The sequence below is a fragment of the Micromonospora sp. A202 genome (assembly GCF_006715105.1).
Classification (GTDB): domain Bacteria; phylum Actinomycetota; class Actinomycetes; order Mycobacteriales; family Micromonosporaceae; genus Micromonospora; species Micromonospora zamorensis.
Map to the genome: position 1 here is coordinate 5,226,743 of NZ_VFMP01000001.1, position 55,790 is coordinate 5,282,532.

58 protein-coding genes (2 of these 58 running past the window's edge) are annotated in these 55,790 nt (G+C 71.3%); 20 read left to right on the forward strand and 38 right to left on the reverse strand.

The genetic code is table 11. The features are described 5' to 3' along the window. Positions 1-553, reverse strand: the beginning of a protein-coding gene (locus tag FBZ33_RS24050; protein WP_141910773.1) for a serine hydrolase. 845 nt of this gene lie to the left of the window's left edge; only the first 553 of its 1,398 coding nucleotides appear in the window; the start codon lies at positions 551-553; the stop codon falls past the left edge of the window. Beyond that, the gene (locus FBZ33_RS24055) at positions 550-909 is read right to left on the reverse strand and encodes a histidine triad nucleotide-binding protein (protein WP_088949690.1); all 360 of its coding nucleotides are present in this window, start codon (positions 907-909) and stop codon (positions 550-552) included. The genes FBZ33_RS24050 and FBZ33_RS24055 overlap by 4 nt, the downstream gene beginning before the upstream one ends. Before the next feature lie 97 nt (positions 910-1,006). Here FBZ33_RS24055 and FBZ33_RS24060 point away from each other — a divergent pair, with 97 nt between their 5' ends. Then, positions 1,007-1,768, forward strand: a complete 762-nt coding sequence (locus tag FBZ33_RS24060) for an SDR family NAD(P)-dependent oxidoreductase (protein ID WP_141910774.1) — start codon at positions 1,007-1,009, stop codon at positions 1,766-1,768. A gap of 72 nt (positions 1,769-1,840) precedes the next feature. Next, the gene (ppk2, locus tag FBZ33_RS24065; protein WP_099856550.1) at positions 1,841-2,752 is read left to right on the forward strand and encodes a polyphosphate kinase 2; all 912 of its coding nucleotides are present in this window, start codon (positions 1,841-1,843) and stop codon (positions 2,750-2,752) included. 36 nt (positions 2,753-2,788) lie between these two features. Here the strand turns inward: ppk2 and FBZ33_RS24070 are convergent, their stop codons facing one another. The 3 genes from FBZ33_RS24070 to hrcA all read right to left on the reverse strand — a co-directional run bounded on the left by FBZ33_RS24070 (position 2,789) and on the right by hrcA (position 5,768). Beyond that, positions 2,789-3,523: a 16S rRNA (uracil(1498)-N(3))-methyltransferase gene (locus tag FBZ33_RS24070; protein WP_141910775.1), complete on the reverse strand. Its 735-nt coding sequence runs from the start codon at positions 3,521-3,523 to the stop codon at positions 2,789-2,791. A 1-nt stretch (position 3,524) separates the two neighbouring features. Then, positions 3,525-4,670, reverse strand: a complete 1,146-nt coding sequence (gene dnaJ, locus FBZ33_RS24075) for a molecular chaperone DnaJ (protein ID WP_172862226.1) — start codon at positions 4,668-4,670, stop codon at positions 3,525-3,527. A 75-nt stretch (positions 4,671-4,745) separates the two neighbouring features. Then, positions 4,746-5,768, reverse strand: a complete 1,023-nt coding sequence (gene hrcA, locus FBZ33_RS24080; RefSeq protein ID WP_088949695.1) for a heat-inducible transcriptional repressor HrcA — start codon at positions 5,766-5,768, stop codon at positions 4,746-4,748. 225 nt (positions 5,769-5,993) lie between these two features. Here hrcA and FBZ33_RS24085 point away from each other — a divergent pair, with 225 nt between their 5' ends. Then, positions 5,994-6,590, forward strand: a complete 597-nt coding sequence (locus FBZ33_RS24085) for a DUF4870 domain-containing protein (RefSeq protein ID WP_088949696.1) — start codon at positions 5,994-5,996, stop codon at positions 6,588-6,590. Positions 6,591-6,644: 54 nt separating this feature from the next. Here FBZ33_RS24085 and hemW read toward each other — a convergent pair whose 3' ends face one another. After that, positions 6,645-7,868: a radical SAM family heme chaperone HemW gene (hemW, locus tag FBZ33_RS24090; RefSeq protein ID WP_185755519.1), complete on the reverse strand. Its 1,224-nt coding sequence runs from the start codon at positions 7,866-7,868 to the stop codon at positions 6,645-6,647. Between the two features lie 19 nt (positions 7,869-7,887). On the opposite strand from hemW, the gene FBZ33_RS24095 reads away from it, so the two are divergent. From FBZ33_RS24095 to FBZ33_RS24110, 4 genes are all read left to right on the forward strand, one after another. Further along, the gene (locus FBZ33_RS24095; RefSeq protein ID WP_141910777.1) at positions 7,888-8,697 is read left to right on the forward strand and encodes an enoyl-CoA hydratase-related protein; all 810 of its coding nucleotides are present in this window, start codon (positions 7,888-7,890) and stop codon (positions 8,695-8,697) included. Positions 8,698-8,929: 232 nt separating this feature from the next. Continuing rightward, positions 8,930-9,790 (forward strand): hypothetical protein, encoded by an 861-nt coding sequence (locus tag FBZ33_RS24100; RefSeq protein WP_141910778.1) that lies wholly within the window; start codon positions 8,930-8,932, stop codon positions 9,788-9,790. A 221-nt stretch (positions 9,791-10,011) separates the two neighbouring features. Further along, positions 10,012-10,914, forward strand: a complete 903-nt coding sequence (locus FBZ33_RS24105; RefSeq protein WP_088949700.1) for a phytanoyl-CoA dioxygenase family protein — start codon at positions 10,012-10,014, stop codon at positions 10,912-10,914. A gap of 195 nt (positions 10,915-11,109) precedes the next feature. Then, complete coding sequence (locus tag FBZ33_RS24110; protein ID WP_185755398.1) at positions 11,110-12,297, forward strand: low temperature requirement protein A; 1,188 nt, start codon at positions 11,110-11,112, stop codon at positions 12,295-12,297. Between the two features lie 32 nt (positions 12,298-12,329). Here the strand turns inward: FBZ33_RS24110 and FBZ33_RS24115 are convergent, their stop codons facing one another. After that, a complete protein-coding gene (locus FBZ33_RS24115) occupies positions 12,330-13,523 on the reverse strand; it encodes a low temperature requirement protein A (RefSeq protein WP_185755399.1) in 1,194 nt (397 codons plus the stop codon). A gap of 127 nt (positions 13,524-13,650) precedes the next feature. Continuing rightward, positions 13,651-14,292 (reverse strand): MOSC domain-containing protein, encoded by a 642-nt coding sequence (locus FBZ33_RS24120; protein ID WP_141910781.1) that lies wholly within the window; start codon positions 14,290-14,292, stop codon positions 13,651-13,653. 72 nt (positions 14,293-14,364) lie between these two features. Between FBZ33_RS24120 and FBZ33_RS24125 the strand changes: the two genes are divergently transcribed. Genes FBZ33_RS24125 through FBZ33_RS24135 form a run of 3 tightly spaced genes read left to right on the forward strand, consistent with a single transcriptional unit; the run spans position 14,365 to position 16,748 of the window. After that, positions 14,365-15,162, forward strand: coding sequence for an ABC transporter ATP-binding protein (locus FBZ33_RS24125; protein ID WP_255509035.1), 798 nt, complete (start codon positions 14,365-14,367; stop codon positions 15,160-15,162). Beyond that, positions 15,159-15,920 carry an ABC transporter permease gene (locus tag FBZ33_RS24130; protein ID WP_141910782.1) on the forward strand — a complete coding sequence of 254 codons (762 nt, stop codon included), beginning with the start codon at positions 15,159-15,161 and terminating at the stop codon, positions 15,918-15,920. The genes FBZ33_RS24125 and FBZ33_RS24130 overlap by 4 nt, the downstream gene beginning before the upstream one ends. Positions 15,921-15,965: 45 nt before the next feature. After that, positions 15,966-16,748, forward strand: coding sequence for a MerR family transcriptional regulator (locus tag FBZ33_RS24135; protein WP_141910783.1), 783 nt, complete (start codon positions 15,966-15,968; stop codon positions 16,746-16,748). Positions 16,749-16,772: 24 nt separating this feature from the next. On the opposite strand, the gene FBZ33_RS24140 is transcribed toward FBZ33_RS24135, so the two are convergent. The 7 genes from FBZ33_RS24140 to FBZ33_RS24170 form a co-directional block, all read right to left on the reverse strand. Further along, on the reverse strand, positions 16,773-17,603 hold the full coding sequence (locus FBZ33_RS24140; RefSeq protein WP_088949707.1) for a carbohydrate ABC transporter permease: 831 nt from the start codon (positions 17,601-17,603) through the stop codon (positions 16,773-16,775). Further along, on the reverse strand, positions 17,600-18,586 hold the full coding sequence (locus FBZ33_RS24145; protein WP_099856570.1) for a carbohydrate ABC transporter permease: 987 nt from the start codon (positions 18,584-18,586) through the stop codon (positions 17,600-17,602). The genes FBZ33_RS24140 and FBZ33_RS24145 overlap by 4 nt, the downstream gene beginning before the upstream one ends. After that, positions 18,583-19,869, reverse strand: coding sequence for a sugar ABC transporter substrate-binding protein (locus tag FBZ33_RS24150; protein ID WP_141910784.1), 1,287 nt, complete (start codon positions 19,867-19,869; stop codon positions 18,583-18,585). The genes FBZ33_RS24145 and FBZ33_RS24150 overlap by 4 nt, the downstream gene beginning before the upstream one ends. 251 nt (positions 19,870-20,120) lie before the next feature. Beyond that, a complete protein-coding gene (locus FBZ33_RS24155; RefSeq protein ID WP_091410004.1) occupies positions 20,121-20,405 on the reverse strand; it encodes a GlsB/YeaQ/YmgE family stress response membrane protein in 285 nt (94 codons plus the stop codon). 493 nt (positions 20,406-20,898) lie between these two features. Beyond that, on the reverse strand, positions 20,899-21,183 hold the full coding sequence (locus tag FBZ33_RS24160; protein WP_099857898.1) for a GlsB/YeaQ/YmgE family stress response membrane protein: 285 nt from the start codon (positions 21,181-21,183) through the stop codon (positions 20,899-20,901). Between the two features lie 854 nt (positions 21,184-22,037). Next, entirely contained in the window at positions 22,038-23,915 is a 1,878-nt protein-coding gene (gene lepA, locus FBZ33_RS24165; protein ID WP_088949710.1) for a translation elongation factor 4, read from the reverse strand. A 116-nt stretch (positions 23,916-24,031) separates the two neighbouring features. Then, a complete protein-coding gene (locus tag FBZ33_RS24170; RefSeq protein WP_110562678.1) occupies positions 24,032-24,568 on the reverse strand; it encodes a DUF4240 domain-containing protein in 537 nt (178 codons plus the stop codon). A 61-nt stretch (positions 24,569-24,629) separates the two neighbouring features. Here FBZ33_RS24170 and FBZ33_RS24175 point away from each other — a divergent pair, with 61 nt between their 5' ends. Together FBZ33_RS24175 and rpsT are read left to right on the forward strand one after the other, a co-directional pair. Continuing rightward, positions 24,630-25,616, forward strand: coding sequence for a phosphotransferase family protein (locus tag FBZ33_RS24175; protein ID WP_141910785.1), 987 nt, complete (start codon positions 24,630-24,632; stop codon positions 25,614-25,616). Between the two features lie 383 nt (positions 25,617-25,999). Further along, positions 26,000-26,269 (forward strand): 30S ribosomal protein S20, encoded by a 270-nt coding sequence (rpsT, locus tag FBZ33_RS24180; RefSeq protein WP_141910786.1) that lies wholly within the window; start codon positions 26,000-26,002, stop codon positions 26,267-26,269. Positions 26,270-26,462: 193 nt separating this feature from the next. Here rpsT and FBZ33_RS24185 read toward each other — a convergent pair whose 3' ends face one another. The 4 genes from FBZ33_RS24185 to FBZ33_RS24200 all read right to left on the reverse strand — a co-directional run bounded on the left by FBZ33_RS24185 (position 26,463) and on the right by FBZ33_RS24200 (position 31,396). After that, entirely contained in the window at positions 26,463-26,885 is a 423-nt protein-coding gene (locus FBZ33_RS24185; protein ID WP_088949713.1) for a hypothetical protein, read from the reverse strand. Continuing rightward, entirely contained in the window at positions 26,882-27,862 is a 981-nt protein-coding gene (gene holA / locus FBZ33_RS24190) for a DNA polymerase III subunit delta (RefSeq protein ID WP_141912918.1), read from the reverse strand. The genes FBZ33_RS24185 and holA overlap by 4 nt, the downstream gene beginning before the upstream one ends. A gap of 265 nt (positions 27,863-28,127) precedes the next feature. Then, positions 28,128-30,536 (reverse strand): ComEC/Rec2 family competence protein, encoded by a 2,409-nt coding sequence (locus FBZ33_RS24195; protein WP_141910787.1) that lies wholly within the window; start codon positions 30,534-30,536, stop codon positions 28,128-28,130. Then, positions 30,533-31,396 carry a ComEA family DNA-binding protein gene (locus FBZ33_RS24200; protein WP_141910788.1) on the reverse strand — a complete coding sequence of 288 codons (864 nt, stop codon included), beginning with the start codon at positions 31,394-31,396 and terminating at the stop codon, positions 30,533-30,535. The genes FBZ33_RS24195 and FBZ33_RS24200 overlap by 4 nt, the downstream gene beginning before the upstream one ends. Before the next feature lie 243 nt (positions 31,397-31,639). Between FBZ33_RS24200 and FBZ33_RS24205 the strand changes: the two genes are divergently transcribed. After that, entirely contained in the window at positions 31,640-31,963 is a 324-nt protein-coding gene (locus FBZ33_RS24205) for a hypothetical protein (RefSeq protein WP_141910789.1), read from the forward strand. Between the two features lie 80 nt (positions 31,964-32,043). Here the strand turns inward: FBZ33_RS24205 and FBZ33_RS24210 are convergent, their stop codons facing one another. From FBZ33_RS24210 to nadD, 6 genes are all read right to left on the reverse strand, one after another. After that, positions 32,044-32,418, reverse strand: coding sequence for a VOC family protein (locus tag FBZ33_RS24210; RefSeq protein ID WP_141910790.1), 375 nt, complete (start codon positions 32,416-32,418; stop codon positions 32,044-32,046). Positions 32,419-32,638: 220 nt separating this feature from the next. After that, positions 32,639-33,412: an SDR family NAD(P)-dependent oxidoreductase gene (locus FBZ33_RS24215; RefSeq protein WP_141910791.1), complete on the reverse strand. Its 774-nt coding sequence runs from the start codon at positions 33,410-33,412 to the stop codon at positions 32,639-32,641. 4 nt (positions 33,413-33,416) lie between these two features. Next, positions 33,417-34,271, reverse strand: a complete 855-nt coding sequence (locus tag FBZ33_RS24220) for a DegV family protein (protein WP_141910792.1) — start codon at positions 34,269-34,271, stop codon at positions 33,417-33,419. Positions 34,272-34,319: 48 nt separating this feature from the next. Then, on the reverse strand, positions 34,320-34,979 hold the full coding sequence (locus FBZ33_RS24225) for a histidine phosphatase family protein (RefSeq protein WP_141910793.1): 660 nt from the start codon (positions 34,977-34,979) through the stop codon (positions 34,320-34,322). After that, positions 34,976-35,383, reverse strand: coding sequence for a ribosome silencing factor (gene rsfS, locus FBZ33_RS24230; RefSeq protein WP_088949720.1), 408 nt, complete (start codon positions 35,381-35,383; stop codon positions 34,976-34,978). The genes FBZ33_RS24225 and rsfS overlap by 4 nt, the downstream gene beginning before the upstream one ends. Before the next feature lie 110 nt (positions 35,384-35,493). Continuing rightward, positions 35,494-36,090 carry a nicotinate-nucleotide adenylyltransferase gene (gene nadD, locus FBZ33_RS24235; RefSeq protein ID WP_141910794.1) on the reverse strand — a complete coding sequence of 199 codons (597 nt, stop codon included), beginning with the start codon at positions 36,088-36,090 and terminating at the stop codon, positions 35,494-35,496. 263 nt (positions 36,091-36,353) lie between these two features. On the opposite strand from nadD, the gene FBZ33_RS24240 reads away from it, so the two are divergent. After that, complete coding sequence (locus tag FBZ33_RS24240) at positions 36,354-37,070, forward strand: PadR family transcriptional regulator (RefSeq protein WP_141910795.1); 717 nt, start codon at positions 36,354-36,356, stop codon at positions 37,068-37,070. A gap of 152 nt (positions 37,071-37,222) precedes the next feature. Then, a complete protein-coding gene (locus FBZ33_RS24245; RefSeq protein ID WP_141910796.1) occupies positions 37,223-38,437 on the forward strand; it encodes an FAD-dependent monooxygenase in 1,215 nt (404 codons plus the stop codon). Between the two features lie 85 nt (positions 38,438-38,522). Here FBZ33_RS24245 and pepN read toward each other — a convergent pair whose 3' ends face one another. Beyond that, the gene (pepN, locus tag FBZ33_RS24250; RefSeq protein ID WP_141910797.1) at positions 38,523-41,039 is read right to left on the reverse strand and encodes an aminopeptidase N; all 2,517 of its coding nucleotides are present in this window, start codon (positions 41,037-41,039) and stop codon (positions 38,523-38,525) included. Positions 41,040-41,108: 69 nt separating this feature from the next. Between pepN and FBZ33_RS24255 the strand changes: the two genes are divergently transcribed. Further along, complete coding sequence (locus FBZ33_RS24255) at positions 41,109-41,327, forward strand: DUF397 domain-containing protein (RefSeq protein WP_030336536.1); 219 nt, start codon at positions 41,109-41,111, stop codon at positions 41,325-41,327. Between the two features lie 58 nt (positions 41,328-41,385). Here the strand turns inward: FBZ33_RS24255 and FBZ33_RS24260 are convergent, their stop codons facing one another. Beyond that, positions 41,386-41,787, reverse strand: coding sequence for a hypothetical protein (locus tag FBZ33_RS24260; protein ID WP_141910798.1), 402 nt, complete (start codon positions 41,785-41,787; stop codon positions 41,386-41,388). Between the two features lie 160 nt (positions 41,788-41,947). On the opposite strand from FBZ33_RS24260, the gene FBZ33_RS24265 reads away from it, so the two are divergent. Then, positions 41,948-43,195 (forward strand): cytochrome P450, encoded by a 1,248-nt coding sequence (locus FBZ33_RS24265; RefSeq protein WP_141910799.1) that lies wholly within the window; start codon positions 41,948-41,950, stop codon positions 43,193-43,195. Between the two features lie 69 nt (positions 43,196-43,264). Here the strand turns inward: FBZ33_RS24265 and FBZ33_RS24270 are convergent, their stop codons facing one another. Then, the gene (locus FBZ33_RS24270; RefSeq protein ID WP_141910800.1) at positions 43,265-44,434 is read right to left on the reverse strand and encodes a zinc-dependent alcohol dehydrogenase; all 1,170 of its coding nucleotides are present in this window, start codon (positions 44,432-44,434) and stop codon (positions 43,265-43,267) included. Then, on the reverse strand, positions 44,431-45,069 hold the full coding sequence (locus FBZ33_RS24275; RefSeq protein WP_141910801.1) for a cyclase: 639 nt from the start codon (positions 45,067-45,069) through the stop codon (positions 44,431-44,433). Before FBZ33_RS24275 ends, FBZ33_RS24270 begins: the two co-directional genes overlap by 4 nt. A gap of 158 nt (positions 45,070-45,227) precedes the next feature. Between FBZ33_RS24275 and FBZ33_RS24280 the strand changes: the two genes are divergently transcribed. After that, positions 45,228-46,274, forward strand: coding sequence for a glycosyltransferase family 2 protein (locus FBZ33_RS24280; RefSeq protein WP_221629506.1), 1,047 nt, complete (start codon positions 45,228-45,230; stop codon positions 46,272-46,274). Positions 46,275-46,340: 66 nt separating this feature from the next. Here the strand turns inward: FBZ33_RS24280 and FBZ33_RS24285 are convergent, their stop codons facing one another. From FBZ33_RS24285 to FBZ33_RS24295, 3 genes are read right to left on the reverse strand one after another with little or no spacing between them, the layout of a single operon-like run. Further along, a complete protein-coding gene (locus FBZ33_RS24285) occupies positions 46,341-46,991 on the reverse strand; it encodes a DUF3618 domain-containing protein (RefSeq protein WP_141910802.1) in 651 nt (216 codons plus the stop codon). Then, positions 46,988-47,455, reverse strand: coding sequence for a phage holin family protein (locus FBZ33_RS24290; RefSeq protein WP_141910803.1), 468 nt, complete (start codon positions 47,453-47,455; stop codon positions 46,988-46,990). Before FBZ33_RS24290 ends, FBZ33_RS24285 begins: the two co-directional genes overlap by 4 nt. A gap of 31 nt (positions 47,456-47,486) precedes the next feature. Further along, positions 47,487-48,308, reverse strand: a complete 822-nt coding sequence (locus tag FBZ33_RS24295; protein ID WP_141910804.1) for a hypothetical protein — start codon at positions 48,306-48,308, stop codon at positions 47,487-47,489. Between the two features lie 230 nt (positions 48,309-48,538). Between FBZ33_RS24295 and FBZ33_RS24300 the strand changes: the two genes are divergently transcribed. Together FBZ33_RS24300 and FBZ33_RS24305 are read left to right on the forward strand one after the other, a co-directional pair. After that, a complete protein-coding gene (locus FBZ33_RS24300; RefSeq protein WP_088949730.1) occupies positions 48,539-49,030 on the forward strand; it encodes a DUF4383 domain-containing protein in 492 nt (163 codons plus the stop codon). Positions 49,031-49,095: 65 nt separating this feature from the next. Then, entirely contained in the window at positions 49,096-49,755 is a 660-nt protein-coding gene (locus FBZ33_RS24305; RefSeq protein WP_141910805.1) for a DUF6766 family protein, read from the forward strand. A gap of 16 nt (positions 49,756-49,771) precedes the next feature. On the opposite strand, the gene FBZ33_RS24310 is transcribed toward FBZ33_RS24305, so the two are convergent. From FBZ33_RS24310 to FBZ33_RS24335, 6 genes are all read right to left on the reverse strand, one after another. Further along, the gene (locus tag FBZ33_RS24310) at positions 49,772-50,221 is read right to left on the reverse strand and encodes a GNAT family N-acetyltransferase (RefSeq protein WP_141910806.1); all 450 of its coding nucleotides are present in this window, start codon (positions 50,219-50,221) and stop codon (positions 49,772-49,774) included. Positions 50,222-50,291: 70 nt separating this feature from the next. Beyond that, the gene (gene obgE, locus FBZ33_RS24315; RefSeq protein WP_088949732.1) at positions 50,292-51,764 is read right to left on the reverse strand and encodes a GTPase ObgE; all 1,473 of its coding nucleotides are present in this window, start codon (positions 51,762-51,764) and stop codon (positions 50,292-50,294) included. Positions 51,765-51,857: 93 nt separating this feature from the next. Then, positions 51,858-52,112: a 50S ribosomal protein L27 gene (gene rpmA / locus FBZ33_RS24320; protein WP_074313740.1), complete on the reverse strand. Its 255-nt coding sequence runs from the start codon at positions 52,110-52,112 to the stop codon at positions 51,858-51,860. Positions 52,113-52,123: 11 nt separating this feature from the next. Further along, positions 52,124-52,438: a 50S ribosomal protein L21 gene (gene rplU / locus FBZ33_RS24325; protein WP_007464063.1), complete on the reverse strand. Its 315-nt coding sequence runs from the start codon at positions 52,436-52,438 to the stop codon at positions 52,124-52,126. Positions 52,439-52,604: 166 nt separating this feature from the next. Then, positions 52,605-53,087 (reverse strand): hypothetical protein, encoded by a 483-nt coding sequence (locus tag FBZ33_RS24330; protein ID WP_141910807.1) that lies wholly within the window; start codon positions 53,085-53,087, stop codon positions 52,605-52,607. A 117-nt stretch (positions 53,088-53,204) separates the two neighbouring features. After that, positions 53,205-55,790 carry the 3' portion of an Rne/Rng family ribonuclease gene (locus tag FBZ33_RS24335; RefSeq protein ID WP_141910808.1) on the reverse strand. 513 nt of this gene lie beyond the right edge of the window, so only the last 2,586 of its 3,099 coding nucleotides appear in the window; its start codon lies beyond the right edge, outside the window — the gene reads right to left on this strand; its stop codon occupies positions 53,205-53,207.

Here is a 55,790-nt window from a genome sequence, read left to right on the forward strand (position 1 = left end):
GCGTGAGGATCCGCTCGGTGAGCGCCTGCGCCCAGCTCTCGCCGCGCAGCCGGGCGACCAGTTGACCGAGCACGGCCAGCCCCAGGTTGGAGTAGTGGAACCGGCGGGCCGTCGGCAGCACCCGCTCGGCCCGGTCCAGCTCTGCCACCAACTGGTCGGCGTCCGGTGCGCGCAGGCTGTCCCAGACGTCGCCGAACGGCTCGCGTTGCAGACCGGCGGTGTGTGACAGCAACCGGCGTACGGTCAGCTCGCCATGTGCGGGAAGGTCCAGGTGCCGGCCCACCGGGTCGTCCAGGTCCAGCAGCCCGTCGTCGCGGCACTGGAGGGTGAGGGCCGCGGTGAAGGTCTTGGTGACCGAGCCGATCCGGAACTGGGTGCCCGGCCCCAGCGGGCTGTCGGTGCCGGTCTCGCCGACTGTGCAGCTCCAGAGCGGGCGGTCGGCCCGGTGCAGCGCTGCAGACACCGCCGGCACCCGGGCGTCGGCCTGCACCCGCCGGACCAACCGACCCAGGCGCTCATCCACCCGGCTGTCCGGCGCCGGTCCTGCGCTCACGTCAGGTCCCGGGCGAGCATCGGGCCGAGCGGCGCGCCACCGAGCAGATGTGCGTGCACGTGGAACACCTCCTGACCGCCGTACGCGCCGGTGTTGAACATCAACCGGAAGCCGTCGCCGAGCAGGCCCTCGTCCTCCGCCACCGCGGCGGACGTCGCCAGCACGTCGGCGGCCAGCGCAGGGTCACCCTGGGCGAGCGTGGCGACGTCGGCGTAGTGCTCCTTCGGAATGACCAGGACGTGCACCGGCGCCTTCGGGTCGATGTCGCGGAAGGCGAGCGTGGTGTCGGTCTCCCGGACCACGGTGGCCGGGATCTCCCCGGCGACGATGCGGCAGAACAGGCAGTCGGATCCCATCGGGGCAGTGTAAGGACTAACGGGCCGGGGGCGCCCCGGCGCAGCATGCGCCGCCGGCCTGTTCGCAGGAGAGACCGGCTGAGGCAGGATGGCCGGCATGACGGATCGGGCGGTACTCGTGACGGGGGCCTCGCGCGGCATCGGCCGTGCGGTGGCGACGGCGTTCGCGGTCGGTGGCGACCGGGTGGCGATCCACCACCGGGACTCGGCCGACGCGGCCGAACAGCTGCGCGCGCAGTTGCCCGGCACCGGGCACGTGGTGGTCCGCGCGGACCTCACCGACCCGGACGCCGTCCGGGTCATGGTCGACCGGGCCGCCGAGCTGCTCGGTGGGTTGGACGTGCTGGTCAACAACGCCGGGACGTACGGCGACCGGGACGAGCCGCACCCGATCTTCGGCACCTCCTACGAGCAGTGGCAGCAGCGCTGGCGGCGGGTGGTGGAAACCAACCTCACCGGTGCCGGCAACGTCACCTGGTGTGCCGCCCAGCACATGCGCGAACGCGGTGGGCGGATCGTCAACGTCTCGTCCCGTGGCGCGTTCCGGGGCGAGCCGGACCAGCCCGCGTACGGCGCCAGCAAGGCGGGTCTGAACGCGCTGGGTCAGTCGCTCGCCGTGGCGCTCGCGCCGTACGGCATCACTGTCGCCACCGTCGCGCCGGGTTTCGTGGCGACCGACATGACCACCGAGCACCTGCGCGGCGAGCACGGTGCGGCGATCCGGGCGCAGAGCCCGTTCGACCGGGTGGCCGAGCCGGAGGAGATCGCGGCCGCGGTGCACTGGCTGGCCTCGCCACAGGCCGCGTGGGCCTCCGGCACGATCGTCGACCTCAACGGCGCCTCCTACCTGCGCAGCTGACGGCGGAACAGCCGCCCACATCACCCGGCCAGGGGGTGGTTCGCGGCACGAGGGCGGGTAAGTCTCTGCGACATGGCCGACTCCGCGCTGCTGGACCTCACCGCCGACTACCAGGTGGCCGATGGCCACGACGACGACCCCGTCCTGCTCCGACCCGACGGGACGCCCGTCGAGACCTGGCGGGAGGACTACCCGTACGACGAACGGATGGACCGCGACGAGTACGACCGCGACAAGCGGCTGCTCCAGATCGAGCTGCTCAAGCTCCAGGACTGGATCAAGGAGTCCGGCGAGCGTCTGGTGATCGTCTTCGAGGGTCGGGACGCGGCCGGCAAGGGCGGCACCATCAAACGTTTCATGGAACACCTCAACCCGCGTGGGGCGTCGGTGGTGGCGCTCGCCAAGCCGGACGAGCGGGAGGCCGGCCAGTGGTACTTCCAGCGGTGGATGGCGCACCTGCCGGCGGCCGGTGAGATCGTGCTGTTCGACCGTTCCTGGTACAACAGGGCCGGCGTCGAGCGGGTGATGGGCTTCTGCTCCCGCAAGGAATACCTGGAGTTCCTGCGTCAGGCCCCGGAGCTGGAGCGGATGCTGGTGCGCTCGGGCATCCGGCTGGTCAAGTTCTGGTTCTCCGTCTCGCAGAACGAGCAGCGCACCCGGTTCGCGATCCGCCAGGTCGACCCGGTCCGGCAGTGGAAGCTCTCCCCGATGGACATCGCGTCGCTGGACCGGTGGGACGAGTACACGGAGGCCAAGGAGGCGATGTTCTTCTGGACCGACACCGCCGACGCGCCGTGGACGGTGGTGAAGAGCAACGACAAGAAGCGGGCCCGGCTGGAGGCGATCCGGCACGTGCTGCACCGCTTCGACTACGCGGGCAAGGACCCCGAGGTGGTCGGCACGCCCGACCCACAGATCATCGGGCCGGCCGGGCTGGACCTGACGCCGGAGGAAGAGGTCGTGCCGGTGTTTCCCCGCCCCTGACCGACGCCGCGAGCAGGCCGGACGGGCGTGGTCGGACTACCAGCGGCCGAGGCGGGTGGCGAGCACGCTGAGCGCCGCCACTCCGGCGGTCGAGGTACGCAGCACCGCCGGCCCGAGCCGCACCGGCCGGCCGCCGGCCTCACGGAATGCGGTCAGCTCGGCCGGGGCGATGCCACCCTCGGGGCCGACCACCAGGACGATCTCACCGGTGGCCGGCAGGTGGGCGGTGGTGAGCCGCTCGTCGGCCTCCTCATGCAGCACGAACCCGGCGGCGGCACCGGCGATCCGGCGGGCCACAGTGGCTGTCGACTCGTCCGGCGCACCGGCCACCACAGGCAGCCACGGCCGGCGGGCCTGCTTGGCCGCCTCCCGGGCGGTCGCCACCCACTTCTCCCGGGCCCGTACGCCCCGGTCACCGCGCCACTGGGCCACCGAGCGCGACGCCGCCCAGGGCACGATCTCGTCGACGCCGACCTCGGTCATCGCCTGCACGGCCAACTCGCCCCGGTCGCCCTTCGCGATGCCCTGCACGGTGACGATCCGGGGTACGGGCGCGTCCGCGTACCCCCGGGAGGTGATGGTGACCTCCAGGGTGCCCCGGCCGACGGCGGTGACCACGGCGGCGGCCGTGCCACCCCGGCCGTCGGCGAGCAGCAGCTCCTCGCCGACGCGCAGCCGCTGCACTGTGGCGGCGTGGTGCCCCTCGGGGCCGTCCAGGGTCAGCGCGTCGCCGGTGGGCAGCGCCTCGACCAGGAACAGCGGCGCGGACACCTCAGGCGTGCCCGTTGAACGCGTCGCGCATCCGGGAGAAGAAGCCGCCCTGCTTGGACAACTCGGCGACCTCCTCACCGCGGGTCTTGGCGAAGTCGCGCAGCATCTTTTCCTGGTCGGGGTCGAGCTTGGTCGGCGTCCGCACGTCCAGGTGCACGTAGAGGTCGCCTCGGCCGGTGCCGCGCAGGTGGGGTACGCCCCGGGCGCGCAGCCGCAGCGTGCTGGCCGGCTGGGTGCCGGCCTTGACGTCGACCGTCTCCTCGCTGTCCAGGGTCTTGATGGTGAGCCGGGTGCCCAGTGCCGCCGCGGTCATCGGCACGGTGACGCGGCAGTGCAGGTCGTCGCCCTTGCGGGAGTAGACGTCGTGCGGCCGCTCGTGGATCTCCACGTAGAGGTCGCCGGCGGTGCCGCCACCCGGGCCGACCTCACCCTGCTGGGCGAGCCGGATCCGCATGCCGTCCTCGACGCCGGCCGGGATCTTGACGGTCAGCGAGCGGCGGGTGCGCACCCGGCCGTCGCCGGCGCAGGTGGGGCAGGGGTGCGGGATGGTCGTGCCGTAGCCCTGGCACACGGTGCACGGCCGGGCGGAGACCACCTGGCCGAGGAAGGTGCGCTGCACCGACTGCACCTCGCCCCGCCCGGCACACGCCTCGCAGGTCGCCAGGTGGGTGCCGGCCGCCGTGCCGGCGCCGGAGCAGGTGGTGCACAGCACTGCGGTGTCGACGGTGATCGGGGCCTCGACGCCGAACGCCGTCTCGTGCAGGTCCAGTTCGAGGCGCAGGATCGCGTCGGCGCCCGGCCGGGTACGCGGACGCGGACCACGGGCGCCGCCCGCGGCACCGCCGAAGAACGCGTCCATGATGTCCTGGAAGCCGACGAACGGGCCGGCACCTCCGGGACCTCCGGGGCCTCCGGCACCGCCGCCGCCCGGGGCGAGCGGGTCGCCACCCAGGTCGACGATCTGCCGCTTCCGGTCGTCCGAGAGGACCTCGTACGCGGCGTTGATGTCCTTGAACTTCTCCTGAGCCTCCGGGTCCGGATTGACGTCCGGGTGGAACTGGCGCGCCAGCTTGCGGTAGGCGCGCTTGATCTCGTCATCGGAGGCTTCCCGGCTCACACCGAGAATGCCGTAGTAGTCCCTGGCCACTGCGTTCCGTGTCCTCATGTTCGTCTCGCGTTGTGCCGGTCGGCGGCCGCAGCCGGCCGCATCGGCCCTGACCAATCAGTTCTGGGCCAGCAACTCGCCCACGTAGCGTGCCACGGCGCGAACCGTGGCGATGTTGCCGGGGTAGTCCATCCGCGTGGGCCCCAGCACCCCCAGGCCGCCGACGATCGTGGCGCCCGGGCCGTAGCCGGTGCTGACCACGGAGGCGGCCCGCAGGTTGTCGAACTCGTTCTCGTCGCCGATCAGCACCCGGGTCGTGCTGGGCTCGGTCTCGCCGATGAGCTTGAGCAGGACGACCTCCTCCTCCAGCGCCTCGAGGATCGGTCGAAGGGAACCCTGGAAGTCGAGCAGGCCACCCCGGGTGAGGTTGGCGGTGCCGGCCAGGGCGATGCGTTCCTCGTGCCGCTCGACCAGGGTCTCCAGCAGCACAGTGGCGAGCGTGGTCATCGCCGGACGCAGCTTGGGCGACGACTCCTCGACCAGCGCCTGCACCAGCGGCGGCGTGTCGGACAGCCGGGCGCCGGCGAGCTTCTCGTTGACCAGTCGGCGCAGGTCGGTGACGTCGTCGGCGGGCACCGGACCGGGCAGCTCCACCAGACGCTGCTCCACCCGCCCGGTGTCCGCGATCATGACGACCATCAGTCGGGTGGTGGAGATCGGCACCAGCTCCAGGTGACGCACCGAGGAGCGGGCCAGGCTCGGGTACTGCACGACGGCGACCTGCCGGGTGAGCTGGGCGAGCAGGCGCACGGTGCGGTGCACCACGTCGTCGAGGTCGACCGCGCCGACCAGGAAGCGCTCGATGGCCCGGCGTTCGGCTGGGCTGAGCGGCTTGACCCGGGACAACCTGTCGACGAAGAGTCGGTAGCCGCGGTCGGTGGGCACCCGGCCGGCACTGGTGTGCGGCTGCCGGATGTAGCCCTCCTCCTCCAGCACGGCCATGTCGTTGCGGACCGTGGCCGGGGAGACCCCGAGCTGGTGCCGCTCGACCAGCGCCTTGCTGCCGACCGGCTCCTGGGTGGAGACGTAGTCTTCGACGATGGCGCGGAGCACGGCGAGTTTCCGGTCGTCGAGACCCATCCTCCGCACCTCCTGTCGCACGTCGGCCGCCGGCGTCCTCGGCCGGCCGGGCCGTCCTGGCACTCGACTGTAACGAGTGCCAGTCTACGTCGGCGTGCCCGCCAGCGCGATGATCAACGGCTGCCCGTCGGTGCGGCCCGCGCCACCCCGCCGGGCCGATCGACCCTCACGGCCGGGCGGTGTCGCGCTGGTGCCGCGTTGCCACGTGCCCCTACGGTGGCATCCATGACTGAACCTCCTCGCCCTCCCGGCGCGGGTGACCCCGGTAACTACCCGCCGGAGCCGCCCACCGCACCACTGTCCGGGGCACCCGGCCCGGGCGGCTATCCCCCGCCCGGTGGCTATCCGCCGCCCACCGGTGACCAACCGCCGTCAGGCGGCTACCCTCCGGCGGGTGGCTATCCCCCGCCTGGCGGCTATCCCCCGCCCGGTGGCGGCTACCCGACCGGCGGCGCCTACGGCGGCCCTGGCGGCTTCGCCAACAACGAGGACAAGACCTGGGCGCTGATCGCCCACTTCGGCGGCGCCGTCGGCATGATCGTCAGCGGTGGTGTGCTCGGCTGGATCGCCCCGCTGGTGGCGATGCTGGCACGTGGCAGCCAGTCCCCGACGGTGCGGGCGCACGCCGTGGCGGCGCTCAACTTCCAGCTCATCTGGTCGATCGTCGGCCTGGTCGGCTGGGTGTTGACCTGCATCCTGATCGGCTTCATCGGGGTCGGCGCAGCCGTCATCCTCGGTCTCGTGTTCGGCATCATCGCCGGAATCAAGGCCAACGAGGGGCAGCTCTACCGCTACCCGCTCTCCGCGAACTTCATCAAGTGATGCCGGGTCGGCCGCTCCCCCGGCCGGCCCGCACCACCGGAACGGCCCGCCCACTCAGGGCAGCAGGTCACGCACGACCGCGTCGGCGAGCAGCCGCCCGCGCAGGGTGAGCACCGCCCGGCCGGCCGCGTACTCGTCGGCGGCCAGCAGGCCGTCGGCCAGGGCCCGCTCGGCGCCCGCCCGGCCGGTGGCGTCGAGCACCGCCAACGGGAGACCGCTGGCGAGGCGCAGTCGGAGCATCACGTCCTCCATGTGCGCCTCGTCGCCGGTGAGCACCTCCCGGGCCAGGCCGGGTGACGCGCCCGCCGCCAACCGCTGGGCGTACGCAGTGGGGTGTTTGACGTTCCACCAGCGCACCCCGCCGACGTGGCTGTGCGCCCCCGGCCCCAGCCCCCACCAGTCGGCGCCCGTCCAGTAGAGCAGGTTGTGCCGGCAGCGGGCGTCGTCGGTGCGCGCCCAGTTGGAGACCTCGTACCAGGAGAGCCCGGCGGCGTCGAGCGCGGCCTCCGCGGCCAGGTAGCGGTCCGCGGCCACGTCGTCACTGGGGTACGCCAGCTCGCCGCGCCGCATCCGGGCGGCGAGCCGGGTGCCGTCCTCGACGATCAGGGCGTACGCGCTGACGTGGTCCACCCCAGCGGCGACGACCTGCTCCAGCGAGGCGGCGAAGTCCTCGGTGCGCTCCCCCGGGGTGCCGTAGATCAGGTCCAGGTTGACGTGCTCGAACCCGGCGTCCCGTGCCTCCAGGGCGGCGGCGGTGGCCCGGCCGGCGCTGTGTTTGCGGTCCAGGATCGCCAGCACTCCCGGGGAGGCCGACTGCATGCCCAGCGAGATCCGGTTGTAGCCGGCGGCCCGCAGCAGCTTCAACGATTCCGGGGTGACCGATTCCGGGTTGGCCTCGGTGGTCACCTCGGCGTCGGCGGCCAGCCCCCAGGTGCGGTCGATGCCGTCGAGGATGCGGGCCAGGTCGTCGGCGGGGAGCAGGGTGGGAGTTCCACCGCCCACGAAGACGGTGTCGACCCGGGGCGGCGGGCTGTCGCCCAGCACCCGGGCGGCGAGCGCCAGCTCGGCCAGGACGGTGTCGGCGTACCCCTCGCGGCTCGCACCGCCGCCCAACTCGGACGCGGTGTAGGTGTTGAAGTCGCAGTAGCCGCAGCGGCTGGCGCAGAACGGCACGTGGACGTACACGCCGAAGCCGCGCGCGCCGACCGCCGTGGTGGCGGTGGCGGGCAGCGATCCGTCGACGGGGACGGTCTCACCATCTGGAAGGACGCCGGGCATGGCCACTAGTGTGCCCGGCATGACCTCTCCCGACGTCCTCGTGCGGGTCGCCACGGCCCGCGGGGTGACCACCCTCACCCTGGACAGCCCGCACAACCGCAACGCGCTCTCCACCGGCCTCATGACCCAGCTGCTGGCGGGGTTGGGCGACGCGGTCGCCGACGAGACGGTTCGAGCGATAGTGCTCGACCACACCGGCCCGGTCTTCTGCTCGGGCGCCGACCTGAAGGAGACGGCCGCGGCGTACGCCAGCGGCACGGTGCCCGCCGCGATGCTGGGTGACGTGCTCGCGGCGATCTGGGACTGCCCGAAGCCGGTGCTGGCCCGGGTGGGCGGGCCGGCGCGGGCCGGCGGGCTGGGCCTGATCGCCGCCGCCGACCTGGCGGTCTGCGCCGACGAGGCGACGTTCGCGTTCACCGAGGTGCGGATCGGGGTGATCCCGGCGGTGATCTCGGCGACCGTGCTGCCCCGGCTGCACCCGCGCGCCGCCGCCGAGCTCTACCTGACCGGGGACACCTTCGACGGCCGACGGGCCGCCGAGATCGGCCTGGTCACGGCCTCGGTCCCGGCGGACGGGCTGGACGACGCGGTTCGGCGCTACTGCGACTCGCTGGTGCGCGGAGCGCCGGGCGCGCTGGCCGGGGCGAAGGAGCTGCTGCGCCGGCCGGGCACCGCCGAGCTGCGCGGTGACCTGGCCCGGCTGTCCGCCCTCTCGACCGGCTACTTCCTCTCCGACGAAGGGCGTGAGGGGATCATGGCCTTCCGGGAGAAGCGATTGGCTCGATGGGCGGCCGCTCTGGACGGTGGTTCCGGTGATCATGCCGGGTAGGGCCGGGGGCGCCGGTGATCATGCCGGCTAGGACCGGCCGTCGGCAGGCAGTGGCACCGGATGCTCGATTCTCGCCGGAGCAGGGTGGACCACAGGGCATACGGGCAGGTGAGAGCGCGGCCGGAGCGGGAATGCCGCGATCGGAACGGGTCGGCAGAGCCGGCCTGGAACCGCGCGGACGACCCGGAGAGGCCCGTGGGGGACGTACGCTTGTCAGACTGTCGATCTGGGGGTGTGGGTGCGAACTCGGGCAACCGTGGCGGGTGGAGTGGTGCTCATCCTCGTCGCCGTGATCGCGATCTGGCTCGTCGTACGGCAGGTCGGTGACCGCCTCCAGTTGCCACTGGCGGCCCGGAAGTGCACCGTGCAGGCCGACGGTCGGGTCGCGCTCGACGCCGACCAGATGGCCAACGCGGCGACCATCGCAGCCATCGGGGCACAGCGCGGGATGTCCGAGCGGGCCGTGGTGGTCGCGCTGGCCACCGCGTACCAGGAGTCCGGGCTGCGCAACCTCGCCGACGGCGACCGGGACTCGGTCGGCCTGTTCCAGCAGCGGCCGAGCCAGGGCTGGGGCACCCCGGCCCAGATCCGGGACCCGCGCTACGCGGCCAACCGGTTCTACGCGGCGCTCAAGAAGGTGCGCGGCTGGGAGAAGATGCGCGTCACCGACGCCGCCCAGCGGGTGCAGCGCTCGGCCTTCCCGGAGGCCTACCAGAAGTGGGCCGACGACTCCGAGGTGCTCAGCCGAGCGCTGATGGGCGACGCGACCGGCGCGGTCGCCTGCACCGTCGGGCGTACCCCGACGATGCACGGCGCGGCGGCGGCCACACAGCTGACCCGCAACCTGGTGCTGGACTGGGGGCTGAAGGGCACCGACCCGACCGACCCCACCGGGTTGGCGGTGACACCGGGCGACCAGCGCGACGGCTGGCGGTACGCGCACTGGCTGGTTTCCCACGCCCAAGACCACGGCGTGAAGCGCGTCCGTTTCGGCGACCTGGAGTGGACCGCCCGGGCCGGCACCTGGGGCCGCGCGGACGGCGAGCAGAGCCCCGCCGGTCAGGTGGTGGCCGAGGTGTTCAACGAGGGTTGACCGACCCGGATCTCTTAACCGGCAGTCACCGCACAATCGGACAAGTCTCCGCAAACACCTCTATTGATCACGGTCAAATTACGCTCCGCAGTCCTCTCGCTGCACGGGGTCCCCCTGTGGCCCACCAGCCCCACACGCCCTCCCCGGGGCCAGATCCGTCGCGTTACGATCGGCGGCCTGTGCCAGAAAAGGTTTCACCTCATGGGGAGGGGTACGACGCGGTGTTCGATTACGGCGACCGGACCGGTTACGAACCGATCAGCGACACTGACCGCAAGGAGTTCCACGAGCAGGGCTTCCTCCTGCTGCGCAACGTCCTGACGGAGGACCACCGGGCGGCGCTGGAGGCGGCGGTCGACCGCGTCTACGCGGAGGAGCAGGCGAAGGGCACCACCAAGAAGGACGGCACCCTGCACCTGCTGGGCTTCCTGGAGCGCGACGAGCTCTTCGGCGAACTGCTGACCCACCCGATCGCCTTCCCGTACATGTGGGGGCTGGCCGGCTGGAACATCTACACGCACCACAACCACCTGGACGTCACCCCGCCGGCCGCCGAGCCGGAGAAGCCGTACTGGGGTTGGCACCAGGACGGGTACCGGCAGAACTCCGACCCGGAGACGATGGACCCGAACCTGCCCCGGCCGATGTTCTCGCTGAAGGTCGCGTACGTGCTGTCGGACCTCTCCGAGACCGGCCGCGGCGCCACCAAGGTCATCCCGGGCAGCCACCTGAAGAACTCGCTGCCCCGGCCGGCGGACCTCACCGTGCAGAACCCCGACCCGGAGGGCACGGTGGAGATCACCGCCAACCCGGGCGACGCCTTCATCTTCGACCGCCGGCAGTGGCACTCGCGGTCGACGAACCTGTCGACCGTCACCCGCAAGATGCTCTTCGTCGGCTACACCTACCGGTGGATCCGTCCGCTGGACGAGCTGCACCCCGACGTGAACGGCGAGTGGTACCGCAACCGCACCCCCGTGCAGCGCCAGCTGATCGGCGAGGGCACCCACACCGCCAACTACTGGGGCATCAACTGGGACGGGTACGTCGACGACGAGATCCCGCTGCGCAAGGAGCTCAAGGAGCGCGGTCTGCTCGACCGCAACATCCCCTGGCTCCGCTGACCCACCGCTCGAAGAACGGCCCCCTGCCATCGCCCAGCGGTGGCAGAGGGCCGTTTTCGTGTCTGCGGACACGACCGCTCGGGCCGGCCCCGTTCCCGACCACCGCAGGCCGCACTGTCGGTAGCGTGACGGATGCGCAGGTCGGGGCGCGGTGCCCCCACCCCAGGGCGCGGGGTGGCACAGGAGGCAGTCGCAGTGACGTCCGCTCCGCTTCCCCGGATCCTCCGCCGCCGGGGCGAGCCGGAATACCCGACCTTCCTGGAGCTCTTCTTCGACCTGGTCTACATCTTCATGTTCTCCCGGCTCGCCGCCAGCCTGGCCGCCGACCTCACCATCCGGGGTGCGCTGCAGACCGCCGTACTCCTGCTGGCCGCCTGGTGGGTCTGGGTGCTGACCGCGTGGCTCACCGACCTGTTCAACCCCCGACTGCCGATCATCCAGGCGACCGTCCTGCTGGTCATGCTCGGCACCCTGCTGATGGCGATCGCCACCCCGTACGCCTTCGGCCGGTACGGGTGGCTCTTCGTCGCGGCGTACTTCGGCATCCACCTGGTCCGTGACGCCGTCCTGATCCCCGGCACCCGGGTGAACCGCCCGATCCAGGCCAGGAGCATCCGGGTCTTCTTCTGGTTCGGCGTCACAGTGGCGCCGTGGGTGGCCGGAGTGTTCGTGGACGAGACGGCTCGGCTGGTGCTCTGGTCGCTCGCGGTGGCGGTCGACCTCGGTTCGGCCCGGTTCGGCTGGCCAACGCCGAGGCTGGGGCGCACCGAACTCGCCAGCCAGATCTTCACCGGGGTGCATCTCTCCGAACGGCACCGGGCGATCTTCATCGTCGCGCTCGGCGAGCTGATCCTGAGCACCGGCATGGGACTGGCCGGCAGCGGGTTCACGGCCGGCCGGGTGGCCACCGGCGCGGTCACGTTCGTCAGCGCGGTGCTCCTGTTCCAGCTCTACTTCCAGCGGGTCCAGCGGATCCTGGCCCCACCGAGCGTCGTGACGGTGGAACGGGTGCGCCCCGGCACCTCCACCTCGTACAGCCATCTGGTGATGGTGGCCGGGGTGGTGGTGGTCTCGGCCAGCACCCTGACGGTCATTGAACAGCCGTCCGCTCGCGCCCCGGTCGAACTGATGGCCGCCATCCTCGGCGGACCGGCCCTGTTCCTGCTCGGCAGCGTCCTGTTCGATGCCGTGGTGACCGGCCGGATCCTCTGGTCCCGGGTGCTGGCGATCGTGGTGCTGGGCGCCCTGATGGCGCCCGCCACGTTTCTGCTCCCGCCCCTGGCCGCCCTGGTGCTGGCGAACCTGGTCCTGCTGCTCACCCTGGTCGGGGAAGGGCTGGCCGCGCGTGACCGCCCGGCCCTGGCCGCCGCGCCGTCACGCTGAGCGGTCGCCCGGCCTTGGCCGCCTGCGCCGAGTCACCGCAGCATCGGCGGTGCCGGCGTACGTGCGTGTAGTCGGGTGCTCACCAGGTTCGCCACGGCGATCAGGAGCAGCACCGCCATGGCGAGCAGCGCGACCAGGACCGGCGGCAGCAGGGGCACGGTTGGCGCCACGCACGCCAGCAGCACCAGCCCGGCCAGCCGCGACCGCGAGATCCGCCCGAACACGGTGAAGTCGAGGATGCCCCGGCCGACCAGGTACAGCGCGGGGCCGCCGAGGATCACCGCGGCCCACGAGGGCGGGGTCTCGCCCAACGGGCGGCCCACCACGAGTTGACTGGTGACCGCCGCGCCGACGATTCCGGCCACCATGACCAGATGGGTGGCCGCCGCGGACTGGGTGAGCAGCGCCGGGTTGGTCGACCGGGTGATCGCGTCGGTCAGCAGCTCACCGGCGCGGTAGGTGTAGATCCGCCACATCAACACGACGGTGGTGAACACCACGAGCAGTGCCCACCCTCGCACCAGCGTGTACTCGCTCATGCTGAAGGTCGTTCCGGTCACGAAGATCGAGACACCGAGCGCGACGATGACGAACTGCCGGTACCGCTCAGCCACCCGCGCGCCGACCAGCCGCCAGTCGCGCGGTCGTGAGCGGCCGATCCGCGGCACCGGCCAGCCGAACACGGCTGCGCCGTACTCGACGACGACCGCGAGCGCCCAGATCGCCAACTGCCCCCAACCGCCGACGAGCGCCCCGCCGATCCAGCCGACGCCGGCGATGGCCTCCCAGACCTGGATCCGGATGCTGCGACGCGGCGGTTTCCTGATCGAGACGACCAGGACGTAGTAGGCCGAGGCGCTGAGGTGGATGACCACGTACGTGATCGCGAAGGGCAGCGCGTGATCGCCGTACGCGTCGGGCGCGAGCGCGGCCAACAGCAGGCTGGCCGCCGCCACCCAGATGAACTGCCCCTGCCCCGCCGGGCGGGTCAGGTCGACGCTGTCCGCCGCCCAGACGGTCAGCGCCCAGATCATCGCGAACCCGAGCAGCAGCACCAACGTCCTGGCGAGGCCGGTCCAGCTGAGGTTCTCGGCCAGGACGGTCGCCAGGGTGACCAGCGCAAAGACATAGACGAGGTCGAAGAAGAGTTCCAGGAACGCCGGACGCTCCAGACCCGGATCAGGTGGTGACGCCGCAGCAGCACCGCCGTCCGTCGCCATCGACATCGCGCTCCACCCGGTCCCCCGCCGCATGCCCTCGATGGGGACAATACGGGCAACCGTCCGCCGTCGGTTCCTGTTGACCGTCTATCCCGACCTGGACGGGAGGGCCGCGTGTCGTCGCGGCTCGCGGTCAGCCGCGGGAGGCGAGGCGGCGGCGTGCCTTCTCCCGGATCGGTTCCGGCAGGCCCTCCGCCTCCAGCAGCCGGGGCAGCAGCTCCGGCTCAAGGCTGGTCGCCCGGAACACCTCGCCGATGGTCACGCCGTGCGCGGGCCGCTCCACCACCTCGACCGGGTCACCCGGGCCGACCTCGCCCTCCCGCAGCACGCGCAGATACGCGCCGGGCAGCGCCCGGGCGGTGAAGCGTTTGATCAGATCCGGTACGCCCCAGAACCCGGCGAAGGTGGTGCAGGGCGTACGCGGCTTGGTGACCTGGAGCAGGGCGGAACCGACCTGCCACTGCTCGCCGATCACCGCGCCGGTCACGTCGACCGCGTAGGTGGACAGGTTCTCACCGAAGCCACCCGGTCGTACGGCGCGGCCCAGCTCGGCCGCCCACCAGGCGGCGTCCTCCTCCGCGTAGGCGTAGACCGCCTGGTCAGGACCGCCGTGGTGGGCTCGCTCGCCGATGAAGTCACCGACCATCCCGTCCACGCGGACCAGCACCGGGCCGTCCACCGGCCGCTTGTCGATGCCGCTGCGACCGCTCGCGTCGCCGGCCCACTGCGCCTCGGTCACGATGCCGAGGTTCACCGCTGCCACCCTGCCCGTCATGACCGTCAGCCTAGGTGAATTCGCGGTGCGGGCTTGACCTTGACGCTGCGTCAACCCTCCATGCTGGCTGCCATGAGCATCCCGCCAACAACCGATCAGGTCGAGCCACCCGTGATACACGTGCGGGGCCTGGAGAAGTCGTTCAAGCAACTGAAGGTGCTGCGCGGTGTGGACATCGACGTGGCGCGCGGCTCCATCTTCGCCCTGCTCGGCTCCAACGGGGCGGGCAAGACCACTGTGGTGAAGATCCTGTCCACGCTGCTCAAGGCCGGCGCGGGGACCGCCCGAGTCAACGGCTTCGACGTCGCGGCGCAGGCTGCCGAGGTGCGCGAGTCGATCAGTCTCACCGGGCAGTTCGCGGCGGTCGACGAGGTCCTCACCGGGCGGGAGAACCTCGTCCTGGTCGCCCGGCTCAGGCACCGTCCAGCGCCGCGCACGGTCGCGGATGACCTGCTGAGGCGCTTCTCGCTGACCGAGGCGGGCAACCGGAGGGTGGCGACGTACTCCGGTGGCATGCGGCGCCGGCTGGACATCGCGATGAGCCTCATCGGGAACCCACCGGTGATCTTCCTCGACGAGCCGACAACCGGGCTGGACCCGGAGGCGCGCATCGAGGTGTGGCAGGCCGTCAAGGAACTCGCCAAGGGTGGTACGACCGTACTGCTCACCACTCAGTACCTCGACGAGGCGGAGCACCTCGCCGACCGGCTCGCGATCCTGCACGAGGGACGGATCATCGTGAACGGCACCCTCGACGAGCTCAAGCAGCTCCTCCCACCCGCAAAAGTCGAGTACGTCGAGAAGCAGCCGAGCCTTGAGGACGTCTTCCTCACCGTCGTCGGCGCCCGCACGAGCAAGGAACAACGATGAACAAGCATTTCGTCGGCGACACCGCCGTTCTCCTGGGTCGCTCGCTGCGCCACATCGCCCGCAGCCCGGACACCATCATCACCACCGCGATCATGCCGATCGCCTTCATGCTGCTGTTCGTCTACGTCTTCGGCGGCGCGATCGAGACCGGGTCCGACTCCTACGTCAACTACCTGCTGCCCGGCATCCTGATCATCACGATCGCGTCCGGCATCTCCTACACCGCCTTCCGGCTCTTCCTCGACCTGAAAGGCGGCATCTTCGAACGGTTCCAGTCCATGCCGATCGCCCGCTCCGCCGTGCTGTGGGCGCACGTCCTGACCTCGCTGGTCGCCAACCTGATCTCGATCGTCGTCGTCATCGGCGTCGCCCTGATCATGGGCTTCCGTACGGGGGCGGGCGTGTCGGGGTGGCTCGCGGTCGCCGGCATCCTCGTCCTGTTCACCCTGGCCCTGACCTGGATCGCCGTAATCCCCGGCCTCACCGCGAAGACGCTGGACGGCGCGAGCGCGTTCTCCTACCCGCTCATCTTCCTGCCGTTCGTCAGCTCGGCCTTCGTGCCCACCGGGTCCATGCCCGGCCCGGTACGCGCCTTCGCCCAGCACCAGCCGGTGACCTCCATCGTCAACGCGATCCGGAACCTGTTCACCCAACAGCCGGTCGGCGCCGACATCTGGATCGCCCTCGCCTGGTGCACCGGCATCCTCGTCCTCGCCTACCTGTTCGCCAATGTCACCTACCGTCGCACGATCTCCTGAACCGGTGTCCACCAGAGCTGGACGGACTGCGGGCAGGATCAGGGCATGCTGACGATCAGCCAACTCGCGGCGTACGCCGGCGTCACGGTGCGGGCGGTGCGGCACTATCACCAGATCGGGCTCCTGCCCGAGCCGGAGCGGGACGCTTCGGGCTACCGGCGGTACGGCGCAACGGCAGTCGTGTCGCTCATCAAGATCCGCACCCTCGCCGACGCCGGCGTGCCACTGTCGCAGATCAGTCGGATGCTCGAAGCCGACGCCTCAGCCTTCGCCGAAGCGATCCGGACCATCGACAACCACCTGCGCGACGAGATCCTCCGGCTGGAGACCAGCCGCAGACACATCGCGCAACTCACCGCCGGGGACAGCCTGGCGCTCCCACCGGAGGTCGCCGCCTATCTCGACCGACTCCGGGGCATCGGGGCGTCCCAGCGGATGGTGGAGGCCGAACGGGACGGGTGGATCCTGGTCGCGGCGCGCTGGCCCGACCGCATCGTCGAGTGGATGCCCGGCAAGATCGCCCACCTCGATGATCCGCAGGTCGTCCGGCTCTACCGGGTGCTCTCGGAGATCTTCGACGGTGACGAGGAGGATGACCCGCGGCTGGCGGAGGCCGCCGACATCATGGCCTGCCTGGCAGAGCAGGCGTACGCCGCCAGCGAGGTCCTGAACGTCGAGGAGGCCAATGACGATCTTCCACACGACCTGATCGACGCGCTTGCCGTCGAGTCCGACCCGCGGGTGCGGCGGCTGCGGGAGCTGATGCACGAGCGCGGCTGGTCCGGTTGGAACCGGATGGAGCGGCTGCCGAAGCCGCCGCCCGACTGACCGCCGGGCGGCGCTTCCGACCGCTCAGCCCTTGACGGCGCCAGCCACCAGGCCGGAGACCATCCGACGCTGCACCAGCAGGAAGAAGATGATGACCGGCAGGGTGAACAGGGTCGACGCCGCCATCACCGGCCCCCAGTTGGTGTCGTCGCGGCCGAAGAAGAAGGTCATCGCCACCGGCAGGGTGTAGCTCCCCTGGTCGTTGATGAACGTCAACGCGAAGATCAGCTCGTTCCACGCCGTGATGAAGGAGAAGATGCTGGTGGCCACCAGGCCGGGCGCGACCAGCGGGAAGAGGACCCGCCGGAAGATCTGGGCCCGGCTCGCCCCGTCGATGGCCGCCGCCTCCTCCAGTTCCTTGGGCACCGCGGCGACGAAACCACGAAGCATCCAGACCGCGAACGGCAGCGAGAAGCCCAGGTACGTGAGGATCAGGCTGGGCAGGGTGTTGTAGAGCCCCAGTCGCTGGATCATCAGGAACAGCGGGATGACCAGCGCTTCCAGCGGGATCATCTGCACCACCAGCAGCATGATCAGGAAGCTGGTCCGCAGCTTGAAGCGGAACCGCGCCACCGCCGTCGCGGCCAGCAGGGCCACCAGCCCACTGAGCACCACTGTGGAGACGGCGACCAGCGCGCTGTTGAGGAAGAAGTCGAGGAAGCTCACCCCGGGGATCAGGTTGCCGGTCAGGATCTCCCGGTAGTGCTCCAGCGTCGGGTGGGTCGGCACCGGCTGCGGAGTGGACGAGAAGATCTCCCTGCTCGGTTTCAGCGAGGTGGAGATCATCCAGTAGACCGGGAACGCCGCGAAGAGCGCGACCAGCAGCCCGGCGCCGTTGAGGGCGACCTTCTTCACGACTCGTCCTCCTGCCTGAGCACCATCCGTACGTAGAAGCCGGTGACCATCAGCAGGATCAGCGTGAGGATCACCGCGATGGCCGCGCCGAGTCCGTACTTCGGCGGTGGGGAGAAGGCTTCGGCGTACGAGTAGATGGCGAGCATGAACGTCGGCCGGTCCTGGGTGCCGCCGGCCAGCACGAACTGCTGGGTGAAGACCTTGAAGTCCCAGATGGTGGAGAGCACGATCAGGATCCCGAAGACCGGCCGCAGCAGCGGAAACGTGATCTTCCAGAAGACCCGCCACGGGCTGGCGCCGTCCACCCGGGCGGCCTCGTGCAGCTCGCTCGGCACGCTCTTGAGACCAGCGAGCACGCTCACCGCGATGAACGGGAACGAGTGCCAGACCACCACCAGGGTGAGGATGGCGAAGAAGAGCAGCGGCGAGTTGAACCAGCCGTAGCCGGTCCAGTCGCTACGGCCGAAGAGGCTGTTGGACAGCCCGTCGGGCAGGGCGTTGAACAGCCACGTGACGAGGCCGCTCGTGTCGTCGAAAATCCACTTCCAGACGATGGTGCCGGTCAGCGCCGGGGTGGCCCAGGCGAGCATCACGCAACTGGCCACGAAGGTCGCCATCTTGCGGCCGAGCCGGTTGAGCAGGAGCCCGACCAGGGTGCCGAGGACCATGGTGAGCAGCACGTTGGCCGCGGCGAACAGCACCGTGTTGCGCAGCACCGTCAGGAAGAACGGATCGGAGAGGATGTCGGCGTAGTTGCCCAGCCCCACCCACGGCCACTCCCGGTCGCCGCGCAACTGCCGGACGGTGTTCAGCCGGTAGAAGGACATCACCACCACCTGGCCGAGCGGCCAGAGCAGCAGCACCCCGATGATCACCAGTGCGGGCAGGAGCAACAGGTAGGGCAGGCGGTCAACCCGGCGACGCCGCCGCGCGGGGGTCTCCCGCGCGGCGGCCGTCTCCGGGTTCTTTGTCAGCGTGGTCACTTGGCGTTGAGAATGCTTTCCATCTCACCGGCCGCGTCGGCGGTAGCCTTCTCGACCGTCTTCTGACCCTTCATGACCGAGCTGTTCATCGCCTGGGTCACCGTCTTGGTCCGGCTGACCTCCACCCACTTCGGGGTGAGCGGCGTGAGCTTGGTGTTCTGCATGGTGGTGGCGAACGCCGCCATCACCTTGTCGTTGGCGTACGCGTCACCGGCCACCAGGTCCTGGTAGACCGGGAAGAAGCCGAGGCTGCTCGCGAAGCTCTGTGAGTTCTTCTTGTTGAGCAGCACGGTCAGGTAGTCCCAGGCCAGATCCTGGCGCTCGCTGTCCTTCCAGATCGCCACGTCCGAACCGCCGGCGAAAGCGGGTGCCGCCTTGCCGTCCGGGCCGGGGATCGGGAACGTACCCCAGACCTTCTCGATCTCGGGGTTGTCCTTCTTCATGGCGCCCTGCTGCCAGCTGCCGGCGAAGGCCATCGCGGCCTTGCCGGTAGCGAACTGGGTGCGGGCGTCGACCTCGTTCCAGCCCGCCGCGGCCGGCGGGGCCACCTTGTGCACTGTCACCAGGTCGGTCCAGAACTTGACCGCCCGCTGCGCCTCCGGCGTGGTGTAGCCGGACTTCCAGGTGCCGCCCTGGTTGCTGGCGATCTCGCCGCCGGCGCCCCAGAGGAAGGAGTAGAACGGCAGCTCCGAGTTGCCCGGCAGGGCGATGCCGTACGTGCCCTTCTTCTTCGCCTGCACGGTCTTCGCCACGGTGACCAGGTCGTCCCAGGTCTTCGGGGGCTGCACACCGGCCTCGGCGAACCAGTCGGTGCGGTAGTAGATGGCGCGCACACCCGCGTACCAGGGCACGCCGTACTGCTTGCCGTCGAGCTGCGCGTTGCGCACCAGGTCGGGCAGCAGGTCCTTGCCGTCGGCCCAGCCGCCCATCCGACCACTCACGTCGGCGAGCGCCTCCTGGGCCGCCCAGCCCTGGGTCTCGGTGTTGCCCAGCTCGGTGATGTCCGGTCCCTCGCCACCGGCGAGCGCGGCCTGGAACTTCTTGGGCGCCTCGAGCCAGGGAATGTACTGCACCACCACGTCGGTGTCAGGGTGCTTCTGGCGGAACTCGGCCTCGACCCCGTCGAGGAAGGTGTTCTGCGCGTCGCCGCCCTCGCCCATCATCCAGACCGTGAGCTTGCTGTCGTCGGCCGCCTTGTCGTCGGAACCCCCACAGCCGGTCAGCACCATCGCGGCCGAGGCCACCATGGCGGTGACCGGGGCCAACCGCTTCCACCTGTTCACGCCACTGCTCCCCTCGCGCCGCCTGGAACTAACCTTCTCCGCCGCACCCTAGTACGGAGAATTCCTTTACGACAGTGGGCGGGACTGGCCGAAGCGTCGCGACCGTACCGCAGAGGCCCGACGAACGGCACTGCCGCATCGGATCGAAGTCGGGTGTACCAGCACGAAAGAGCGCCCGGCCAAAGGCCGGGCGCTCTTTCCAGTGTTGCCGTCTTGCCGGTGGTGCTGTTCGACCAGGTGATGCCGGGTCGTTATCGGGTGACGCTGCGGCGGCGACCGACGCCGGCCACCAGCGCGACCGCGATCGCGGCCACCACGACCTGCACCAGCAGCTCGGCCCAGTCGATACCGCTCGTCTCGGTCGCGATGCCGATGGCCCGCGCCAGCACGGTGCCCAGCAGAGCCGCACCCACACCGATCAACAGGTGCAGCCAGATCGGCATGTTCTGCCGACCCGGAACAACCAGGCGGCCAAGCGCGCCGACGATGAGACCAACAACGATCGCAGTGATGATGCCCCACACGGTGAGCTCCACGGCCACCCTCCTTCAAAGAATGTCTGACACACAAGCGTGTGCTTCCTGTCGTGACCACTAATTGCCCGACCCAACGAAAATCCAAACCGACTCCATCCACCAAACGATCACGATTTGGCAGACACGAACACGTTCCGCCGATCGCCGATCGCCGAACGGACGCGGTCCTGCCGAGGTCCTGCCGAGGTCCTGCCGAGGTCCTGCCGAGGTCCGCGACCTGGCGGCGGTCCCCGGCCTACCGGCGCCGCCGCTGGCGACATGATCAACACGGAATCCTTGAAGTCGGGGTATCGGAGGCCCTGGGACACCCCGACTTCCCTGAACCCGAGTCGATCACGGCGGCTCGACCGGCCGAGCTGGCGAACCAGGCCTACGGCCGGCCACGATCCGAAGAGCCAACCACCCTCCGAACAGGAGGAACGCCGATGGGCGCCCGACCTGTCGGTCGGGCGCCCATCGAAGATCTAGCAGTGGTACGGGGTGCTGCTCGGTGTTAGCGGGTCACGCGGCGGCGGCCACCCACACCTGCCACCAGCGCGACCGCGATCGCAGCCACCACGACCTGCACCAGCAGCTCGGCCCAGTCGATACCGCTCGTCTCGGTCGCGATGCCGATGGCCCGCGCCAGCACGGTGCCCAGCAGAGCCGCACCCACACCGATCAACAGGTGCAGCCAGATCGGCATGTTCTGCCGACCCGGAACAACCAGGCGGCCAAGCGCGCCGACGATGAGACCAACAACGATCGCAGTGATGATGCCCCACACGGTGAGCTCCACGGCCACCCTCCTTCAAAGAATGTCTGACACACAAGCGTGTGCTTCCTGTCGTGACCACTAATTGCCCGACCCTCCGAAAATCCAAACCGACTCACCTCAGACAGCAGCGCCAGACGTCAATGCCCGGAGCTGCGTCGGTTGCGCGTGGGAGCGCATCCACACAGGTGGGAGCCCTATCTGGTCACCCCCGGTGCTCTGCGACAGCGCAAGAAATTTCTTGCCGGCACTGGCCGGTGCCGGTGGCCGGGCCCAGTGGGGGTGGCCGGTGGCGTGCCCCGGGCCGGTGGCCGGTGGCGTGCCCCGGGCCGGTGGCCGGTGGCGTGCCCCGGGCCGGTGGCCGAACCCAGTGGCCGGCGCGGTGGCGGTGGCCGGTCGACTCGCGTTTCGGGACGTCGGGGTATCGCCGACCCTTTGACACCCCGACTTCCTGGAAGCCGAGTGGATCTAGCGCCGAGCTGAGCCAACGATGCGGCACAGGCGAACGGTGTGGCCCAGGCGAACGCTGCCGGAACACATCTGCTGGCGGCAGCGCCCCTGAAAGCGGGTACATCTCGGCCACGCCCGCACGCAGTGCGCCGACAGCGGAGCTCCAGCTGCTCACTCTCGGCTTGCTCGACGCTTCTTGATCGACTCGGGTTGCAGGAAGGCGGGGTGTCGAGCAGCCCCGGATACCGCGATTTTCATGAAGCCGAGTGGGTGGGCTGTGGACTTCGGTTACGCCGGGCGCCCCGCGCAAGGCCGCGCCACCCGAGACCACCCCACGAACCGAGAGCACCCCACCACGCGAGAGCACCCCACCGCACAAGAGCGCCCACCACGCAAGCAACGCGCCGGCGGACCCGCCGCGGGAGCTGCTACTTCTTCCCGGCCGCCTTGCCGTCGCCGGAGTCGGAGGAGAGCGCGGCGATGAAGGCTTCCTGTGGGACCTCGACCCGGCCCACCATCTTCATCCGCTTCTTGCCCTCCTTCTGCTTCTCCAGCAGCTTGCGCTTACGGCTGATGTCGCCGCCGTAGCACTTGGCGAGCACGTCCTTGCGGATCGCCCGAATGGTTTCCCGGGCGATGACCCGGCTGCCGATGGCCGCCTGGATCGGCACCTCGAACTGCTGGCGCGGGATCAGGGTACGGAGCTTGGCGGCGATGGTGACGCCGTAGTTGTACGCCTTGTCCTTGTGCACGATGGCGCTGAACGCGTCCACCGGCTCGCCGTGCAGCAGGATGTCCACCTTCACCAGCTCGGACGCCTGCTCGGTGGTGGGCTCATAGTCGAGCGAGGCGTAGCCCTTGGTACGGCTCTTCAACTGGTCGAAGAAGTCGTAGATGATCTCCGCGAGGGGCAGCGTGTAGCGCAGCTCCACCCGGTCGGCGGAGAGGTAGTCCATGCCCAGCAGGTTGCCGCGCCGGCCCTGGCAGAGCTCCATCACCGCGCCCACATAGTCGTTGGGCGTCAACACGGTGGCCCGCACGACCGGCTCGTACACCTCGGCGATCTTGCCGGTGGGGTACTCGCTCGGGTTGGTCACGACGATCTCCTCGCCGTCGTCCGTGATCGCCCGGTAGACGACGTTCGGCGCGGTGGAGATCAGATCGAGGTTGTACTCGCGCTCCAGCCGCTCTCGGATGATCTCCAGGTGGAGCAGGCCGAGGAAGCCGCAACGGAAGCCGAAGCCGAGCGCACCGGAGGTCTCCGGCTCGTAGTCCAGGGCGGCGTCGTTGAGCTTGAGCTTGTCCAGAGCCTCACGCAGGTTGGGGTAGTCGGACCCGTCGATCGGGTAGAGGCCGGAGTAGACCATCGGCTTCGGGTCCTTGTAACCACCTAGCGCCTCGGCCGCCGGCCGGCTGTTGATGGTGACCGTGTCACCGACCCGGGACTGCCGGACGTCCTTCACACCGGTGATCAGGTAGCCGACCTCGCCGACGCCGAGCGCCTCGGCCTTGACCATCTCGGGCGAGATGACGCCGATCTCCAGCAGCTCGTGCACGGCGCCGGTGGACATCATCTTGATCCGGTCCCGGGCGCTGATCCGCCCGTCGATGACCCGGACGTAGGTGACGACGCCGCGGTACACGTCGTACACCGAATCGAAGATCATCGCCCGAGCGGGCGCCGCCGCGTCGCCGACCGGCGGAATGAACTGCCGGACGATCTCGTCGAGCAGGTACGGCACGCCCTCGCCGGTCTTGCCGGAGACGCGGATGCAGTCGGCGGGGTCGCCACCGATGAGGTGGGCCAGCTCCTCGGCGTACTTCTCCGGCTGGGCGGCCGGCAGGTCGATCTTGTTGAGCACTGGGATGATGCGCAGGTCGTTTTCCAGGGCCAGGTAGAGGTTGGCCAGGGTCTGCGCCTCGATGCCCTGCGCGGCGTCGACCAGGAGCACGGCGCCCTCGCAGGCGGCCAGGGACCGGGACACCTCGTACGTGAAGTCGACGTGCCCCGGGGTGTCGATCATGTTGAGCACCGCGTGCTCGCCGGTCCGTTCGCCCTCGCGGATGGTCCACGGCATGCGAACGGCCTGGCTCTTGATCGTGATGCCGCGCTCGCGCTCGATGTCCATCCGGTCCAGGTACTGGGCGCGCATCTGCCGGGGGTCGACCACACCGGTGAGCTGCAGCATCCGGTCGGCCAGGGTCGACTTCCCGTGGTCGATGTGGGCGATGATGCCGAAGTTCCGGATGCGACCGGGGTCGGTGGAACCAGGGGCGTTCGCGCCGGGATCGAGCTTCGGTGGCACAGCGGTCCGTTCTGGTCGGCTGACGTGAACAGGCCGGCGCGCCGCCGACCCCCTCTATGTTCCCACGCCGCCGGGGCACGCCCGCTGCGCGGGCGATGGATCGGCCCGAGGACCCCTCACTCCATCGGCGGTTCGACGAAGAGCGCGGCCAGCCGGGGCAGCCGTCGGCGGGCCTCCTCCTCGTCGTCGAAGTCCCAGAAGTCGTTGAGGTCCGGCGTACGCACCGGGTCGCGGTCCGCCGGCAACTCGGTCGCGGTGGCCTTTCGGTACGCGTCCCAGGGCACCGACAGCATCTGCTCGGCGGAGAACTCCTCGCCGCTGAGCGAGGCCGCCCGCACCTGGGGCAACTCGGCCAGCGAGTCCGGTTCGGCGACCGCCCGGGCGAAGACCGCCCGACCCTGGGTCATCAGCCAGCCCCGGAAGTGCTCGAAGCCGTCGGCGGAAGCGCCGCCGTTGATCAGGTACGCCGCACCCCACAGATCCGCCTTGTGCGAGGCGGCCAGCACCCTCGTCTGGTGCCGGGCGTACCCGATGATGTCCTCCGGGTCGCGTTCGGCGAGCAGCGCGACCGCCCGCGCGGCGACGGGCCCGGGCTCTCCCCCACCGCCCGCTCGGGCCTGGTCGATCAGCTGCCAGAAGTCCTCGGTCCTCATGGCTTGGCAGTCTGGCAGTGTCGCCGCGCGTCGCGCACGTACCCCGGGGCAGCATGGTGTGGTGTCTCCTCCCCCGCTGCCGCCGGTGCCCTACCACGCGAGTGCGCTGCGCCCGTCGTGGCCGACGCTGCCGGCGGCGCTGCGGGCCGCGGTCGCCGACCGGCTGGGCGCGCCGGTGGTCACCGCCCGGGTCGCGGGTGCGGGCTTCACCCGCGGCTTCGCCGCAGTGCTCCACACCGCCGACGGTGGCCGGGCCTTCGTGAAGGCGGCACCCGCCGCCGAGCAACCGCATCTGGTCCAGTGGTACGCCCGGGAGGCCGCGATCCTGGATCGGCTGCCGGCCGACCTGCCGGCGCCCCGCCCTCGGTGGACCCTGTCCGAAGCTGGCTGGTTCGTGCTCTGCACCGACGCCGTCGACGGTCACACCCCGCGTCTGCCCTGGGTGCCCGCCGAGTTGGACGCCACCCTCGCCGGGTACGCGCAGGTCGCCGCCGCCCTGGCCGACCCCCCGGTCGAGCTGACCGCGCTCGGCCTGCCGCAGCTGTCGGACCTGGCCCGCTCGGACATCCTCTGGTGGGAGGAGGTCGCCGCCGGGCGCGAGCCGGCCCCACCACTGCCCGCTTTGGCGCAGGGTCGCCTGGCCGAACTGGTGGCGCTGGAGTCCCGCCTCCCCCGGTACGCCGCCGGGGCGACCAGCCTGATCCACGGCGACCTGCGGGTCGACAACGTGCTGATTGACGGGCACGGCCTAGCCTGGTTCTGCGACTGGACGTGGGTCTGCTCCGGCCCGGCCTGGTTCGACCTGGCCGGCCTGCTGCTCACCGCGTACGCCAGCGGGCTGGACGCGGACCGGCTCTTCGCCACGCACCCGACGACCGTCGGCGCGCCCCCGGACGCGCTGGACGCGACCCTGGCCGCGTTGGCCGGCTACTACCTCACCGGTGCTGCTGCGGCGCCGCCGACGGCCTCGCCGCACCTGCCCGCCCACCAGCGGTGGAGTGGCGAGCAGTCCCTCGACTGGCTGGCCCGCCGCCAGGGCTGGCGGTGAGCCGGCCGGCCTGGCGGCGGGCTGGCCTGGCGGTGACGCGGCCTGGCGGTGACGCGGCCTGGCGGCGGGCTGGCCTGGCGGTGACGCGGCCTGGCGGTGGGCTGGCCTGGCGGTGACGCGGCCTGGCGGCGGGCTGGCCTGACGGTGACGCGGCCTGACGGTGACGTGGCCTGACCTGGGCGCGACGCGGGCTGGGGGTGAGCCGCCGTAACGGTCGAGGGCGTAATCTGGTGGTCGACGGGCCGGGTCCGTCCGCGCGAAGGCCGAGCCGTTTTGGCTCGTCCCGGGCGACCTGGTAACCTGGCTCTTCGCGCAGCGGTGACGCATGTTCGTCATCCAGCGCACAAGCTGACCAACCCGAGCTATCAAGACGAGGCTGTCGCGTGGCGAACATCAAGTCCCAGATCAAGCGCAACCGGCAGAACGAGAAGGCCCGGCTGCGCAACAAGTCGGTCAAGTCGTCGCTGAAGACCGCCGTCCGGAAGTTCAACGAGGCTGCCGAGGCCGGTGACGTCGAGAAGGCCACCGCGCTGATGCTGGACGCCTCTCGCAAGCTGGACAAGGCCGTCAGCAAGGGCGTGATCCACTCCAACCAGGCCGCGAACCGCAAGTCCGCGATCGCGAAGCGCGCGGGTGCGCTCTCCGCCGCCTGACGACTCAACCGTCAGACCGATTCGGAAAGCCCCGGGCTCAGGCCCGGGGCTTCCGCGTGTCCGCAGGCCGGTGTCGTGCCCGCAGACCAGACGGCTCAATGTCACGGGCCGACGCTCAATCCGCCGAGCCGCGCTGAGTCGGACGGGCCAGCGCTCGATCCGACCGACCAGCGCTCGATCTGACGGGTCGGGCTCAGTCTGACGGGTCGGGGCGGCGGGCGGGCGGCACCGAATCCGCGGTGATCACCACGCCGGTGACGCTGTGCGAGATCCACTCCACCTGGGCTCGGCCGACCGCCGGCTCCATCTGCCGTCGGAACCGGTCCCGTTCCTGCTCGGGCACGAGCGCGGCGGAACGGACCACGATCGCGGCCACCATGTCGTTGAGCTTGACCATCGCCGCCACCACGACGGGCAGCACCAGCACCGCCCACCAGGTGACCAGCTCGGCGAGGGCGAGCAGCACCGCCAGAGCGATGGTGCCCTCGAAGAAGAGGAAGCACAGCACGCCGCCGGGGTTGACGAACCGCAGGCCGAGGAGTCGGGCGTAGAGCGGCCGGTAACGCTCCTCGTCCACGGGGATGGTGGCCCAGGCCGGGCGGTTCGCCCCCGTCACCTGGTGCTGCCCTGCCGGGCCGCGGCGACGGAGAAGACCGCACGCTCCAGGGCGTACGCCCGGTCGTCGGAGCCACCCTTGACGGCCGCGTTGCACTCGGCGGCGACCTGCATGGCCCGGACCAGGCCCTCCGGGGTCCAACCACGCCCCTGCCGCTGCGCCCGCTCGATCTTCCACGCGGGCATCCCGAGGCTGCTGGCGAGCTGGTACGGGTTGCCTCGCCCAGCCGAGGCCACCCGGGCAACCGTGCGTACCCCGTCGGCCAGGGCGTCGGCGATGGGCACCGGGTCGACCCCGACGTGCAGGGCCCAGCGCAGTGCCTCCAGCGCCGCCGGCACGTCGCCGACCATGGTGGCGTCCGCCACGGTGAAGCCGGTCACCTCGACCCTGCCGCGGTAGTAACGGGAGACCGTGTCGGCGCTGATCCGCCCGTCCGTGTCGGCGATCAGTTGGGAACAGGCGGCGGCCAGCTCGCGCAGATCGTTGCCGACCGCCGCGATGAGCGCCTCGGCGGCGTCGTCGGTGCATTTTCCGCCAGCTCGGCGGATCTCGTCACGGACGAAGGCCAGCCGGTCGCGGTGCCCCTTGAGCTTGGCCGCCGGGACGACAGTCGCACCGGCTGCCCGCAGCCCGTCGGCGAACGCCTTGCCCTTGGCGGCGCCCAGGTGCAGCACCAGCAGTTGGACGTCCGGGTCGGGGTTCTTCGCGTACGCGAGCAGTGCGGCGACCAGATCCTTGCGGGCGTCCTGACCGGAGCGCAGGATCAGCAGCCGCCGTCCACCGAACAGCGACGGGCTGAGCATCTCGGCGATCTCGCCGACGGTGAGCGCGCTGGCCTGGTATTCGCGGACGTCCGCTTCGGGGTCGACACCGCGAACCTTCGCGACAGCTTCGGTGACCGCGCGCGTGGCGAGCAGCTCCTCGTCACCGAGGACGAGCAGAATGGGGGCGAGGCTGGCGGGGGTCACGCCGCCCATATTCGCACGGCCCGGCTCGGGATCGTGCCTGCTCATTCGCTGCTTGGTCGGCGCAGCCCGCACACAGCGCAAATCCCGACATCTATCTCAATTCCCCATCCAATCCGCAATTTACCCGCATCTTCAGCCCTGACGGCGGCCTGGGCCGCACCGGAACGCCCGCATGAGTTGATCCACGCGGGATCAGCGATATCGCGCTGTCGGACAGCTGTTCATACCGCGATATCAGCAACCCGGAGTCGATCAGCACCTCCCCGCCGTCGGCTCAGGGTCGCCGGCCCACTGGGACACCTCTCCGGGCCACACCCAGTCCGTGGCTGGTCCGAACCGCCGCGAGGTCGCCATCGGTGTCGGTACGCAGCACCCGGACGCCGCCCCTGCTCAATCGCGCGAGCAGCCCAGGGCTCGGATGTCCGTAGGTGTTGCCGGTGCCGACCGGCACCAGCGCGACGGAGGGCCGCACCGCGTCGAGGAAACCGACGTCCTGGTACGCCGAACCGTGGTGGGCGACCTTCAACACGTCCGCCCGCAACTGACCGGGGGCGGCCCGCGCCACCATCGCGTGCTGCTCCTCGGTCTCCGCGTCTCCGGGGAGCAGGATCCGCACCCCGGCCACCGTGGCAAGCAGCACCAACGAGTTGTTGTTCGGATCGGACCTCGTGCCGGCCAGCGGGTACGGCGGGCCGAGCACCAGCAGGTCGACGTCCCCGATCGGATGGCGGGCCCCGGACACCGTGGTGAACGACGCGGCCCGTCCGGCAGTCGCCGCCGCCCGAACCACGTCCCGACCGCTGTCCGGGTCAGTCGAGGACGGCACCAGCACGGCGTCGACTCGCCGCCCCCGGAACACCCCGGCCACTCCACCCACGTGATCGGCGTGGAAGTGGCTGATCACCAGCAGCGGCACCTCCCGTACGCCGAGCCGGCGCAGGCAACCGTCCACCGCCCCGGGTTCCGGACCGGCGTCCACCACCACCGCCCGACCGGGGGCGACTGGCAACACCACGGCGTCGCCCTGACCGACGGCGCAGACCACCACCACCCAACCCGGCGGCGGCCAGCCTGCGAACACCAGCCGCACCGGAAGCGCACCGAGCACCGAGGCGACGCCGACGACCGCCACGAGTCGCCGTACGAGTGGCCGGCGCACCGCGATCAGCAGCGCGACGGTCAGCGCGGTCAACAGCAGGGCGCCCGGCACCCCGCCCGGCCACGGCAGGGTGCCACCCGGCAAGCGGGCACCCTGGTGGGCGATGACCACCAGCCACCAGGCCGGCCAGCTCGCCAGCCAGGCGAGGAACTCGGCGCCGCCCGGCCAGATCGGCGACATCATGGCCGCCAGCACGCCCAGCACGGTCGCCGGCGCGATGGCTGGCACCGCCAGCAGGTTGGCCGGCACCGCCACCAGGCTGACCGTGCCGGAGATGCCGGCGACGACCGGCCCGCAGGCCAGCTGCGCCGCCGCCGGCACGGCCAGCGCCTCCGCCAGGCCGGGCGGCACACCTCGCCGCCGCAGCCCGTCCCGCCAGCGCGGCGCGAGCAACAACAGGCCACCGGTAGCCAGCACGGAGAGCGCGAAACCGGGATCACCGGCCAGCTCCGGGTCCACCAGGACCAGCACGGTGACGGCGGCGGCCAACGCGGGCAGCGCGGCACGAGGACGACCGGCAGCCAGCGCTGCCAGCCCGATCGCCCCCATCGTGGCGGCCCGTACGACGCTCGGTGACGGCCGGACCAGGATGACGAAGCCCACCAGCGCCACCCCGCAGAGCCCGGCGGCGAGCCACGGGCCGGCCCGCGCCCACCGGGCCAGCAGCAGCACCGCGCCTACGACAATTGCCACGTTGCTTCCCGAAACGGCGTTGAGGTGTGTCATCCCAGTGGCGCGGAAGTCCTCCTCGACGGCAGGTGGCAGTCGGCTGGTGTCCCCCACCACGAGACCCGGCAGCAGCCCACCCGGATCGTCGGGCAGCGGTGCACAGGCTCGCTGCAGGCCGGCGCGCAGCGTCCCGGCGGCGCGCTGCGCCCAGGACGACGCACCGTGCCGCTCCGGAGGGCCGTCGGTGCTGAGCACCGCCGCGGTGAGGTCACCACCGCGCGGAACGCCGAGCCGGCCGTCGGCGGTGAGCCGTTGCCCGGGCAGCAGGCCCCGCCAGGCCGGGTCGGTCGTCAGGACGAGCAGCTGCACCGACGCGTCTATGCGTCGGCCGTCCGGGCCGGTGAGCCGGATCAGTTCCGTCGACACCAGCAGCATGCCGGGCCGACCGGCGCTGCGGATCGGACGCGGATCGTCCCGGACCACCAGGTCGGCGGTGACCGAAGCGCGCTGTTCGGCCAGGGCACGGATCGGCGGTGCGTCGCGGACGGCGAGCCGGGCTGCGGTGGCCGCTCCTGCGCAGACCACGCCGAGGCCGACCGCGACGGCGATCCAGCCGTAGCGGCGGACAGCGGCCCGGGGATGGCCGAGGCCACCGAGCAGGTGCAGGGCGCCCGCCGTCGTCACGCCGGCCGCCGCCACGGTGACCGCCAGAAGTGGGCCGGCGCCGAGGTGCAGGCCGGCGAGCGCGGTGAGCCAGGCGGCCACCGCCAACCCGGCCAGCCGCAGGTCCGGCGGGGAGGTCTCGGCTGGCACGACACCGACACCGTCCGACGGCCTCGAGGCACCGCCGCTCACACCGTCACCAGGTCCTTGAGCTGCTCATACCGCGCATCGCCGATCCCGTCGACCTGGCGCAGGTCGCCGACGGCCTTGAACCCACCGTGCTGGTCCCGATGGGTGAGGATCCGCTGGGCGAGGACAGGCCCGACCCCGGGCAGCGCGTCGAGCTGGGCCAACGTGGCGGTGTTCAGGTTCAACGGCCCGACGGCGGGCCCGGCGGCACCGCCGGGTGGCCCGGCCGCACCATCCGGCACCGGCGGTGGTGTCACCCCGACCACGATCAGCTCACCGTCTGTGACCTTGCGGGCAGGGTTGAGCAATGCCACGTCGACACCGGGCAGCGCGCCGCCAGCCGCCTGCACCGCGTCGGCGAGCCGGGACCCGGCCGGCAACCGCACCAGCCCCGGCTTGCGAACCTTCCCCGCGACCGCCACCACCAGCTCGCCGGAGCCGGACGCGCTGGGATCGTCCGGCGGTGCGGCAGACGCGGCCACACTGACCAGCGGTGCGACCGGTTCCGACTGCGGGCGTGACCGCCAGGCCCAGCCGGCCGCGCCCAACACCACCACGACGGCGACGACCGCCAGCGCCCGCACGCCGCGCCGCCCGGGGTCGAACGCCCCGGGCCCGGGCAGCCGCGGCCCAGGCTGGACCGCAGGGCCGGCCGGTGCCGGCTCCGCCAGCGGCGCAGCGGGCAGGAGTGGCAGCCCGCCAACCGGGGGTACGCCCGCGAGTGGTGCGCCGACCAGGGGCGACGGCGCGCCAAACTGGGCTACGTCCCCGCGCGGCGTCTCAGACCCGGGCAGCGGTGCGAGAACCGCCTCCGTCAGCCGGCGCAGGCGTTGGCGTACCTCTGTCTCCTCGTCGTGCGACACGATGCGACGCTAAGGCGACGACCGCCGCAGCGGGGCGGCTGGCCTACGCCCTGTGGACAAGCGGTGCCAGTGTGGACAACGCCCTGATCATGCCTCAATCTGCTATGGGCACGCGGCACGGACCAGTTCCACCGCACGAATTCGCCCGCCTGAGGAATTGACTGAGCGCGTCGCAATCGCGGTCGTACGGCATGCCGGGTGACCGTCCGGCCGCGTACGTGTGTCTGACCAGGGAGCATCGGCGTGAGCAGTGATTTCGCGTTCTGGAAGGTCAGCGTGGGCGACCCCGGTGAGGTCTACGACGGCCTGGCCGACGGGGAGACCGACGCCCTCGAACCGCACCCCGACCTCACCCGCTTCCGCAGCGAGTTGTTGTCGCGCTGGCCCGATCTGGTGGACGTCCTCGAACCGGACGAATACGACCTTGCCGATGCGCCCGATGATGCCGCAAAGTACGTGCTGCTCACGCTTCCGGTGGGCATGCTCAGCCACCTCGATGGCATCTACGAACTGGCTCGGCAGCACGGGTTATGCGGCTACAGCGGCGTAGCCGGCGAAGCGTTCTAGCGGGGCGTCGTCGTAGGGAAGGTGGCGCCGGCTCGGGTGGACAGACCACCAGAGCCGACACCCGTCCTCGACGCCGCTCGCTACACGTACGGCCGGGTGATGATCTCGATGGCGTGGCCCGCCGGGTCCATGAAGTAGAAGCCCCGCCCACCGTGCTCGGTGTTGGTCTCGCCCTCCCGCTTCAGCTGCGGGTCGGCCCAGTACGTGATGCCCCGCCCCTGGACGAACGCCAGGCACCGGGCGAACAACTCGTCGTCGACGAGAAACGCGTAGTGCTGCATCTGGATGTCCACCGGCGGCTCGGCGAACTGGAGCAGCACACCCTCGTCCAGTAGGACGTTGACGAACGGCCCCCACGACGGCGCCTCCGGCAGCTCGAACAACTCCCGGTAGAACGCGGCCGAAGCCTGCTTGTCCTTCGTGGCGATGATGGTGTGGTTGAACGTGACTGTCATGCGTACCGTCTTCTTCCCGGTTGATCCGAAGACCCGACCGGAAGCCCACAGCGCTCAGCCAGCCACACCGATGACGACGCCCCGAGGGCACCGACGCCCCGGATCCCGCACGAGAGACGCGTGTATCGCGTCGATCTCGGCGTGGTGGCTGAAGTAGCCAGAACCTCCGGGGGGTAGGCCCATCTGGGGCGCGCAACCAGGCTACCCGACGGGTACGCCGTCAGCGGGCCTCCGGGTCGAGGCCGAGCACGGCCCGTCCCCCGTCCACCGGCAGGACCACCCCGTTGACGCAGCTCGCCGCGGGGGACAGCAGGTACGCGACGGCCTCGGCCACCTCGTCGACCCGCCCGATGCGCCCCACCGGGTGCAGCCGGGTCAGCTCGGCGTCGATCCACTGGGCCTGGGAGGGTTCCTGCGCGGCCAGGAAGTCGGCGTGCCGCTCGGTGGCGATCGAACCGAGCGCGACCGCGTTGGCACGAATTCCGTGCCTCCCGTACTCGACGGCCAGCGCCCGGGTCAGCCCCTCCACCGCGGCCTTCGCCGTCGCGTACGGCAAGGCACCTGACACCGGCCGGCGGGCCTGGTGCGACGAGACGTTGACGATCGCGCCGCCGGCGGCCCGGGCCAGGAACCGGCGTACGGCCACCGCGGCGCCCACCACTGCCGGGCGTAGGTTCAGCTCGATCAGTTCCAGCACCGTGTCGGCGGAGGCGGAGTGCAGGGCGGCGTCGCGGAAGACCGCCGCGTTGTTCACCCAGCCGGACAGGGGCGCGGCGCGTTCGGCCAGCTCGGCGGCGTGCTCGGCCACCTGCTCGTCGGCGGCGTCGCCGATCACGGCGACGAGCCGGTCGGCCGCCGGGTGCCCGGTCAGCCAGTCGACCGCGTCCGCGTCGCGCTCCAGCATGACGACCGTGACACCGGTCGCCACCAGGCGCTCCACCACGGCCCGGCCAACACCACGGCCACCGCCGGTGACCACACAGGACGTCGCCATCGGCTCAGCCGGCCGGCCTGCGGTGGACGACCACGCTGGCCAGACCTGGGCCCGCGTGCGCGGCGACGACCGCACCCGCCTCGGAGACGTACGTGTCGTGCAGCCGGTCACCGAACCGTCCGGTCAGCGCGGCGAGCAACGCCTCGGCTCGCTGCGGCGCGGCCAGATGATGCACACCGATATCCACATCGTCGTTCCCGGCCGCCTCGACGGCCAGATCCACGAGACGGGCCACTCCACGGCTGGCGGTGCGGACCTTCTCCCGCAGCACGATCGCCCCGTCCGGCATGTGCATGATCGGCTTGACGGACAGGGCGGTCCCCAGCAGCGCCTCGGCGGCGTTGATCCGGCCGCCTCGGCGAAGGAACTCCAGCGTGTCAACGTAGAACCAGACGGTCGTGCGGGCGACGGCGGCGAGCGCCGCGTCGCGTACCCCGGTCAGGTCGGCGCCCGCCTGGGCGGCGGTGGCTGCCGCGATGGCCGGGAAGCCGAGCCCCATGCCCGTGGAGCGACTGTCCACGACCTCGACGCGGCCGTCGAACTCGGCGGCGGCGAGCCGGGCCGCCTCCACCGTGCCGGACAGTGCGGCGGAGATGTGCACCGAGACGACGCCGTCGGCACCGTCGTCGAGCAGTCGGCGGTACGTGCGGGCGAACTGCTCGGGTGCCGGCCGGGAGGTGGTCGCGGTGACCCGCCGGGCGCTCAGCGCCAGGGTGGCGTCGGCCGGCTGGGTCTCCACCCCCTCCAGCCCTTCCGCGCCGTTGAGCACGACGGTCAACGGAACGACGGTCAGCCGGTGCGCCTGCTTCAGCTCGGGCGGAAGGTAGGCGGTGGAGTCGATGACAACCGCGACGGGCATGCCCGGCACGCTAGCCGATCGAGAGGTCGAACGACGAGGCGGAAGCGTTCAGATCGCGTCGACGACGACCGGGGCGGTGACCAGGCCGACGTTGTGCGCCCGCAACTGCCAGCCCCGGACGTCCTGCGGACGCCCGACAGCCGGCGCACGGTCGTCGTGCCGCAGTTCGCTCCAGTGGCAGTTGGCCAGGGAGCCGATGGTGCGCAGCACGCTGGTGTCCCAACCGAGCAGGTGGCCGATGCCCTGCCGGGAGCCACCACCGTGGGTGGCGATCACCACGGTGCCGCCCGGTGCCGCGTCGGCCGCTTCCTGCAACGCGGCGCCGACCCGCTCGCCGAGGCCGTGCAGAGGCTCCAGGTCCGCACCCGGATCGGGGTCACCGGCCCGCCAGCGCGCGTACTCCTCCGGGAAGCGCTCGGCGACCTCGGTGAGGTGCAGACCCTGCCACTGACCGAAGTGCCGCTCGCGCAGCCGGGCATCAGAGCGCACCGGAAGCCCCGTCAGCGCGGCGAGCGCGCCAGCGGTCTCCGCGGCGCGGCTCAGGTCGCTGGACACGATCGCGTCGGGCCGCAGCGCCGCGAGCAGCGGGGCGGCGGCGCGCGCCTGGTCGCGGCCCAGCTCATTCAGGGGTACGTCGGTCTGCCCCTGCACGCGGTTGGCAGCGTTCCAGTCGGTGTTGCCGTGCCGCCAGACGATCAGCCGGGTCATTCTGCTGCGGCGGACCCGCTGGCGTCGGCCTCGACCAGGTCGCGGTCGACGAACGGGATGGTGGGGCAGTCCTTCCAGAGCCGGTCGAGCGCGTAGAACTCGCGCTCCTCGGTGTGCTGGACGTGCACCACGATGTCGACGTAGTCGAGCAGCACCCAACGGCCGCCACGCTCGCCCTCGCGCCGCACCGGCTTCGCCTTCTCCGGCAGCTCCAGCAGGCTCGCCTCGATGGCGTCGACGATGGCCAGCACCTGACGCTCGTTGGGGGCGGCGGCGAGCACGAACGCGTCGGTGATGGCGAGCTGGTCGCCGACGTCGATGATCGTGATGTCCTGCGCCTTCTTGTCGGCAGCGGCCTGGGCAGCCGCGATAGCCAGCTCGTGAGCGCGTTCGGAAACTGTCACCGTTCTCCTTAGATCAAGCGTGCGATCCTCCAAGCGTCTCATACCCGGCGACACCCCGACCGGTCAGTTCTGGTCGGTTAAGCGCACAGACCGGTCCATACCGGGCGTGATCAGGCCTGATAGAGGCGCCGCTTGGCGATGTACTGCACCACACCGTCGGGCACCAGATACCAGACCGGCTCACCACGGGCGACCCGAGCGCGGCAGTCGGTCGACGAGATGGACATCGCGGGCACCTGGATCAGGCTGACGGTGTCGGCCGGAAGGTGCTTGTCGGTCAACTGGAAGCCGGGCCGGGTCACCCCGACGAAGTGGGCCAGTTCGAAGATCTCGTCCAGGTCCTTCCACGACAGGATGCGCTGCAACGCGTCCGCGCCGGTGATGAAGAACAGCTGCACCTTGGGGCCGTACTCGGCCTGAAGATCACGCAGGGTGTCGACCGTGTACGTGGGACCACTGCGGTCGATGTCGACCCGGCTGACCTGGAAGCGGGGGTTGGAGGCGGTGGCGATGACCGTCATCAGGTACCGGTCCTCGGCCGGGCTGACCGGCTCGTCAGCCTTCTGCCACGGCTGACCGGTGGGGACGAAAACCACCTCGTCAAGACCAAACCGGTCCGCCACCTCACTGGCCGCGACGAGGTGCCCGTGGTGGATCGGGTCGAAGGTGCCACCCATGATCCCGATCCGCCGGATGTCTTCCTCCACCCCGTGATCGTAGGCCGGACGTCGTGGGGCGCCGTTGGGGCCCGGCATCGGGCGCACGTCAGCCCACCGGATGGCAGTCTGCCGGGCAGACGACTCGGCTCGGCGGCGTGATGGTGGTCACCTCGCGGGGTAACACGGGGGTCGCGTGAAGGGTCGCCGCATTGAGGGCGTCGCGTGAGGGGTCGCCGCGTGGGGGTCGCGGGCGAAGCCAGCGCGGGCATATACTCGTCTACGAGTAATCGTCAGCGAGCAGAGGAGACGTCGTGCAGAAGCGGCGCAAGGTCGGCAACCTGCTGGCGCTGGCCGTGCTGTCTGCCCTGGTCCAGCGGCCGATGCACCCGTACGAGATCGCCACCGCACTGCGTGCCTGGGGCAAGGACCAGGACATGGAGTTCAAGTGGGGGTCCTTCTACACGGTGATCCGCAACATGGACAAACACCGCATGATCGAAGCGGTGGAGAGCGTCCGCGAGGGTCGGCGCCCGGAACGCACCGTCTACCGCATCACGGATGCGGGGCGGGCGGAGCTGGTCGACTGGGCCCGCGAGCTGGTCTCCACGCCGATGCCCGAGCATCCCCGCTTCCGAGCCGGCCTGTCCGTTCTCGCCGCCCTGCATCCCGACGAGGCTGCCGCCCTGCTGCGGCAACGGCTCGACCTGCTGGAGGACACGATCCGCCAGGACCGGGAAGCGCTCGACGCGCACCTGCGGGAGGTTCCGCGGCTGTTCCTGGTGGAGTCGGAGTACGACCTCGCCATGCGCGGCGCGGAGGCCTCCTGGCTGCGCGGGCTGCTCGCGGAGCTGACCTCGGGCAGCTACCCGGGGCTGGACACCTGGCGGGCCTTCCACGAGACCGGCGAGATGCCCGCGGAGCTGACCGAACTGTCTGAGAGAACCACCACCGCGAAAGCCACCGCCGAACGCGCCGACACCACACAGAAAGCCAGCACCCCGACAACCAGCAGCCGGGCAGCCGACTGAAGAACGGCTCCGGCGGGGTGCGCCAACACCCCGCCGGAGCCCTTACCCCGAACCGATGCCTGGGAAGGCGCCCGGCCCGAAGCGGCAACCAAGGATAACCGGGCTCCCTCCCAGGTCGGTCGCACGCGACCACACACCTCAGGGAGAAGAGCATGACCACGGTACGAACCGCGATCGTCATCGGCGGCGGCATCGCCGGACCGGTGACGGCACTCGCACTGCGCCGCGCCGGCATCACGGCGACCGTCCACGAGGCGTACCCGGCCACCGCCAGCGGAGTCGGCGGCATCGGCGGCACCCTAGCGCTCGCGCCCAACGGCGTGGCGGCCCTACGTACGGTCGGCGCGGACCAGGTGGTGACGGCGGCCGCCACCCCGATCACGCGCAGCGTGATGGCGGTCGGCCGACGCCGTATCGACCTGCCCACGCTGAGCGGAGTGCCACCGCTGCGCGTGGTGCACCGCGCCGAGCTGCATCGGGCCCTGCACGACCAGGCGGTCGCCGAGGGGGTCGGTTTCGCGTACGGCAAGCGGCTGGTCGACGCCGAGCAGTCGGAGAGCGGCGTGACCGCCCGCTTTGAGGACGGCAGCACCGCCACCGCCGACGTCCTGATCGGTGCCGACGGCATCCGGTCGACCGTTCGCGGCCTGATCGACCCGGCCGCGCCCGGCCCCCGGTTCACCGGCCTGCTCGGTTTCGAGGCGGTGGCCCGGCACGAGGTGGATGCGGAGCCGGGCACTATGACGTTCGCGTTCGGGCGCCGCGGCTACTACCTCTACTGGTCGGAGCCGGGCGGTGGCACCCGGTGGGGGGCCAACCTGCCGTACCAGCGGCCGATGAGCCTGGTCGAGGCCCGCACGGTGCCGTCGACGCAGTGGCTGGCCACGCTGCGCGACACCTACGGCGACGACGGCCCGGGCCGGGAGCTGATGGCGACCAGCACGGCGGACGAGCTCCAGGTGGTCGGGGCGTTGCAGATCATGCCGCCGGTGCCGCACTGGCACCGGGGTCGGATGGTGCTGGTCGGCGATGCGGCGCACGCACCGTCGAACAGCTCCGGGCAGGGCGCGTCACTGGCCATCGAGAGCGCGGTGCAGCTCGCCCGTTGTCTGCGTGACCTACCGGACGTGGCGTCGGCGTTCGCCGCGTTCGACCGGCTCCGCCGCTCCCGGGTGGAGAAGGTCGCCGCCCGCGCGGCGCGGATCAACCACACCAAGGCGCCGGGGCCTGTCGGCCGGACGCTGATGCCGTTGCTGATGCCCCTGCTGGTGCGCACCGCGATGGACCCGGAGAAGACGATCGCCCACGAGCAGCGGTACGTCATCGACTGGGACGCGCCGGTCACGGCGGAGCCCGCGCTGCGCTGAGCTACGGGCGCGGGAGCACTTCCTGATCGAGTCGGGGTCCGGGAATCGGGGGTTCGCCCGTCCCGGACCCCGCGCCCAACCAGCCCTATGCGGACGCGGCGGCCACCGCCGTTCGGGCGACCAGCGCGCGGCGCAGGTCGTCGTCGGCGTCGGTCACCACCCGGCGTAGGCCGGGGGTCAGGTCGTCGCTGGCCAGCAGCGCCGCGGCCGCTTCCCGGGTCGGCTGCGCCACGGCATAGCGGGGGAACGCAAGGGTCGCGACCCGGTCGGCCGTCCAGGGGGTACGCCGACGCGCGGCGGCCGGCATGTCCGCGAAGTACCGATCGATGTACGCGGCGGTCAGCTCGGCCTGTTCGGGTTGCCAGAACCCTTCGGCGGTCGCCTCCAACGGCCGGCTGGACAGCTCGGTGTCCCGCACGATGATCTCCCAGGCTGCCTGCTTCGCGGCCGGGTCGGGCAGGGCGGCCCGGCAGCGGGCGGCCCGTTCCGCCCCCGTGGAGCTGTTGTCGGCGGCTGCCTCGATGGCGATCTCCGCCTCGCCGGCGGCGCCGAGCACCACCAGCCGGCGCAGCACCGCCCAGCGCAGCTCCGCGTCGACCTTCAGACCGGACGGCACGTCCCGACCGGCGAGCCAGCCGACGAGCAGGTCCGCGTCGGTGGTCGCGGCGATCCAGCCGCGGGCTGCGGCGAGTTGCAGCGACTCCCCCGCCTGCGCACCGTCGAGCAGCCGCTGGCACGCCCCGGCGACCCGGGCCAGCACCGTGGACCGGGCCAGTGGGTCGAGATAGCGGTCGATCAGCGACCGGCTGAGGGTCAGCACGTCCTCCGCGATGATCACCTCGGTTTCGGCCGGCAGCGCGGCGACCATCAGCTCGACGAGGCCGGTGACCGGCCGCTCCCCGTCGGTCGCCGCGTCCAGCGCCTCGCTCCAGAGCACCGCCCTCGCAAGTGGGTCGGTCAGCCCGGGCAGCACCAGCGGAACGGCGTCCGCCGACGCCGGGTCGAGGCGCACCTTGGCGAAGCTGAGGTCACCGTCGTTGAGCAGGAGCAGCCGGGCCGCTGGGGCGCCGGTCAGCTCACCCAGCACCGTGCGACCACCGTCGGCGGCGGGGTCGATGTCCACCTCGTCGCGCTCGACGGTGCCGTCCATCGAGTAGCGGCCCACGCCGATGCGGTGCGGGCGCAGCACCTGGTGTGGCGCGGACGCGGTCTGCACCACGGCCACCTCGGCGTAGTGGCCGTCGGCATCTACGGCGACCTCGGCGCGCAGGGTGTTGACCTGTGGCCGGCGCAGCCACAGCTCGGCCCAACCGGACAGGTCCCGCCCGCTGGCGGTGGAGAGGCTGGCCAGCAGGTCGTCGAGGGTGGCGTTGCCGAAGCGGTGCGCCGCGAAGTGCGCGTTCAGGCCGGCGAGGAACGCCTCGTCACCGAGCCACGCGACCAGTTGCCGGAGCACGCTGGCGCCCTTGGCGTACGAGATGCCGTCGAAGTTGAGCAGGCCCTCGTCGGTGTCGGCCACCTCGTCCGGGGCGACCGGGTGGGTGGAGGGGCGCTGGTCGGCGGCGTAACCCCAGGCCTTGCGGCGCATGGCGAAGGTGGTCCACGCCTGGTCGAAGCGGGTCGCCTCGGCGGTGACCCGGGTGCCCAGGTATTCCGCGAAGGACTCGTTCAACCACAGGTCGTCCCACCAGCGCATGGTGACCAGGTCACCGAACCACATGTGCGCCATCTCGTGCGCGATGGTCGTGGCCCGCAGCTCGCGCTGGCTGTCGGTGACTGCCGAGCGGAACACGTAGTCGTCGCGGAAGGTGACGATGCCCGGGTTTTCCATCGCGCCGGCGTTGAACTCGGGCACGAACGCCTGGTCGTACTTGCCGAACGGGTAGCGCTCGGTGAAGAGCTGGTGGAACCGGTCCAGGCACTGCCGGGTGACGGTGAAGATCTCCTCGGCGTCCGCGTCCAGGTGCTCGGCGAGCGACCGGCGGCAGTAGATGCCCAGCGGCACGCCGTCGTGCTCGGCCCGCCGGACGTGGTACGGACCGGCGATCAGCGAGAAGAAGTATGTGGCCAGCGGCGCGGTCGGTGCGAACTCCCAACGACCGGGCGCGGGATTGGCGGCCACCTCGGCGTTGCCGGACACCGTCCATTCCGGCGGAGCGGTCACCGAGAGGGTGAACGGTGCCTTGAGGTCGGGCTGGTCGAACGCGGCGAAGATGCGCTGCACGTTGTCGAGGAAGGACATCGCGTAGAGGTAGGTCTCGCCGTCGGCCGGGTCGACGAAGCGGTGCATCCCCTCGCCCGTCCTGGAATACGCCATCTCCGCCTCGACGACCAGCGTGTTGTCCGCGAGCAGGTCGTCGAGCGGCAGCCGGTTGTCGGTGAGCAGACCGGGGTCGAGGTCGCGGTCGTTGAGGCGTACGCCGAGCAGTTTTGCAGGCTTGACCTCGGCGAAGGTCGCGGTGCCTGCGGTCGCCCGGAACCGGATCTCGACGCGGGAGCGGAACAGCTCGGTGCCACCGGTCAGGTCGAGGTCCACCTGATAGGACTCGACAGTAATCGCCGCGCCACGCGCGGTCGCCTCTACACGGGTCAGGCTCGGCATCCGCTTATCCTGCCCGATGGGGATCGGCACCCGGTCACCACACGACCCTCGGCACTGGAGGAAAGAACAATGGCGCAGCACCCCAAGGGCGACTTCGACCTCTCTCGGGCGGTCTGGCAGCGGGCCGAAGGGGACACCTCCGACAGCGCCGTAGAGGTCGCCTTCGTCGACGATCTGATCGGGATGCGCAACTCGGCCGAGCCGGACGGGCCGGTGCTGGTCTTCACGCAGGCCGAGTGGGACGCGTTCGTGGCCGGCGCGCAGGACGGCGAGTTTGACCTGGACTGATCGTGCCCAACGGCGGGCGGTGGCCGTCGACCCGGGACCGGCGACCCCGGGTTGGCGGTCAGTCACGGGCGGGGCCGTCGCCGTCGCCCCAGCCGAGACCGCCGGGGCCCGGGGCGTGGTGGAAGCCGGGGTGATCGGCCACGTCGACGCAGCGCTCGCCGTCCGGGCCGAGCGCACCGCAGAACAGCCGCTCGGCCCGCTGCCAGGCATCGGCCGGTGACAGGGCCGCCGCCCCGAGCGCCACCTCCGGGCGGAGCAGGTTGAGCGCCTCCGCGTATGCCACGGCCAGCTCGCGTGCCTCGACCACGCTGGGGGCGGTGAAGCCCAGGTGCACGGTGAAGAAGCGGTGTGGCCGGGTGGGCCGCCGGGGCGGCCCGATGAGTGGCCGCGCGTCGCGGCCTCCGCCCAGTGCCCCGACAGTTCGTCGCTGCCGCCAGTGCGGTGATGTGTTGTCGCGCATCCGCCCTCCCCGTGGTTGCCCCACCAGCAGCAAACCAGGTTCCGCTGCCCCTGGGAGGGGCCAGCCGGCGTGCCGTCGGCGCGGGGATTCAGCGGCCGTCACGGGGGTAGACGCAGCCGGCCGGTGGCGACCCGGCCACACCCGCGCGTGAGGAGACCCGATGGCCACCATGCCGGCCGACCGCAGCCCGGACAGCACCCTCGCGTTGCTCCGCGCCGGCTACCGGTTCATCGGCGAACGCTGCGAGCGGTACGGCAGCGACGTCTTCCAGACCCGGATCCTGCTCGCCCCGACCATCTGCCTGCGCGGCCGGCCGGCGGCGGTGCTGTTCTACGACAACGACCGCTTCCAGCGCGCGACCGCCATGCCGCTGCGGGTACAGCGGACCCTCACCGGTCGGCGTGGCGTGCAGGGGCTGGACGGGCCGGAGCACGCCGACCGCAAGGCCATGTTCATGTCGATCATGACGCCGACCGCCATCCGGCGACTCGGCCAACTCTTCGACGACGAGTGGCAGGCGCGGATCCCCGCCTGGGAGGCCGCCGGGCCGCTGCCGCTCTACGACGAGCTCGGCCGGTTGCTGACCCGGGTGGTCTGCGCCTGGGCGGGGGTGCCGCTGCCCACGTCCCAGGTCGAACGACGCGCCGTCGAGCTGCACTCGATGATCGAGGCTCCGGCGGCGGTCGGCCCCCGGCACTGGCGGGGACGGCTCGCCCGTCGTCGCACCGAACGCTGGCTCGGCGACCTCATCGAGCGGACCCGGATCGGTCTCTTTCCGGCGCCGCCCGGCAGCGCCCTGGCCGTGATCGCCGAACACCGCGACCGGCAGGGCCGGCTGCTCCCCCGCCGGGTCGCGGCTGTGGAACTGCTCAACGTGCTGCGGCCGGTGGTCGCCGTGGACCAGTACATCGCGTTCGCCGCGCTCGCCCTGCACGACCATCCGGGCTGGCGGGAACGGGTCCGCGGCGACGGCGAGGCCACCGAGAACTTCGTCCAGGAAGTACGCCGCTACTACCCGTTCTTCCCAATGGCGGCAGCCCGGGTCCGGCATTCCTTCGACTGGCAGGGCCACCACTTTCCCCAGGGGCGACGGGTCCTGCTCGACCTGTACGGCACCAACCACCACCCGGCCCTCTGGCCGGAACCGGAGCTGTTCCGGCCGGAGCGGTTCGCCAACCGACGCGTGGACCCGTTCGAGCTGATCCCGCAGGGCGGCGGTGACCACTGGGCCGGGCACCGTTGCGCAGGCGAGTGGATCACCATCGACCTGATGAAGCGGGCGGTCACCAACCTGACCAGCACCATGCGCTACGACGTGCCCGTCCAGGACCTGGCCCTGGACCTGCACCGGATGCCGGCGCTGCCGCCCCTCGGCCTGACCCTCACCAACATCCGTCGCACCGCCTGACGCTCAGCACCGCCTGGCCCCGCCTCGCCGGTCGTTCGGGGTGACCGGCGAGGCGGCGCGCCCAGCGGGTCAGGGGTGCAGCACGCTGCGGAGACAGCCGTCCTGCTTCTTCTCGAACAGCTCGTAGCCGTGTGCGCCCTCTTCCAGGGAGATCGGGTGGGTGGCCAGGTAGCCGGGGTCGATCTCGCCGGCCGCGAGTCGGTCGAGCAGCATCGGGATGTAGCGCTGCGCGTGCATCTGCCCCATCCGCAGCACCAGGGCCTTGTTCATGGCCGCGCCGAGCGGGAACTTGTCCACCAGACCGGCGTACACCCCGACGATGCTCACCGTGCCACCCTTACGGCAGGCCATGATCGCCTGGCGTACGGAGGTCGGCCGGTCGGTCTGCAACCGAGCCGCCTGCTTCGTCCGGTCGTACGCGTAGGTCGGTCCGACGTCGTGTGACTCCATGCCGACGGCCTCGATGCAGGCGTCCGGCCCACGGCCGGCGGTCAGCTCCCGTAGCGCCTCCAGCACGTCCGTCTCCGCGTAGTTGATCGTCTCGACGCCGACCCGCTCGGCCGCCGTGGCGAGCCGGTCCGGGAACCGGTCGATCATGATGACCCGCTCGGCGCCGAGGAGTTGCGCCGACCGGGCCGCCATCTGCCCGACGCCGCCGGCGCCCCAGACGGCGACCACCTCGCCACCGGTGAGCCCACAGAAGTCCGCTGCCATCCACCCGGTGGGCATCGCGTCGGAGGCGAACACCACCGAGTCGTCCGGCACCCCGTCAGGCACCTTGAACGCACCCACGTCACCGAACGGCACCCGGATGTACTCGGCGTGCGATCCCGAGTAGCCGCCGGCGGCGTGCGAGTAGCCGAGGATGCCGGCCGGTGAGTGCCCCCACAGCTTCTCGGTGAACACCGGCTGGGGGTTGGAGTTGTCGCAGAGCGAGTACTGCTCGGTGCGGCAGTACCAGCAGCCACCGCAGGCGACCACCGACCCGACCACCACGCGGTCACCAACCTTGTGCTGTCGTACGCCGGGCCCGGTCTCCACCACCTCGCCCATGAACTCGTGGCCGAGGATGTCGCCCTCCCGCATCGCCGGCAGGTACCCGTTGATCAGGTGCAGGTCGGAGCCGCAGACACTGCTGGCCCGGACGCGGACGATGATGTCCCCCTCGGCGCGGATTCTGGGCTCCGGCACGTCCCGCACCGCCAGCTTGCCGACGCCTTCCCAACACAGTGCCCTCACGCCCGGCCTCCCGTCATCAGCTTCTCCCGGACCTTGTCGGTCGCCTTCTCCTGCCTCGGGCTCCGGCCGGACGGGTCGTCGCGGGTGTCCATCACCTGGCCACACTCGATCAGCGACTTCACCCGCCGCAGGGCGTCCCGCAGCGCCAGATCGGGGTCGTCCCCACCGATCAGGCCCAACACCCGGCGCACCGGGCCCGAGCGGTACCGCAGCTCGGCGCGGATCTCGGTGCCCCGGCCCTGGGGTGCGTCGGCCAGCTCGATCCGCCCCTCCTGCGGCACCGGCCCGTCCTCGACCCGCCACCGCAGCGTGCCGGGCCCGTCGACGGTGATCTCCGCCCGCCACTCGGTGTCGCCGCCGGCCCGGTCGCGAGCCACGCACCGCCAGCGCCGGTCGTCGAGCTGCTCCAGGGTGGCCCACCCGGCCAGCGCGCGGTCCAGCCGGTCCCGGTCGGTCCAGAAGCCGATCACCTCATCCCGGGGCCGGTCCACGGTCACCCCGCGCCGTACCACGTACCAGCCGTCCTGCCGCTCCGGCTGATGCCGGTGCCGACGGCGAGCCACCGCCCGGCCCACACCGACCGCCGTGACCGCGGTGACGCCGACCACCGCCCATCTCGTTCCGTTGTTGGTCATCTCGCCTCCTCCGCCCGGACGTCCGGGCATGGACAGCTCTATCCGGCAGCGCTACCCGGCGTCGGGCGGTCGAAACAACACGTCCGTTTGATCAGCGGGATTGCGGGCACGTGCTGCTCAGCCACCGGTTCACCGCTGTCCTGCCGAGGAGCCCGTCGATGTCCCTGTTCAGCCCAGCTGGTGACGCCCGGCCCGCCGCGCGCGGGTGGGGTGTCGAAGACGACCGCGCCGGCACGGCGCCGGTCCGACTGCCGATGACGTACGTGCTGCCGCTGCGCTGGCACGCCGACACCGGCCTGGCCGAGCTGACCGGTTACCTGCGGTGGCTGGCCGACCGGGTGGACGTGATCGTGGTCGACGGCTCCGCACCGGACCTGTTCGCACGGCACGCCGACGCCTGGCGGGGGCTGGTGCGGCACCTCCCGCCCGACGCCACCGCTCGCGGGCTCAACGGCAAGGTGCTCGGCGTACGCACCGGCGTGCGCGCGGCAGGCCACGAGCACGTGGTGATCGCCGACGACGACGTCCGGTACGACGAGGCCGGGCTGACCGCCGTGCACCGGCTGCTGGACCGAGTCGACCTGGTGCGACCGCAGAACTACTTCGACCCGCTGCCCTGGCACGCTTGGTGGGACACCGGTCGGACGCTGCTCAACAGGGCGCTCGGCGCGGACTACCCGGGGACCCTGGCGGTGCGTCGCAGCACCTTCCTCGCCATGGGCGGCTACGACCCGGACGTGCTCTTCGAGAACCTGGAGCTGATCCGCACCCTGCGCGCGAACGACGGCACCGAGGCGGCTCCGGCCTGGCTCTACGTACGCCGGCTGCCTCCGGACGCCCCGCACTTCCGCGGGCAACGGGTCCGTCAGGCGTACGACGATCTGGCCCAGCCAGCCCGCCTGCTGACCTCGCTCGCGGTCCTGCCGGCGCTGGCCGCGGCGGTCGCGGCCCGGCGGCCCGCGCTGGTGCTCGGCGCGGCGGCCGGCACCGTGGCCCTCGCCGAGCTGGGTCGCCGTCGCGCCGGCGGCACCGCGGTCTTCCCTGCGGCGACGGCGCTGGCGGCTCCGGTCTGGCTGCTGGAGCGCGGCGTATGCGGCTGGCTCGCGGTCGGCCAGCGGTTCCTCTTTGGCGGTGTCCGCTACGGCGACACCCGAATCCGCCGGGCCGCCCACCCGACCCGCGCCCTGCGACGCCGCCGCCACTGACGGCACCCCGCAACGCGACAGCTCGCGGTCACCGAGGTGGCCGCGAGCTGTCGGGATTGGCGTGGGTCAGGAGTTGACCTGGTGCCGGGCCTGCTGGGCCTGGTCCTTGACGTCCTGCGCGGCCGACTTCGAGTCGTCCTTGACCGCGTGCACGGCGTCCTGAGCGGTGGACTTCACCGACTGGGCAGCCTGCTGGGCCGGCTCGCGCAGCTCTTCCTTGAGCTCGCTGGCCACCGCGCCAAGCTTCTCGGTCACCGCACCGCTGTGCTCGCTGACCCGCTCCTTGAGCTGGGTCGCGGCCTGCTGCTCACGGCGGGAGGCCGGGATCAGCGACGAGGCCAGCCAGCCGACCCCGAACGCGATCAGACCGGCGGCGAGGGGGTTGCCCTGGGACTTCTGCCGGATCACCCGCGGAGCGCTGTGGGCGGCATCGCTGACAGTGGTCGCCGCCGACTGCGCGGCGTCGCTGACGCTGGAGGCCGCCGACGAGGCGCGGTCACCCACCGAGTGGGCGGCCTGGCCGGTGCCGTGGCCGAGGTCAGACGCGGTTCCCATGACCTTGTCCCTCACATTCTGCAGAGCGGAACGGGCCCGCTGCTTACGGTCGTCGACGATGCGGCTTGGGCTGACCTTGTACGCCAGCGCGTCCACGTCGGAGCTGAGGCTGTTACGGGTGGCTTCGATCTCGCGGCGGATCTGATCGGGATCGGTGCTCATCGGGTGACTCCCTCCGGGTGCGGCTTGAGCGCGTCGGGGATCCGCTGCACGCTGTCGTTGGTCTGCTTGAGCCCGCGCACGTGCTGGGCGTTCTGCTTCGCCTTGGAGTAGAGGACGGCGGCGACCACGGCCCAGATCACGGCCACGATCAGCGCAGCCAGACCGGAGTCCATGACGTTGTCAAGGAACTGCCACACGGCGATGGACACGAAGAGCGCCACCATGTAGCCGCCGAAGCCGGCACCGCCGAAGAGCCCGGCGGTCTTGCCGGCCTTCTTGCCCTCCTGGCGGATCTCGGCCTTGGCCAGCTCGACCTCCTGACGCATCAGCGTCGACAGGTCGGTGGTGACCTGACGCATCAGGTCCCCCAGCGAGCTGCCCTTCACCTCCGCCGCGGTGTGCGGGGCACCCTCGTCGAGGTGGTATCCGGAGCCCAGTCCGGACCCCTGCGTCGGCATGCTCATGCCGTCGCCTCCCTTCGGATGACTCGGCGGGTCACGGGCGCGGGCTGCCGCTGGACGGCACGCCCGGCAGCGGGTCGGTCTGGGTCACGGGCGGCAGCGGCTGCCCGGTGCCGGTCGGCTCGGTGTAGCCACCGGGAGCCGGCGCGGTGTAACCGCCGGGGGTCGGCTCGGTGTAACCGCCGGGGGTCGGCTCGGTGTACGTGCCGGGGGTCGGGTCGACGTAACCGCCCGCCGGGGTGGCGTCCGGCGCCGCGCGGGGTGCCGGCGGCGGCGTCGGGATCACGGCGGTCTGCTCCGGGTCGTACGCACCGGCGCCCCGGTAGGCCGAGGATCCGTTGCCGGAGTCGTCGCCAGCGGAGGAGATGCTGCGGGTCAGCCGGCCGGCCAACACGCCGAGAACCGCCGCGCCGACCAGGAAGGTGCCCGGGTTGCGCCGCGCGTAGTCGCGTACCTCGGTGATCAGGTCGCCGGGCTCGCGCTCCTCGAGCCAGCCGGCGACGCCGTGCACCCGGTCGGCGGCCTGGCGGGCAATCTCGGTCACCGGGCCGGCCTGGCCACCCTGCTCGGCCATCGAGCGCATCTCGTCGGCCAGCGAACGCAGCCCACCGGCGGCCCGGCGCTGCTGCTCACCGGTCTGGCTGGCGAGCTGGGTGCGAGCCTCGCCGTACAGGTTGCGGGCCTGCCGGGCCGCCTCGCGGCCAACCTCGGTGCCCTGCTCCTTGGCGGTCTGGGCGACCGCGCCGCCAGCCTGCGCGGCCTCGGAACCGACCTGGCGCGCCTGGTCGCGAACGCCACCGCCGTTCGTCGACTCCTGCCCGTACGTGGAAGACGTGGGTGAAAGATCGTAAGACATGATTTCCCTTCCGCTCGGAAAGTCGTCGCGGTTGTGCTGGGGGGATGCGCTACGTTGCCGCAGCCGCTGACCATTCACCTACCCTCCGTTTCGGCTTCCATACCTCTTCGTGCATTTCTCTGCGGGACCTGCCGCTCCAACTTCAAAATGGAGGATCGTCGGGCTGCGTCACGTCGCCGCTGCGGACAGTGAGGTTCGCGAGTGCTGGCAGATCCATGGAGGGGGCAGCGATGGCACGAGACGCGCGAGGTGGCCGACGGGCCGGCCCCCGACCCCGGGTCCAGCTGGCCGCGTTGGCCGTCGCCGGGGTCTTCCTGCTGATCGGCGTGCTCGGCTTCATCCCCGGCATCACCACCGACTACGGCGAGCTGAGATTCGCCGGACACCACTCGGACGCCCGGCTGCTGGGGCTGTTCCAGGTGTCGATCCTGCACAACGCGGTGCACCTGCTCTTCGGGCTGGTCGGCCTGGTGATGGCCCGCAGCATCGCCGGCGCCCGCGTGTTCCTGGCCGCCGGCGGCGCGATCTACCTCGCCCTCTGGCTGTACGGCCTGGGGATCGAGGCGGTCAACCCGGAGGGCGGGGCGAACATCCTGCCGGTGAACGACGCCGACAACTGGCTGCACCTCGCGCTCGGCTTCGGGATGCTCGCGCTCGGGCTGCTGCTGTCGAACCAGGCGGGCACCGGCGGGCGCCTCGACAATCCCGCCGAACGGCACTGACCTGGAGCTTTGGTGGTTTCGCCGCCACGCCGGCAGGGGTAATCGACCGCCGAAGGAGGTACGTCATGCCTCGTTGGCTACGCAACAACGGCCTGGCCGTCGCCATGCTGGGGGCCTTCCTGGTCTTCCTCGTTCTGCAAAGTGTCTTCGGCTGGCAGACCCACAATGAGGAGCTGACCGAGTTCGGTGCCGCGCCGCTGAGCTGGCCGGCGTACCTGACCAGCGGGCACTTCATCGAGTCGGTCTTCGAGAACTGGGAGTCGGAGTTCCTCCAGATGGGCGGGTACGTGCTGCTCACCGCGCACCTGGTGCAGCGGGGGTCGGCCGAGTCGAAGCCGGTGGACCAGACCGACCGGCCGGAGGACGACGAGCGCCGGGCCACCCCGCAGTCGCCCTGGCCGGTGCGTGTCGGCGGTCTGCCGCTGGTGATCTACCGCAACAGCCTCTCCCTCGCGCTGCTGCTGATCTTCGCCGGTTCGTTCGTCGGTCACCTGTTCGGGGGCACCGCCGCGTACAACCAGGAGCAGGCGCTACAGAGCGGCGCACCGCCGATCGGGGTGTGGGAGTTCCTCGGCACCAGCGACTTCTGGTTCCAGTCGATGCAGAACTGGCAGAGCGAGTTCCTCGCGGTCGGTGCGCTGATCCTGCTGAGCATCGTCCTGCGCCAGCACGCCTCACCCGAGTCGAAGCCGGTGACCGTCGAGCACGCCAGCACCGGCGCCTGACCGGCGACGCGACGCCTCAGGCCGCGACCGGCAGCCGCTTGGCGAAACAGACGCTGTACGGATTGCTCACGTACTCGCCGTAGACCGGGATCTGCTCGTAGCCACACGAGGTGTACAGCGCGATCGCCGTCGGCAGGTAGGTGCCGGTCTCCAGGCAGACCACCGAGTGCCCCTGTCGGAAAGCGCACTCCTCCAGCGCGGCCACCAACTGGCGGGCGATGCCCCGCCCCCGGTACGCGGGCCGCACGTACATCCGCTTGATCTCGCCGGTCTCGGCATCGAGCGACTGGAGCCCTCCGCAGGCGACCGCCCGATCGTTGACCACCACGGCCAGGTAGCGGACGTCGTCGTGCGGCACGAAGACCTGCCCGTCCAACCCGCCATCGGCCTCGCGCAGCTCACGCTGCTGCGCGACGACGAGGGCGGCGATCTCCGGATCGGTGACAGGCCGGGACTCGATCAGCATCACCCCACGCTAGAACGGGTGGATTTCGCGGAGGTTTCCGGAAATCAACCCGGTCACAGAGCGCAACGAACTACTCGGCGTCGTCCTCGTCGTCGATGTCGTCGAGGTCGTCGGACGCGTCCGCGCCCACCTCGTCGGCCGACCGCACCCGGCGGGCCTTACGGGCGGCGAGCCGGTCCGCCGCCGAGGCCCGGTTCGACTTCTCCTCCAGGCGGACGTCGGTGCCCCGGTTACCGGGTACGAAGTCCACGCCGGCGAACAGCGTCGGCTGCCAGTCGAACTCGCGCGCCCCGATCCGGACCAGGTCACCGGGCTGCGCGCCGGCCTTGGCCAGCTTGTCCTCCACCCCGAGCCGGGCCAGCCGGTCGGCCAGGTAGCCGACCGCCTCGTCGTTGTCGAAGTTGGTCTGCTTGACCCAGCGCTCCGGCCGGACACCGCGCACGGTGAACGAGCCGTCCGCCTCGGCCGTGATGGTGAAGCCGTCGTCGTCCACGGCCATCGGACGGATCACGATCCGGGTCGGCTCGGCGGGCGGTGCGGCCTTGCGCTCGGCCTCGACCAGGTCGGCCATCGCGTAGGTCAGCTCCTTGAGCCCCTCCCGGGTGGCCGCGGACACCTCGAACACCCGGTAGCCGCGCTCCTCCAGGTCGGGGCGCACGATCTCGGCGAGGTCCCGGCCGTCCGGCACGTCGACCTTGTTCACAGCCACGAGTCGCGGGCGGTCGGTGAGCCCGCCGTACTGGCTCAGCTCCGCCTCGATGGCGTCGATGTCGGCGACCGGGTCACGCCCGGGCTCCAGGGTCGCCGAGTCGATGACGTGCACCAGCACCGCGCAGCGCTCGATGTGCCGCAGGAACTCCAGGCCCAGGCCCTTGCCGGTCGCCGCACCCGGGATCAGACCCGGGACGTCAGCGACGGTGAAGGTGTGGTTGTCCATCCGGACCACACCGAGGTTGGGCACCAGGGTGGTGAACGGGTAGTCGGCGATCTTGGGCTTGGCCGCGGAGATCACCGAGATCAGCGACGACTTGCCGGCCGACGGGAAACCCACCAGGCCCACGTCGGCGACGCTCTTGAGCTCCAGCACGATGTCCAGCTGGTCGCCGGGCTCGCCCAGCTCGGCGAAGCCCGGAGCCTTGCGCTTGGCGTTGGCCAGCGAGGCGTTGCCCCGCCCGCCGCGCCCACCGCGGGCCACCTCGAAGGTGGTGCCGGCGCCGACCATGTCGGCCAGCACGGTGCCGTCGGTGGTCTGCACCACGGTGCCGTTGGGCACCTTGAGCACCAGGTTGTGACCGTTGGCCCCGTCCCGGTTCGACCCGGCGCCGCCCTTGCCGTTGTCGGCCTTGACGTGCGGGTGGAAGTGGAAGTCGAGCAGCGTGGTCACCTGCGGGTCGACCACCAGCGACACGCTGCCGCCGTGCCCGCCGTTGCCGCCGTCCGGCCCACCGAAGGGCTTGAACTTCTCGCGGTGGATCGAGGCACAACCGTGCCCGCCATCGCCGGCCTGCAGATGCAGAACGACCCGGTCAACGAACGTTGCCACGGCGTTAATCCTTCCAGCGAGGTCCAACCCCGCACTTCGAAAAAAGCCAAACGGGCCGGGACCCGTAGGTCCGCGGCCCGCTTGGCTCGAGAACTACTGCTGCGGAACGATGCTGACGGTCTTGCGACCGCGCTTGGTGCCGAACAGGACCGCACCGGCCGACAGCGCGAACAGCGTGTCGTCGCCGCCACGGCCGACCAGGTCACCGGGGTGGAACTTGGTGCCACGCTGCCGGATGAGGATCTCACCGGCGCTGACAACCTGACCACCGAAGCGCTTCACGCCGAGTCGCTGGGCCGCGGAGTCACGGCCGTTACGCGAGCTGGACGCACCCTTTTTGTGAGCCATTGGAGGACGACCTACTTCCCGCTGGAGATGCCGGTCACCTTGACCTGGGTCAACGGCTGGCGGTGACCCTGGCGCTTGTGGTAGCCGGTCTTGTTCTTGAACTTGTGGATCCGGATCTTCGGGCCCTTGGTGTGCGCGGCGATTTCGCCGGACACCGCGACCTCGGCAAGCTTCGCCGCGTCGGTCACCAGGTCGTCACCGTCGACGAGGAGCACCGCGGTGAGCTTCACCGCGTCACCGGGGGCACCGGTGAGCTTCTCGACCTCGATCACGTCGCCCTCGGCGACCTTGTACTGCTTGCCGCCGGTCTTGACGATCGCGTACATCGGAGGCGGACTCCCTGTCGTTGAGGCTGCTGGCGGTCGTCCCCGCAGCGGCTCGCCGGGTAGCAGTGCACGGCGGCGCGGGCACACGGGAACTCGGCACACCAAAGGTGGGCCGCAGGCAAGAGTACGCCATTGCCTGCCCCGACCCCAAACCGGCCCGCCCTGGTCAGCGCGCGCAGAGCTGGTCGAGACGCTGCTGGAGCCGGTCCAACTCAGTCTCGTCGATCGACTCGACGTCGACGCTGAGCGCGGCCACCTCGGTGCCGAGGTCCGTGAGCAGAGTCTTGAGCTGCGGATCCGTGGCCTGTTCCGACTGTTCCCGCAGCTCGGTGCGCCACCCGTCCAGTGCCGCCTCGGCCCGCCCACGGGCGGCCTCGGCCGTGCTGCTGTCCCCGGCGCCCACCGCCGCGACCATCCGACCCAGCTCCGCCACGTATGTCCGTACGGCGGTGGTGCTGGCCTGCTGGGCGGCGACGCAGACCTTCGTGCCGCCGCCCGCCGCAGCACCACTGGCCGGAACACCGCTCGGCCCGGAGGCCGAGCCACCGCTGGTCACGCCGGTCGGACCTGGCCCGACGCTCCCCGGCCGGTCGGCGGAGCAGCCAGCCAGCACGGTGACCAACGCGGCGAGGGCGAACAGACGACGCATCTTCTTCTCCTGACCCGGGACGACCGATCCTGGACCGGGGTGGCCGCAACGGCAAGGTCCCTCCCCCGTCACATTGCCGGGGAAGGGACCTCGTCAAACACTTGGCCGGTCAGGCGGTCAGGGGCGCGTCCGCCGGCGGGCGCCACCCCGGCGTGAACGGCGTCGGCCGGCGCCACCCTCGGTGGCGTCCTCGTCGCCGTCACCGTCGGCGAGCGCGTCCGGGTCGTCCGCCGCCGCCAACCGAGCCGACTCCCCCTGCTGGCTGTCGGAGATCGCCGGCGCGGCGGCGGTGTCCGACTCGTAGCGGGACAGGTCGTAGCCCATGGTGTCCTGGTAGTCGGCGTCCGGTTCGGCGCTGGTGTCGGTGTCGACGACCTCCACGACGGCCCGCTCGGCCGGGGCGTTCTTGCGCGCCCGGCGGCGGGACGAGGTGGTGGCCTGCTCGGCGGCCGGGGCGGGGGCGGCCACCGCGGAGGCGACCGCCTTGACCTTCTCCCCCGCGCCGGCAGGGCGCGGCTTCTCCGGCACCGGCTCGGTGTGCATGATGACGCCCCGGCCCTTGCAGCACTCGCAGGTCTCGCTGAACGCCTCCAGCAGGCCCGCGCCGATGCGCTTACGGGTCATCTGCACCAGACCGAGCGAGGTGATCTCGGTGACCTGGTGCTTGGTCCGGTCCCGGCCCAGGCACTCGGTGAGTCGGCGCAGCACCAGCTCACGGTTCGACTCCAACACCATGTCGATGAAGTCGATCACCACGATGCCGCCGATGTCGCGCAACCGGAGCTGGCGGACGATCTCCTCCGCCGCCTCCAGGTTGTTGCGGGTGACGGTCTCCTCCAGGTTGCCCCCGGAGCCGGTGTACTTACCGGTGTTGACGTCGACGACAGTCATCGCCTCGGTGCGGTCGATCACCAGCGAGCCACCGGAGGGCAGGAAGACCTTGCGGTCCAGGCCCTTGATGATCTGCTCGTCGATCCGGTACTCGGCGAAGACGTCGCTCGTCCCGACATGCCGGCGCACCCGGTCCACCAGGTCCGGAGAGACGTGCGACAGGTACGACTCGACGATGTCGTACGACTGCTCGCCCTCGATCACCAGCTCGCGGAAGTCCTCGTTGAACAGGTCACGGACCACGCGGATGACCAGGTCCGGCTCCCCGTAGAGCAGCGCCGGAGCACCACCCTCGGCGGCCTTGGCCTGGATGTCCTCCCACTGCGCCTGGAGCCGCTTGACGTCACGGGCCAGCTCGTCCTCGGTGGCGCCCTCGGCGGCGGTGCGGACGATGACGCCCGCGCCGTCCGGAACGAGCTTCTTGAGCACGTCGCGCAGCCGCTTGCGCTCGTTGTCCGGCAGCTTGCGGCTGATCCCGGACGCGTTGCCGTTGGGCACGTAGACCAGGTGCCGGCCGGAGAGCGCGATGTGGCTGGTCAGCCGAGCGCCCTTGTGCCCGATCGGGTCCTTGGTGACCTGGACCAGCACCGAGTCGCCGGAGCGCAGCGCCTGCTCGATCGAGCGGGCCCGCCCTTCCAGGCCGGACACGTCCCAGTTGACCTCGCCGGCGTACAGCACCGCGTTGCGGCCCCGGCCGACGTCGACGAACGCCGCCTCCATGCTCGGCAGCACGTTCTGCACCTTGCCCAGGTACACGTTGCCGGCCATGGTGCCGGAGGAGTTACGGGTGACGTAGTGCTCGACCAGCACGCCGTCCTCCAGGACGGCGATCTGGGTACGGTCGCCGCGCTGACGGACGGCCATCACGCGATCGACGGCCTCCCGGCGCGCCAGGAACTCCGACTCGCTGAGGATCGGCGGTCGGGTACGCCGCTGCTCCCGGCCGTCGCGGCGGCGCTGACGCTTGGCCTCCAGGCGGGTCGAGCCGGAGACGCCCTGCACCTCGTCGACGGTCCGGCGCGGCTCGCGGATCTTGACCACGGTCGGCACACCGTCGTCCGCGGCGCCCTCCGTGTCGCCCGCACCACGGCGACGACGACGCCGGCGACGACGGGTCAGGCCATCGCCGCCCTCGGTCTCCTCGTCCTCGTCACTCTCGGCCTCGACCTCTGCGGTCTCTTCCTCGTCGGCCTGCGCCGCCTCCTCGGACTCCTCGTCCTCGGCGTCGTCGGCCCCACCCTTGCCGCGGCCCCGGCCCCGGCGACCACGCCGGCGCCGACGGCGCGCGGCGGCGCTGTCCTCGTCGTCCTCATCCGTCTCGGCGGCCTCCTCGACCGGCTCCTCCTCGGCCTCGATCGCCTCGACCGGCTCGACCGGCTCGATGTCGCGGCGACCACGCCGGCGGCGGCGGGACGGCTCGGCGGCCTCCTCCACAGCCGGCTCCTCGGCGACCGGGGCCGGCTCCACCGGCCGGGTCACCGGCACAGCGTCCGGCTGGGGTGCCATGAACAGCACTGTGGGCGCCGAGAGGGCGGCCCTCCGACGACGGGTACGCGGCTGCTCCGGCTCGACCTCGGCCGGCTCGATGGGCTCATCGGCCACAGCGGGGACGGCCACACCCGGCGGCACCTCGCCCGAGCGCTCCTGCGCGCCACTGGTCCAGGCCAGCTCGGCGGCGCTCGCCCTCGGGAGGGTGTCGGTGTCGTTCAGCTCGGCCTCGGCCTCGCGCAGGTCGGACTCCGCCGGCTCCTCGTCGACAACCGGTTCCTCGGCGACGACCGGCTCCTCGATCGAGGGCTGCTCTTCGACGGC

What these genes read in the sequence shown, in the direction of transcription:
- FBZ33_RS24055 (WP_088949690.1), bottom strand. Translation starts at nt 909, where the DNA reads ATGGGATCCGACTGCCTGTTCTGCCGCATCGTCGCCGGGGAGATCCCG.
- FBZ33_RS24060 (WP_141910774.1), top strand. Translation starts at nt 1,007, where the DNA reads ATGACGGATCGGGCGGTACTCGTGACGGGGGCCTCGCGCGGCATCGGC.
- ppk2 (WP_099856550.1), top strand. Translation starts at nt 1,841, where the DNA reads ATGGCCGACTCCGCGCTGCTGGACCTCACCGCCGACTACCAGGTGGCC.
- hrcA (WP_088949695.1), bottom strand. Translation starts at nt 5,768, where the DNA reads ATGGGTCTCGACGACCGGAAACTCGCCGTGCTCCGCGCCATCGTCGAA.
- FBZ33_RS24085 (WP_088949696.1), top strand. Translation starts at nt 5,994, where the DNA reads ATGACTGAACCTCCTCGCCCTCCCGGCGCGGGTGACCCCGGTAACTAC.
- hemW (WP_185755519.1), bottom strand. Translation starts at nt 7,868, where the DNA reads ATGCCCGGCGTCCTTCCAGATGGTGAGACCGTCCCCGTCGACGGATCG.
- FBZ33_RS24095 (WP_141910777.1), top strand. Translation starts at nt 7,888, where the DNA reads ATGACCTCTCCCGACGTCCTCGTGCGGGTCGCCACGGCCCGCGGGGTG.
- FBZ33_RS24115 (WP_185755399.1), bottom strand. Translation starts at nt 13,523, where the DNA reads ATGTCGATGGCGACGGACGGCGGTGCTGCTGCGGCGTCACCACCTGAT.
- FBZ33_RS24120 (WP_141910781.1), bottom strand. Translation starts at nt 14,292, where the DNA reads ATGACGGGCAGGGTGGCAGCGGTGAACCTCGGCATCGTGACCGAGGCG.
- FBZ33_RS24125 (WP_255509035.1), top strand. Translation starts at nt 14,365, where the DNA reads ATGAGCATCCCGCCAACAACCGATCAGGTCGAGCCACCCGTGATACAC.
- FBZ33_RS24130 (WP_141910782.1), top strand. Translation starts at nt 15,159, where the DNA reads ATGAACAAGCATTTCGTCGGCGACACCGCCGTTCTCCTGGGTCGCTCG.
- FBZ33_RS24135 (WP_141910783.1), top strand. Translation starts at nt 15,966, where the DNA reads ATGCTGACGATCAGCCAACTCGCGGCGTACGCCGGCGTCACGGTGCGG.
- FBZ33_RS24170 (WP_110562678.1), bottom strand. Translation starts at nt 24,568, where the DNA reads ATGAGGACCGAGGACTTCTGGCAGCTGATCGACCAGGCCCGAGCGGGC.
- holA (WP_141912918.1), bottom strand. Translation starts at nt 27,862, where the DNA reads ATGGGCGGCGTGACCCCCGCCAGCCTCGCCCCCATTCTGCTCGTCCTC.
- FBZ33_RS24210 (WP_141910790.1), bottom strand. Translation starts at nt 32,418, where the DNA reads ATGACAGTCACGTTCAACCACACCATCATCGCCACGAAGGACAAGCAG.
- FBZ33_RS24215 (WP_141910791.1), bottom strand. Translation starts at nt 33,412, where the DNA reads ATGGCGACGTCCTGTGTGGTCACCGGCGGTGGCCGTGGTGTTGGCCGG.
- FBZ33_RS24220 (WP_141910792.1), bottom strand. Translation starts at nt 34,271, where the DNA reads ATGCCCGTCGCGGTTGTCATCGACTCCACCGCCTACCTTCCGCCCGAG.
- FBZ33_RS24225 (WP_141910793.1), bottom strand. Translation starts at nt 34,979, where the DNA reads ATGACCCGGCTGATCGTCTGGCGGCACGGCAACACCGACTGGAACGCT.
- FBZ33_RS24245 (WP_141910796.1), top strand. Translation starts at nt 37,223, where the DNA reads ATGACCACGGTACGAACCGCGATCGTCATCGGCGGCGGCATCGCCGGA.
- pepN (WP_141910797.1), bottom strand. Translation starts at nt 41,039, where the DNA reads ATGCCGAGCCTGACCCGTGTAGAGGCGACCGCGCGTGGCGCGGCGATT.
- FBZ33_RS24255 (WP_030336536.1), top strand. Translation starts at nt 41,109, where the DNA reads ATGGCGCAGCACCCCAAGGGCGACTTCGACCTCTCTCGGGCGGTCTGG.
- FBZ33_RS24260 (WP_141910798.1), bottom strand. Translation starts at nt 41,787, where the DNA reads ATGCGCGACAACACATCACCGCACTGGCGGCAGCGACGAACTGTCGGG.
- FBZ33_RS24265 (WP_141910799.1), top strand. Translation starts at nt 41,948, where the DNA reads ATGGCCACCATGCCGGCCGACCGCAGCCCGGACAGCACCCTCGCGTTG.
- FBZ33_RS24275 (WP_141910801.1), bottom strand. Translation starts at nt 45,069, where the DNA reads ATGACCAACAACGGAACGAGATGGGCGGTGGTCGGCGTCACCGCGGTC.
- FBZ33_RS24280 (WP_221629506.1), top strand. Translation starts at nt 45,228, where the DNA reads ATGTCCCTGTTCAGCCCAGCTGGTGACGCCCGGCCCGCCGCGCGCGGG.
- FBZ33_RS24285 (WP_141910802.1), bottom strand. Translation starts at nt 46,991, where the DNA reads ATGAGCACCGATCCCGATCAGATCCGCCGCGAGATCGAAGCCACCCGT.
- FBZ33_RS24290 (WP_141910803.1), bottom strand. Translation starts at nt 47,455, where the DNA reads ATGAGCATGCCGACGCAGGGGTCCGGACTGGGCTCCGGATACCACCTC.
- FBZ33_RS24295 (WP_141910804.1), bottom strand. Translation starts at nt 48,308, where the DNA reads ATGTCTTACGATCTTTCACCCACGTCTTCCACGTACGGGCAGGAGTCG.
- FBZ33_RS24300 (WP_088949730.1), top strand. Translation starts at nt 48,539, where the DNA reads ATGGCACGAGACGCGCGAGGTGGCCGACGGGCCGGCCCCCGACCCCGG.
- FBZ33_RS24305 (WP_141910805.1), top strand. Translation starts at nt 49,096, where the DNA reads ATGCCTCGTTGGCTACGCAACAACGGCCTGGCCGTCGCCATGCTGGGG.
- FBZ33_RS24310 (WP_141910806.1), bottom strand. Translation starts at nt 50,221, where the DNA reads ATGCTGATCGAGTCCCGGCCTGTCACCGATCCGGAGATCGCCGCCCTC.
- rpmA (WP_074313740.1), bottom strand. Translation starts at nt 52,112, where the DNA reads ATGGCTCACAAAAAGGGTGCGTCCAGCTCGCGTAACGGCCGTGACTCC.
- rplU (WP_007464063.1), bottom strand. Translation starts at nt 52,438, where the DNA reads ATGTACGCGATCGTCAAGACCGGCGGCAAGCAGTACAAGGTCGCCGAG.
- FBZ33_RS24330 (WP_141910807.1), bottom strand. Translation starts at nt 53,087, where the DNA reads ATGCGTCGTCTGTTCGCCCTCGCCGCGTTGGTCACCGTGCTGGCTGGC.